A 57,671-nucleotide genomic window follows, 5' to 3' on the forward strand; every position below is an offset into this window, starting at 1 on the left:
AAGCGCTCGGCAGGCGGCTTGTCAAAGCCATAGAGCGCCTTGATCTCGTCGAGACGCTTCTGATCAATGCCCTGGCCGCCACGGTAGCTCATGCCGCCGCCCTCTGCACCACCGCCAGCACCCGCCTTGGCCTCGGCCAGGTACTGCTCCACCGGGCCACCGGGTACGAACTGGATCACGACAAAGGTCAGCAGCAGCACGCCCAGCAGGGTCGGGATCATCAGCAGCAGGCGTTTGAGGATGTAGGCGAACATGCGTGCGGGGCTCCTGCGTCAGGCGTCTGCGTGGCTCACGGAATCGATATCCGTCGAAAATACTATCAAAAACATAGCTTCTTGCGCTTGCACAGTGGGCAGAAAAGGCCTTTTTATCATAGTTTTTCGGGATCGCTTCAAGGCTTGGCTGTTTCTGCCGTCAACGGCGGCAGCCGCGCCCACCAGTTGTTGATGACCCAGGTCTCCCCCGGCGCATAGGCCGGAATCTGCGGCGGCACAACCAGGCGCCAGGCGTCGTACACCATGCGGTGGCTGCCTGCGTAGTACTGCGGAATCAGGTAGTGGCCTGCAACAATGATGCGCTCGAGCGCATGGCAGGCCGGCAGCAGCTGCTCCTCGGTCTTGGCGCTGCTCATCTGGGCAATCATGGCGTCGACGGCGGGGTTCTTCAAGCCGATGAAGTTGCCCGAGCCTTCCTGATCGGCAGCGGCACTGCCAAACAGCTCTGCATATTCCTGGCCCGGGTTGTTGGTGCCGGGAATGTTGAGCGTGATGATGTCGAAATCAAACTTGTCCATGCGCTGCTGGTACAGCGCGAAATCCACCACGCGCAGCTTGAGCGTGATGCCCAACTTTTCCAGGTTGCGTGTCCAGGCGCTGACCACCTTGGCGCCCCCTTCGCTGCTGTCCAGGTATTCCAGCACCAGCGGCTCACCCTTGGCATTGCGCAGCAGGCCGTCGCTGCCCACTTTCCAGCCCGCATCTGCCAACAGCTTCTGCGCCTTGCGCAGATTGCCGCGCAGGGTATGCTCGCCCCCCGCTTCGCCTGAGGCACCGTCCGTGCGGGGCGGCTCCTGGATGGGGTCCAAGGTTCCCGCAGGCAAATCCTTTTCAAAAGGCTGGAGCAAGGCCAGTTCGGCTGCGCTGGGCGCGCCATGGGTCTCGCAGGCCGTGTTGCCAAACAGGCCATGCACCCGCTGGTAGGCGCCATAGAACATCTGGCGACTCATCCACTCGAAATCGTAGGCCAGTCCCAGGGCCTGCCGCACGCGCGCATCCTGCAAGAGCGGGCGGCGGGTGTTCAGAAAATAGCTTTGAAAGCCCGACGGCAGCTTGTTGGCAAAATCCCCCTTGCGCAGCTCTCCGCTGTCAAAACGCTTGCCATAGAGGCGCCGCGCCCAGTCGCCTGCGCTGAAAAAACGCATCAGGTCGAATTCGCCCGCCTTCAAGGCTTCCAGCCGAGCCGTGCTGTCCCGGTAGATCTTGATGGTGACCTTGTCGAAGTTGTTGCTGCCCACGCGTACCGGCAGATCCTTGCCCCAATAGCCCGGGTCGCGCACGTAGGTGATGTCCTTGCCGAAGTTGACCGGCCCGATCTTGTACGGGCCGCTGCCGATCGGAATATCGGTCACGATCTGGTCAAACGGCCTGGCCTTGCCATCATCGCCCTTGCCCCAGTCGCGGCTGAAGACCGGTAGACCGCCCACGGTCAGCGGCAGATCGCGGTTGGGCTTTTTGAAGCGAAAGCGCACAGTGCGGTCGTCAACCACATCGCAGCCGTCCACATCCACCAGCAGAGTTTTATACCCGGGTGATACATACTTGCTGATCAGCGTTTCATAGCTGTATTTCACATCCTGCGCGGTGACGGGCTTGCCATTGTGAAAGCGCGCCTCCTTGCGCAGCCGGAAGGTGGCAGACAGGCCGTCTGGCGCCACCACCACATCCTCGGCCAGCAGGCCGTAGCCGGTGGCCGTTTCGTCCAGGCTGCCGGTCAGCAGGCTCTCGAACAGCATGTCGCTCAGGTAGGCCGGGGGCGAGCCCTTGATCGTGAACGGGTTGTACTTGTCGAAGGTCGAGTAACGCAGGCCGCTCACCAGCCGCAGCTCACCGCCCTTGGGGGCGTCCGGGTTGACATAGCCAAAATGCTTGAAATCCGCGCCATAGCGCGGCTCGCCCCACAGGGCATAGGCATGGTTGGCCCAGGCAGGAGCGGCAGCGGCCGCACACAATATCAGCGGAAGGCAAAAGCGCATGCGACAATTCTGCCTCAGCCGGGGGCCTTGCCGCGCATTTTGTGGTGAATGGGCGTCCGACCATTTTTTGGCCGGTCTGCATTGGATCGGTACTTATCAGGAGAAGAACAATGGGTTTTCTGACCGGCAAGAAGCTGCTGATCACGGGTGTGCTGTCCAACCGCTCCATCGCCTACGGCATTGCCAAGGCCTGCCACGAACAAGGCGCCGAGCTGGCTTTCAGCTATGTGGGTGAGCGTTTCAAGGACCGCATCACCGAATTTGCCGCCGAATTCAACTCCAGCCTGATTTTTGACTGCGATGTGGCCGATGACGCACAGATCGAAGCCATGTTCAAGGGCCTGGGCGAGGCCTGGGGCAAGTTCGACGGCTTTGTGCATTCGATCGGCTTTGCACCGCGCGAGGCGATTGCCGGCAACTTCCTCGACGGCCTCTCGCGCGAAGGCTTCCGCATTGCGCATGACATCAGCGCCTACAGCTTCCCCGCCATGGCCAAGGCTGCACTGCCTTACCTGAACGACAAGTCATCGCTGCTGACCCTGTCGTACCTGGGGGCCCTGCGCTCCATCCCCAACTACAACACCATGGGCCTGGCCAAGGCATCGCTGGAAGCATCGGTGCGCTACCTGGCCGAGGCCGTGGGCCGCACCGAAGACGGCCGCGCCATCCGTGCCAACGGCATCTCGGCCGGCCCGATCAAGACGCTGGCTGCCTCCGGCATCAAGGATTTCGGCAAGCTGCTGGGCCGCGTGGCCGATGCCGCCCCACTGCGCCGCAACGTGACCATTGAAGACGTGGGCAACGTCGCCGCCTTCCTGCTGAGCGACCTGGCCTCGGGCGTGACCGCCGAGATCACCTACGTGGACGGCGGCTTCAGCCAGACAGCAGGCCTGTCGGCCGACCAGGTGTAAGAAGCAGCACCCGCTTTTTCCGGATAAAAAGGACCCCGCAAACGGTTGCGTTTGCGGGGCTTTTCTATCGGTTCGAAACCATTACCGGCGATGAAACAGATCACAATTCATCTATCGCCACGGCCTTTTGCCAGCATGTGCATAACCAGACGAATCAGCACGTCCTTTTGCGAGGGATGAGATTCAGCCACCAAAAGCGCCAAGGCCGCCAAACCAACGTCATTGATCACAGGCTGGCCCTCAGAATCCAGCAACCGCCCATTTCGATGCAGGAACTCGACAAATAAAAATGCGCCACTGCGCTTATTACCGTCCGCAAATGGATGGTTCTTGATCACAAAATACAGCAAATGGGCGGCTTTGGACTCAATGCTCGGATAAGCGGGTTCGCCGAACACGCTTTGGTCCAGATTGCCCAGTAGCGCGCCCAGTCCATCTCCCCGCTCTTTTGCAAACAGTTCGGTCGCCTCACCTCGTCGCATCAAATCGGCCTTAAGACCGGCCAGTGCCATCCGGGCTTGATCAACGGTTGGCAACCGACCGCCCGGTTGGGCAAATGGCTCTGTAAGCAAGCCTTCGTCGTAGCGTTGCAGCCATAAAAAGGCATGGGTGTAACGCGTCACGATATCCACCAGCCCGCGACCGGTTTCTACCGTCAATTCCGGTATCTGTGCCGCCTTGCGCACCAACTCCAATGCCGTGTGCAGTTCTGCAGCGTTTGCTTCCAATCTGTGACGATGGAGGGTGTAGCCTCGCGTGAGGTGTTCGCGAAGCACTCCTGTGGCCCATTGGCGAAACTGCACGCCTTGCTGCGATTTGACCCGGTATCCGACAGAGATGATGACATCCAGGTTGTAAAAGCGTACGGGCTTATCGGAATGGGCAACGTGCAAAATTTGCACATTGCTTTCTTCTGCCAACTCGCCTTCCTTGAACACATTGCGGATATGCTTGGTAATTACCGAGCGCTCGCGGCCAAAAAGCTGGGTCATCTGTTCCTGGCTGAGCCAAACGGTATCGCCCTGCACTCGCACATCGACCAGGCCTTGCGGCCCGGAGTAAATGGCAATGGGATGAATTGCATCATGCATGTCTGGTATTACATCAGAACAAAGGGATTGCACTAACCCTTTTTGAGTTGGGCCTCAATATTGGAGGCCAACTTATACACAGCAACCGCTGACAGCTATTATTTTTATAAACCTCAGTGGTAGCGCTTGAGCCGCAGCGCATTGCCCAGCACGAACACGCTCGACATGGCCATGGCGCCTGCGGCAAACACCGGCGACAGCAGCGTGCCGTAGAACGGGTACAGCAGACCTGCAGCGACCGGAATGAGCGCCACGTTGTAGGCAAAGGCCCAGAACAGGTTCTGGTGGATATTGCGCATCGTGGCGCGCGACAGGCCGATGGCGGTGACCACGCCGCGCATGTCGCCGCCCATCAGCACCACATCGGCCGATTCGATGGCGATATCGGTGCCCGTGCCAATGGCCACGCCCACATCGGCCTCGGCCAGCGCAGGGGCGTCGTTGATGCCGTCGCCCACATAGGCGAGCGCACCATGCTCGGCCCGCAGGCGCTTGACGGCGTCAACCTTGCCATCAGGCAGCACTTCGGCCACCACCTCGTCAATGCCGAGCTGCCGGGCAATCGCTTCGCCAGTGCGACGGTTGTCGCCCGTGATCATGGCCACCTTCAGCCCCATGGCATGCAGGCCATCAATGGCCGCCCGCGTGGTGGGTTTGATCGGGTCGGCCACCGCAATCATGGCAGCCAGTTGGCCGTTGATGGCCGCATACAGCGGCGTCTTGCCTTCGGCACCCAGGCGTGCGGCATCTTCGGCGAATACCGAGACATCGGCTCCCAGTTGCGCCATCATGCGGTCGGCGCCCACCTCTACCCGGGCGCCGCCCACCTGGGCCCGCACCCCAAAGCCGGTCACCGATTCAAATCCGGCCAGTTGCGGCATCTGCAGGCCTTCCGCCTTGGCGGCTTGCACGATGGCCTGCGCAATCGGGTGCTCGGACTGACTCTCGACGGCTGCCACCGCAGACAGCACCGCAGCGCGCTCAAAGCCGGGCGCCAGCACCAGGTCAGTCAGGGCAGGCTTGCCTTCGGTCAAGGTACCGGTCTTGTCAACGGCCACGACCTTGGCGTCCTTGAGCAGTTGCAGGGCTTCGCCCTTGCGCAGCAGCACGCCCAGTTGCGCAGCGCGGCCCGTGGCCACCATGATGGAAGTGGGCGTGGCCAGCCCCATGGCACACGGGCAGGCAATGATCAGCACTGCCACGGCGTTGACCAGGGCAAAACTGAGCGCAGGCGCGGGCCCTGCCAGCAGCCATACCGCAAATGTGAGCACGGCGGCAACCATCACGGCCGGCACGAACCACATGGTCACCTTGTCCACCACCGCCTGAATCGGCAGCTTGCCGCCCTGCGCCTGCTCCACCATGCGGATGATCTGCGCCAGCACCGTCCCTGCCCCCACCTTAGTGGCTTCCAGGGTCAGCGCGCCCTTCTGGTTGACAGTGCCGCCCACCACCTCGGCGCCCACTTCCTTGCGCACGGGCACCGGCTCACCGCTGATCATGGATTCGTCCACAAAGCTGTCGCCTGCGGTCACCACGCCGTCGACGGGAATGCGCTCACCTGGGCGCACCTGCACGGCATCACCCTGGCGCACCTCGGCAATCGCCACCTCCACCCACTCACCACTGCGCTGCACCAGCGCAGTCTTGGCCTGCAGTTGCACCAGGCGCTTGATGGCCGCAGAGGTATTGCCCTTGGCCTTGGCCTCCATGAAGCGGCCCAGCAGGATCAGCGCAATGATGACCGCTGCCGCCTCGAAATACACATTGACCGTGCCCGCAGGCAGCCACGACGGCGCAAATGTGGCCACCACGGAGTAGAGATACGCCGCAGACGTACCCACCGCCACCAGGGAATTCATATCGGGCGCTGCGCGCAGCAACGCTGGAATGCCCTTGGCGAAAAAGCGCCGCCCAGGCCCCGCCAGCGCCAGCGTCGTCAGCACAAACTGCAGCAGCCAACTGGCCTGCTGCGGCAGCCACTGGCTGACCCAATGGTGAAAGCCGGGGATCAGGTGCCCACCCATCTCCAGCACAAACACCGGCAAGGCCAGGGCCGTGGCAATGAGCAGGTCACGCTTCAAGGCCTGCAATTCATGCTGCTGGCGCTCGCTTTGCTGGTCGGCGGCCGCCGTGGCGTCCTGTACCGGCCGGGCTTCATAACCTGCCTTGGCCACCGCTGCCAGCAAGGCAGGCAGCGCCACTTCGCCCGTGGCCTTGATGGATGCCCGCTCGGTGGCCAGATTGACCGTGGCGCCTTGCACGCCCGGCACGGCCTTCAAGGCACGCTCGACCCGGCCGACGCAGGACGCGCAGGTCATGCCCTCCACGGCCAGCTCAATCTGCTGCACAGGCACGGCATAGCCCGCCTTGGCGATGGCTGTAATGGCATCACCGCCCACAGCCGATGCCTGCGCGTCGGCAGCCAACTGCAGGCTGGCACGCTCGGTCGCCAGATTGACCGAGGCGCTTTGCACACCGGGCACGGCTTGGAGGGCACGCTCCACCCGCCCTACGCAGGATGCGCAAGTCATCCCTTCAATGGACAGCTCCAGTGTGGCGGGGTTCTTCAGGATTGATTGGGTCATGGCGTTCTCATCTTTGTTGGATCACGTTGTCCGCCACTCTAAAGATTGCCATGGTGTGAAGGTCAAGCGCAGGGTTGGTCGGTTGGCAACAACAGCCATTTTGGCCGCTAACGCTTATGCAGCATACGCAATGCATTCATTTTTTATAGCAGGCGTTGCCAAACGACGGGCGGCATGGTCTGGATGGGGGGCGAGCGCTAGCATGCAGCCATTCCTTTCATGCGGTATTCAGAGGCCCCCATGCTCCCCACGCATATTCCCCCCCGATTGCGCTATTGGTTGTTTGGCTTGCTGCTCCTCATCGTCTCCGCTGCTCAGGCCGCCGACAGGCCCGCCCTGTGGCTGGCACAGAAGTACCCGGGAGGTCTGGATCTGCAGCAGTACTGGGTGAGCGAAAAGTACGACGGCGTGCGCGGCTACTGGGACGGAACTGCATTGTGGACACGCCAGGGCGAGCGTATTGCCCCGCCTGCCTGGTTCACCACAGGCTGGCCCGCCACGCCGGTGGAAGGCGAACTGTGGGCCGGGCGCGGCCGCTTTGCCGATGCCCAATCCACCACACGCAAGGTTGTGCCCGCCGATGCCGAATGGCGCCGTATCCGCTTCATGCTGTTTGACGCGCCCGCCACGCCCGGCCCCTTTGGTGCGCGCCTCTCAGCACTCGCACAGTTTGAAAAGGCCGCGAACCAGCCCTGGGTGCAAGCCGTGCCGCAATGGAAGGAAACCAGCGAAGCCAGTTTGCTGAAACGCATGGCGCGCGTCGTCAAGGAAGGCGGCGAAGGCCTGATGCTGCACAAGGCGAGTGCCCCGTACCGCAGCGGCCGGGGCGACGATGTACTCAAGCTCAAGCCGCAGGACGATGCCGAGGCACAGGTGATCGGCCATGTACCCGGCAAAGGCAAATACGCAGGCCAGACCGGCGCCCTGCTGGTACGCACAACGACAGGCCTGGAGTTCAGGCTGGGCAGCGGCCTCAAAGATGCGGACCGCCTGCATCCGCCCGCCACCGGCACTTGGGTCACCTACCGCTACCGGGGCCTGCACGACAGCGGCTTGCCGCGCTTTGCCAGCTACTGGCGCGTGCGCGAAGACGCAACGCCCGTTGCGCCGTGATTGATATGCTTCAAAAAGCGTAGCTAAAAACGATTGACTTGCAGCCGCTCTACTTCATTTTCAAGCTGAAATCCCGCAGGATTCATCTCCCAGGCCTCACCACGCCGACCAGCACCGGCAACCATAAAAAAAGCAGCACCGCAGTGCTGCTTCTTGCTTTCTGGCCGGCAGACCCGGGAGCCTATCAGGCCTTGGGTGTACGCGGCTTGGGTGCCTTGGCGGCCCTGGTGGACTTGGCAGCGGCCTGCGGTGTCTTCTCCACGGGCGAGATCTTGCCGACGCTGGCGTCGCCTACAGGCTTTTCGGCCTTCAGCGCCTTCTTCATGGCCGCTTCCGTCTTGATCTTGCCGGATTTGGCAGGCGCACGGCCTGCCAGCACGGGGCTGGTCTTTTTGCCAGCGGCTACGGGCGCCGAGATCACCTGCGTCTGCACGGCCTGATCGCCCGCATCCAGCGCCACGCAGTCCGCGTAGTAGCGCACTTCGCCCTTGTCGTCCACCAGTTCCACGAGGCCGTGGATATCGGTCTCAAAACCGGGACAGAGTTTGGAGAATTCGCGCGCGAAGATGAGGTAATCGACGATCTTGCGGTTGAAGACTTCACCTGGAATCAACAGCGGAATGCCCGGTGGGTATGGCGTTACCAGACCCACGGTCACGCGGCCTTCCAGATGATCGATCTCGACGCGGTCCGTCTTGCGGCGGGCAATGTGCGCGTAGGCGTCCGAGGGCTTCATCGCAGGCGTCAGCTCCGACAGGTACATCTCGGTTGTCAGGCGTGCGATGTCGTACTTGGCGTAGAGCTCATGCACATGCTGGCACAGGTCACGCAAGCCCATGCGCTCGTAGACCTTGTGCTGCTGGCAGAACTCGGGAAGGATGCGCCACATCGGCTGGTTCTTCTCGTAGTCGTCCTTGAACTGCTGCAGCGCGGTCAGCATGGTGTTCCAGCGGCCCTTGGTAATGCCGATGGTGAACATGATGAAGAACGAGTACAGGCCCGTCTTCTCGACCACCACGCCGTGCTCAGCCAGGTACTTGGTCACGATCGATGCTGGAATGCCGGTCTTGTCGAACTTGCCGTCCAGGTTGAGGCCGGGCGTGACGATGGTCGACTTGATCGGATCGAGCATGTTGAAGCCGTCAGCCAGCTCGCCAAAGCCGTGCCAGCTGTTGGAGCTGGCCTTGCCGCTCTTGTTCTTCTTGCCCTTGATGATCCAGTCGTCGGCGCGGCCCATGCCCTCTTCGGCCAACTCGTGCGGGCCCCAGACCTTGAACCACCAGTCGTTCTTGCCGAACTCGTCTTCCACCTTGCGCATCGCGCGGCGGAAATCCAGGGCCTCGACAATCGACTCCTCCACCAGCGCGGTGCCGCCGGGCGGCTCCATCATGGCGGCAGCCACGTCGCAGCTGGCGATGATGCTGTACTGCGGGCTGGTCGAGGTGTGCATCAGGTACGCCTCGTTGAACAGGTTGAAGTCGAGCTTCTGGGTCTGGCTGTCCTGCACCAGCACGTGCGATGCCTGGCTGATGCCGGCCAGCAGCTTGTGGATCGACTGCGTGGCATACACGACCGAGTGCTTGGGGCGCGCGCGCTTCTTGCCCATGGCGTGATAGCTGCCATAGAAGGGGTGGAAAGCCGCGTGCGGCAGCCATGCCTCATCAAAGTGCAGGTTGTCCACATAGCCATCGAGCTTTTGCTTGATGGTTTCGGTGTTGTAGAGCACGCCGTCATAGGTGGACTGCGTGAGCGTCAGCACGCGCGGCTTGACCTTCTTGGGGTCCACGCCCTTGAGCAGCGGATTGGCGGCAATCTTGGCTTCGATGGTCTTGGGCGAGAACTCGCTCTCGTGGATCGGGCCGATGATGCCGAAGTGGTTGCGCGTGGGCTTCAGGAAGACAGGAATCGCCCCCGTCATGATGATGGAGTGCAGGATGGACTTGTGGCAGTTGCGGTCCACCACCACCACATCCCCGGGCGCCACGGTGTGGTGCCACACCATCTTGTTGGAGGTGGACGTGCCGTTGGTCACGAAGAAGCAGTGGTCGGCGTTGAAGATGCGTGCGGCATTGCGCTCGCTCTCGCCGATTGCACCGTTGTGGTCGAGCAGTTGGCCCAGCTCTTCCACCGCGTTGCAGACGTCGGCGCGCAGCATGTTTTCACCGTAGAACTGGTGGTACATCTGGCCGATGGGGCTCTTGAGGAAGGCCACGCCGCCGCTGTGGCCGGGGCAGTGCCAGCTGTAGGAGCCGTCTTCCGCGTAATCGAGCAGCGCCTTGAAGAACGGCGGCTGGATGCTCTCGAGGTAGTTCTTGGCTTCACGGATGATGTGCTTGGCCACGAACTCGGGCGTGTCCTCGAACATGTGGATGAAGCCGTGCAGCTCGCGCAGGATGTCGTTGGGCAGGTGGCGGCTGGTCTTGGTCTCGCCATAGATGTAGATCGGCACATCGGGGTTCTTGCGGCGCACTTCGGAGATGAAGTCGCGCACATTGCGCACGATCAGATCCTCGTCGCCGCCCTGCGTGAATTCCTCGTCATCCACCGACAGAATGAACGCACTGGCGCGGCTTTGCTGCTGTGCGAACTGCGAGAGATCGCCATAGCTGGTCACGCCCAGTACCTCGAAGCCCTCTTCCTCGATCGCATGGGCGAGGTCGCGGATGCTCAGACCGGAGGTGTTCTCCGAGCGGAAATCCTCGTCGATGATGACGATGGGAAAGCGAAATTTCATGGGCAGTGCCTCACAATGAACAGAGCAAACAACAGACAAGAAAAGAAACAGGCGCGAAGTGTACGGAATTTAGAACTCCGTTTTATGTAATGAATGTCAATTGCCGCAAAATTGATCAACATATCGCACAATGCAGCAACAAGTCTGAGCGAACAAGGAGGAATCGACAATGGCACTCTCAAGTATCTGGTGGCTGATGGCGGGTATTGCCGTGATTGCCGAGCTGCTGACCGGCACACTGTATCTGCTGATGGTGGCCATTGGCCTGGCTGCCGCCGCCATTGCCGCGCACCTGGGTGCTGGCGAGACAACGCAGGTGGTGGTGGCTGCGGCTGTGAGCGCGGCAACCGTCCTCGCGTGCTACCTGCGGCAAAAGCGCCTGGGCGCCCTGCACAACACCCAGGGGGACCGCAGCATTCACCTCGACATTGGCGAGCAATTGACTGTGGACCACTGGCAGCCCGACGGCACCGCCCAGGTGCGCTACCGCGGTGCGCAGTGGACTGCCGTTCTGCAGCACGGCACGCAACCCACGGCCAGCGGCCACTACCGCGTTGTGCGGCTCGATGGCAACCGGCTGATGGTGGAGCCTGCCGCCGCGTAGTGCCATCTAGTGCCATCGGCAGGGATGCCGTCCGGGCATGTCGGCGCCACGGCCAGGCGTCCCGACCAAAAACAGGAAGATCGGCCGTCATCGCGCACCAGTGGTGCGGCCCTGCCTCCAAAACAATAGCATTCACCCACTCAGGTCATTGCGGCGCCGCATCAGGGTACGCATGTTTTAATCGGGCTACGGGCTCCTATTGAGGCCCACAGGCCCTCGGGCCACTGCCGCCCGCAGTCACTGCGGTCACCGCCGGAATCCATCCAGAGGAGAACACATGGAAATTGCGATCATTGCCCTTGTCATCGTGGTGATATTTGTCGCCATGTCCGTCAAGATCGTGCCCCAGCAGCATGCATGGGTCAAGGAACGCCTGGGCCGCTATGCCGGCACACTGGCGCCAGGCCCGCGCTTCATCATCCCGTTCGTCGACAAGGTCGCCTACAAGCACAGCCTGAAGGAAATTCCGCTCGACGTGCCCAGCCAGGTCTGCATCACGCGTGACAACACCCAGTTGCAGGTCGATGGCATCCTGTACTTCCAGGTGACCGACCCGATGCGCGCCAGCTACGGCTCGTCCAACTACATCATGGCCGTCACCCAGTTGGCTCAGACCTCGCTGCGTAGCGTGATCGGCAAGCTTGAACTCGACAAGACCTTTGAAGAGCGCGACATGATCAATGCGCAGGTGGTCTCGGCCATTGACGAGGCCGCGCTGAACTGGGGCGTGAAGGTGCTGCGCTATGAGATCAAGGATCTGACGCCACCGGCAGAAATCCTGCGCTCCATGCAGGCGCAGATCACGGCAGAGCGTGAAAAGCGTGCGCTGATTGCCGCTTCCGAAGGTCGCCGCCAGGAGCAGATCAATATCGCAACCGGCGAGCGCGAGGCCTTCATTGCCCGCTCCGAAGGTGAAAAACAAGCCGCCATCAACAAGGCCCAGGGCGAGGCCGCATCGATCACTGCCGTGGCCGACGCGACCGCGCAGGCACTGGAGCGCATTGCCGCCGCCATCCGCCAGCCCGGCGGTGAGCAGGCCGTGCAGTTGAAGGTGGCCGAGCAGGCTGTCACCGCCTATGGCCAGTTGGCCAGCGATGCGACCACCACCCTGGTCGTGCCCAGCAACATGACGGAAGTCTCCAGCCTGATCACCTCGGCGATGAAGATGATCCAGACCACGCAACGCGGCAACTGACCGTCCAACCCATATGGACGGGCTTCAATGTCCGTCCATAAAGCGCAAACCGCTACTGAATCAGTAGCGGTTTTTTCTTGTCCGTGCGACGAAGGTATGCGTCCGGCGCCAGGCCCCGGTTTACGGCTTACTCCACTGGCCGCCAGCCCAGCCGGGCCGAGATCGACTGGCTGGCCGCTTTCAGCAGCGCGGTATAGCGCTCTGGCGTATCCGCATCGCAGCGCATGGTGGGAAAGGAGATCGACAGCGCCGCAATCACCTTGCCAAAGCGGTCGAACACCGGCACGGCGATGCAGCGCAGACCGGGTTCGGCTTCTTCGTTGTCTTCGGCAAGGCCGAGCTTCCACACGCGCGGCAGGATCTGCATCACCGCCTCGGCCGTGTCCAGCGTCTGCGGCGTGAAAATCTTCAGTGGCTGCAAATCCAGCAGCGCCCGCGCCTTGCTGGGCGTCATGTGGGCCAGCAGTACCTTGCCGATGGCCGTGCTGTGCAAGGGCTTGCGCCGCCCGATCCGCGATTGCATGCGCAACCCGAAATCCGATTCGATCTTGTGGATGTAGATGATGGCGTCTTCATCCAGGGCGCCCAGGTGGATGGTTTCGCGTGTCAACTCACCCAGGCGGCGCATGTCCTCATCAGCCTCACGCACCAGATCCGTATTCTCCAGTGCCTTGCCACCCAGCTCAAACAGCTTGAGCGTGGCGCGGTACAGCTCCGATTCGCCGTCCTGCGCCACGTAACCCAGGGCCTTGAGCGTCTGCAGCAGCCGGTGCACGGACGATTTGGACAGCGCCAGCTGCTGGGCCAGCTCGGTCACACTCACATCACGCCTGTTGCCCAGGCACTCCAGAATGGCGAACGCCTTCTCAACGGCAGCTACGGTGTCGGATTTGTCCTGGATGGTGGTCATGGGCAGCAAAACGGGGCGGTCTATGTCTTTGAGGATGTACAGATCCCATTATCGGGCCAGCCAACCGCCATCGACAGCCAGCGTATGGCCATGCACATAGTCTGCCGCAGATGAGGCCAGGAACACGGCCGCGCCGCCCAGGTCTTGCGGCGCGCCCCAGCGGCCTGCCGGAATGCGCTGCAGTATTTCGCGCGTACGGCCCGCATCCTTGCGCAGCGCCTCGGTGTTGTTGGTTTCGATATAGCCCGGAGCAATCGCGTTCACATTGATGCCCTTGGCCGCCCACTCATTGGCCAGCAGGCGCGTGAGGCCCAGCACCCCACTCTTGGCCGCCGTGTACGAAGGCACCCGGATGCCGCCCTGAAAGGACAGCAGCGACGCAATATTGATGATCTTGCCGCCGCGCCACGCCCCACCCTGTTCCACCCCGCGTGCCAGCATGTGGCGCGCCACCGATTGGGACAGGAAAAACAGCGTCTTGAGGTTGGTGTCCATCACGGCATCCCAGTCTTCCTCAGAGAAATCCAGCGCATCGGCACGGCGGATGATGCCTGCGTTGTTCACCAGCACATCCACATGGCCCATGTCTGCCAGTGCCTGCTCCATCACGCCCGGGATGGCGCTGGTGGATGCCAGATCGGCCCGCACCGCCACAAACCGGCGGCCCAGCGCACGGACCTGCAGCGCGGTCTCGGTCGGCTCACTGCGGTTGACACCCACGATATCGGCCCCCGCGCGCGCCAGCGCCACCGCAATGCCTGCACCGATACCTGTGTTGCACCCCGTCACCATGGCCACACGGCCACGCAGATCAAAAGGGTTGAAGGGGACAGCCGTTGGAGACATGGGGTTCCTTTTGTTTTTGTGAATGACGCCGGGATGGCGTTGCTTGCAGATCGATGGCGGCCATGGGTTTCACCAGTCATGGCCCAGGGCCGGGCAATCCTTGAGACATCTTCGGGCCCACACCATCACAGAGATAAGACAAGTATAGAAATCAAATTTATTTTCCGGAACCATGTTCTATTTTTTTCTAATTTTTTTCATGATTTTCGAAATTCCTAGGGTTTACATCATGATTTTTGATGGAATTTCTATGAAACACTGCATGCGTCAAGACTTTGTTGTCTGACAACAAACAAACCACACATAACAAAAGCGCCTGCCGCGGCGCAAGGAAAGAGACATGCACATCAAGAAAGCCATCGAGCGCGTGCCCGGCGGGCTCATGCTGATTCCCCTGCTGCTGGGCGCCTGCGTCCACACCTTTGCGCCCGATGCGGGCAAGTACTTCGGCTCGTTCACCAATGGGTTGATGACGGGCACGGTGCCGATCCTGGCCGTCTGGTTCTTCTGCATGGGCGCCACCATCAACCTCAAGGCCACCGGTGTGGTACTGAAGAAATCGGGCACCCTGGTGCTCACCAAGATCCTGGTCGCCTGGGTGGTCGCCATGATCGCGACCCGGCTGCTGCCTCCCGGCGGCATTCAGACGGGTTTGTTCACCGGCCTCTCGGTGCTTGCCCTGGTGACAGCCATGGACATGACCAATGGCGGCCTGTACGCCGCGCTGATGCAGCAGTACGGTACCCAGGAAGAAGCCGGTGCCTTTGTGCTCACCTCCATCGAATCGGGCCCGCTCGTCAGCATGCTGATCCTGGGCGCCACCGGCGTGGCCGTTTTCGAGCCACGCCTTTTTGTCGGCGCAGTGCTGCCGTTTCTGATCGGTTTTGCGCTGGGCAACCTCGACGCCGAACTGCGCGAGTTCTTCGGCCGCTGTGTGCATCCCTTGATTCCGTTCTTCGGCTTTGCACTGGGCTGCTCGATTGACCTGGGCGTGATTGCCAAGAGTGGGTTCACCGGTGTGTTCGTCGGCCTGGCAGTCATCGTCATCACCGGCGTGCCGCTGATCCTGGCCGACAAGGTGATCGGCGGCGGCAACGGCACGGCAGGGCTGGCAGCTTCGTCCACTGCAGGCGCTGCGGTGGCCAATCCGCAGATCATCGGCAACATGATCCCCGAGCTCAAACCCATGGCCGATTCGGCCACCGCCATCACCGCCACGGCCTGCCTGCTCACCGCCATCCTGGTGCCGATCCTCACCGCCATGTGGGCACGCAAGTACGGAATGCTACGAAATAAGGAGCAAACTGCGCAAACTGCACCTGCGCAAAACCCCAATTCACTGGTGCAGGATGGCCATTTCTGACCACCGAACACAGCCAGCCCCCAAGGAAAGATCGACAGGAAAGAAGAGAAAGAATGAGTAATTTGCCCCTCCCCTCCCAGCGCCTTGCAGGCAAGGTGGCCCTGGTGACCGCAGCTGGCCAGGGCATTGGCCGCGCCAGTGCCGAGCGGCTGGCCGCCGAAGGCGCGCGCGTGATCGCCACCGACATCCACATGCAGTCGCTCTCGAGCTCCGGCCTGGATGCACGGCAGCTTGACGTGCTGGACAACGCCCAGGTGCAGGCGCTGGCGGCCGAACTGGGGCCCATCGACATCCTGTTCAACTGCGCAGGCTTCGTACATGCGGGCTCCATCCTGGAATGCAGCGAAACCGACTGGGACTTTGCCTTCGACCTGAATGTGAAGGCCATGTACCGCACCATCCGTGCCTTTCTGCCCGGCATGCTGCAAAAGGGCGCTGGCAGCATCATCAACATGTCGTCGGCCGCCTCCAGCATCAAGGGCGTGCCCAACCGCTTTGCCTACAGCGCCTCCAAGGCTGCCGTCATCGGCATGACCAAGTCGATTGCCGCCGATTACTGCACCAAGGGCGTGCGCTGCAATGCCATCTGCCCTGGCACGGTCGATTCGCCATCGCTCGCCCAGCGCATTGCCACGCAGGCGCAGCACGAAGGCCGCTCGGTGGACGAAGTGCGCGCCGCCTTCATCGCGCGCCAGCCCATGGGCCGCGTGGGCAAGCCCGAGGAAATCGCGGCGCTGGTGGCCTACCTGGCTTCCGACGAAGCCGCCTTCACCACGGGCCAGGCGCATGTGATCGACGGCGGCTGGGCCAACTGACTACAGCTGCTCGCAACGAATGACAACGAGTGGGTAGCGGCTGCGTGACACCCCTCGCACCCCGCCCTGCATAGACTAAGAACATTGTTTTTGATAATGGAGACTGCATGAAACTGCTGCGCTACGGCCCTGTGGGCCAGGAAAAACCCGGACTGCTGGATGCCAGCAACACCTTGCGCGACCTGTCTGGCGTGGTGGCCGACATCCACGGCGACACCCTGAGCGATACGGCGCTCGCCAAGCTGCGCGCCATTGACCCGGCCACCCTGCCCGCCGTCGGCGGCCAGCCCCGCATTGGCCCCTGCGTAGGCCGGGTGGGCAAATTCATCTGCATCGGCCTGAACTACGCCGACCACGCCGCCGAATCAGGCGCGGCGATTCCCACCGAGCCCGTGGTGTTTGGCAAATGGACCAGCGCCATCTGCGGCCCCAACGACGACGTCGAGATTCCGCGCGGATCGACCAAAACCGACTGGGAGGTGGAACTGGGTGTGGTGATCGGCAAGCCCGCCAAATACATCACCGAAGCCGAGGCGCTCGACCATGTGGCTGGTTACTGCGTGATCAACGATGTGTCAGAACGTGAATGGCAGATCGAGCGCGGCGGCACCTGGGACAAGGGCAAGGGGTTCGACACCTTCGGCCCCATCGGCCCCTGGCTGGTGACGCGTGACGAAGTGCCCGATCCGCAGAACCTGGCCATGTGGCTGGATGTGGATGGCAAGCGCTTCCAGAACGGCAACACCAAGACCATGATCTTCACCGTGGCGCAGATCATCGCATACCTCAGCCGGTGCATGAGCCTGCAACCAGGCGATGTGATCTCGACCGGCACGCCACCCGGCGTCGGCCTGGGCATCAAGCCCACGCCCGTCTACCTGAAGGCGGGCCAGACCATGCGCCTGGGGATTGAGGGCCTGGGCGAGCAGCAGCAGACTACGGTCGCCGCCTGATCCACTGTGGCACCGAACGGCCCGCACGGCGTTGCCCTGCGGGCTTTTGCTATCTAAGCGCTGGCATCTTCGGGGCGCCCGGGCCATGTGGATCATTGCTCAGGTCTTCTCGGCGATCTCGGGTTCGGTGGTTGCCAGCAGCACCTTATGCATCAACGAAAGCAATCCAAATTGAGATTCAGATAGAACTTCAATTATCAAATACCTGTTAACGCTGACGTACAAACCAACCATTGCTCATCTTTTGATACAGGAATATCCGCTAAGCTTCGCAGCTTCATTCGCCCATCATGAATGCCCATGAGCCGCCTGCTTGCACAACTTCTTGTTCCTTTGGCCCTGGCCAGCCTGTCTGCTCCCGTCTGGGCGCATGACGACGACCACCATGGACGCCGCCACCATCGCCAGGAGTACAAGGAAGAGTACTGGGACGGCCAGTGCAAGGTCGAGCGCAAGTGGAAGAAGAATGGCGAGTACAAGGAAAAGCGCAAGTGCCGCGACCGGCCCGTCGTCTACCAGCAGCCGGTGTATGTGGAGCCGCAACCGGTTGTGGTGGCCCCCCGCCCCGTGATCGCCGTTCCCAGGCCCGAAGCCATTGTGATCAGCCCGCAGATCGTGATTCGTCCCTGACGGCTGTGCGTCAAGCCACTTGAAGCATTTATGAGCCCTGGCGCCCGATAGGAAGGCGCCTCAAGCTATATAAAAAATAGCAAATCAGTTCACTGCAAAGCGCTGTCAGACACTTGTTTGACAGCGCTTTGGATTTTGTGGCACCTGCGCGCTCAGCCTTGGCCCACAATCGGCCCATGTCTCTCAACGCAAAACAATTTCCGGCCACGGGCGCCATCACCCTGGTACAAGGCATCGAGGTCGGTCACTTCACGGACAGCCGCCGCCCCACGGGTTGCACAGCCATTCTGGCCAGAGATGGCGCGGTGGGCGGCGTGGATGTACGCGGCGCCGCCCCCGGCACGCGCGAGACCGACCTGCTGCACCCCACCAATCTGGTCGAGCGCGTGCACGCCATCGTGCTGGCCGGTGGCAGCGCCTGGGGGCTGGATGCTGCCAGCGGCGCCATGCGCTGGCTTGAAGAGCAAGGTGTGGGCCTGGACATCTCGGTGGGCCGCATTCCCCTGGTGCCTGCGGCCGTACTGTTTGATGTGCTGGTGGGCGATATGCGCGTGCGCCCCGACGCCGCCGCCGGCTATGCCGCATGCAAGGCGGCCAGCCGCGCCATGCCTGCGCAAGGCAATGTGGGCGCCGGTGCGGGCGCTGCCGTAGGCAAGATCTTTGGCATCGACCGCGCCATGAAAGGCGGCATTGGCACGGCTTCTGTCACTGTCGACGGCGTGACCGTGGGTGCCATCATTGCCTGCAACGCACTGGGCGATGTGATCCACCCCGACACCGCCCAGGTGGTGGCGGGCGCGCGTACCGCAGATGGCAGGCAACTCATGGATACGCGCCGCGCCCTGCTGCGTGGCGAGCCGCCCAGGCCGTTGTTGGCGGGCACCAACACCACCATTGGCGTGGTGGCAACAGACGCCACCATCACCAGGGCCCAGGCGAGCCGCCTGGCCACCGTCGCACACGACGGCCTGGCGCGCGCCATCAACCCGGTGCACACCATGTCGGACGGCGACACGCTTTTCTGCCTGGGCACGGGTGCCACCGGCCACAACCCCGGCATGATGGTGCTGGCCACCATGGCTGCCGAAGCCGTGGCCCAGGCCACCTTGCAGGCTGTGCTACAGGCGCGCAGCTTACATCTGGATGCCGGAGAAAACCACAAAGCGCTGCACTTGCCCAGCGCCGCTGATTTACAGTAAGCGGTCTTCCAATACCGCTGCATGCGCAGCACCCGAACACCATGGGTGACCGATCCACCACGATGCGCCACAAGGCCTACCAACTGCGCCAGACGTTGATCACGCTGGTGCTCAATATCCGCGATGCAGTGGTGTCCGGCGGGCCCTTGGTGATCATTGCGGTGGCGCTGATCGTGGCGGCCTACTGGTGGCTCAAGCCCAATCCACCGTCGGAAGTAACGCTCGCCACCGGCCCGGCGCAAAGCGCCTATGCCAGTTTTGGCGACCAATACCGCTCGGCCCTTGCCAGCAACAAGATCAAGGTGAATCTGGAGGCCAGCGAAGGCTCGTTCAACAACCTTCAACTGCTGCGCGAAGGCAAGGCAGACCTCGCCTTTGTGCAGGGCGGAACAGCCAGCCTGACCGATGAAGACCTGGAAAACCTCACCTCGCTGGGCGCGCTTTTTCTGGAGCCCGTCTGGCTGTTTTACCGCACCGATGCGGCGCAGCGCCTCAACAAGCGCCCACAGTTGACCAGCATGACCCAACTGTCCGGCTGGAAGGTGAATGTCGGCACGGCTGGCAGCGGCGTGCCCACCCTGTTCAACCAGTTGCTCGAGGCCAACCACCTCAGCCCCAAGCAGCTGACGCTGTCGCAATTGACGGAAACACCTGCCACGGTCGATTTTCTGGCAGGCAAGCTCGATGCCATGGTCTTCGTCTCCGCGCCCGAATCCCTGATGGTGCAGATGCTGCTGCAAACGCCCGGGGTGCAACTGATGGATTTTCCGCAGAACGAGGCCTATGGCCGCAAATTCAGATTCTTGACGCCCGTCACGCTGCCGCGCGGCATCGTGGATCTGGCCGCGAATGTGCCGCCGCGCAATGTGCACCTCCTGGCATCCACCACCTCGCTTCTGGCGCGCGACGATACCCACCCCGCCATCAAGCAGCTGTTTGCCCAGGCGTCGCAGAACATCCACAGCAATGCAGGCTGGTTCAACCGGGCGCGTGATTTTCCCAATACCAAGAGCAGTGAGTTGCCGGTGGCACAAGAAGGGGTGCGGGCCATCAATGAACCCTCGCCCTGGCTGCAGCGCTATCTGCCTTTCTGGCTGGCCAATCTGGTGGAGCGCATGTGGCTGGTGATGGGTGTTCTACTGGCCTTCATGCTGCCGCTGTCACGCATCGTGCCGCCGCTCTACCAGTTCCGTGTGCGTTCGCGGGTGTTCAAGTGGTATGGACGGCTGCGCGCCGTCGAGCATGAGATGGAGCAGCCCGACCCTGACCGCGCCGGTATCCGGGCCGAGCTGGAGGAGCTCGGCCGCAAGGTCGAGAAAATTACCGTTCCGCTCTCCTACGCCGACGAGCTGTACGCGCTGCGCAGCCATATCCATTGGGTGCTGCAGAAGCTGGACATGCAAAGCCGGGAGCCTGCACAAACCACACAGGGCCCAGCCAATGGGCCAGACCACTCTCCCGCCATCTGACCCTGCTGCGCCAGGCCCAGGCGCAGAGCAGCCTCCCGGTCCGACATTGCTCGCCCATTCGTAACGGTTGACGGATAACGGGCGACAACACCCGCGTCCCGATAGCCTCGGGACAACCCTTGCATTCCTTGACTTACAGCAAGGTCTCGCCACGCCCAACGCACCAGAATGCGGGTAAACCTTGACGTCAGGCAATGTGTCGCCGCACACATGAATAGCGGCGCGGTGATGCACGAAATCGGTCTTATCCGTCTGGAAAGACTTTCTCAAGCCGAATTCACTGCTAATTTTGATAGCAAAAAACCGCGTGCATTGCGCACGGCTTGGCGCAACAATGCGCCAAGGGATTGACTGTCATCAAGATTCGAGCCTAAGCCCTTGGCATAGGTCAAGTGTTATTTGTATTTACAATACTTTCACTAATTCTTGAAAATTAGAAATTCTATAAATATTCACGATGGCCTCCGACCCGCCCACCTCTTTCACCGCCCCAGCGACAGGTGCGGTGCAGCGCCCCTCCAGAGGCGGAGCGTGGCTGCAAGTGGTAGCGGCATTGCTGTGGCTGCCGCAGGCAGCGGTCATTGCCTGGAGCATTGGTGCCCTGCAACAGGGTTCGGCCTGGAATGAGGTTTGGAAGGCGATGGCCTGCTTCCTGGCCATCGGCCTGGTGCGTGCGCTGGTCGATGCTGCCGGCCTTCGCCTCGCCTTCACAGCAGCACGGCGCTATACGCAGCAGTTGCGCCAGCAGGCGCTGCAAACGCTGGCATGGCGTGCGCCCACCGACAGCCAACGCCCTTCCCCCGGCCTGGCCGCGAGCGTGCTGAACGAGCAGGCCGACCAGATCACGCCTTATTTTGCGCGCTACACCACGGCCCGCAGCAAGGTCGTGGTGGTACCCTTGGTGATCCTTGCATGCGTGGCCTGGTTTTCATGGGTGTCGGCGCTGGTGCTTCTGGTGGCCGCACCACTGATTCCCATCTTCATGGCCCTGGTGGGCTGGCGTGCCGAGGCCGCCAGCCAGAAGCACTTGCAGGAAATGGGCAACCTCAACCAGTTTCTGCTGGACCGCCTGCAGGGCCTCACCAGCATCCGCGGTCTGGGCGCCATTCCTTCGGTAGCCAGCCAGCTTGCCGCCACGGCCGAGCGCCTGCGCAGCAACACCATGGCTGTCCTGAAGATTGCATTCCTGTCATCGGCAGTGCTGGAGCTGTTTGCTGCGCTGGGCGTGGCCCTGGTGGCCGTGTACGTGGGGTTCCACCTGCTGGGCCAGTTGCCTTTTGGCAGTTGGGGCGGTCAGCTCAGCCTGGCCCAGGCCATGTTTGTGCTGCTGCTCGCACCAGCCTTCTTCGAGCCGTTGCGCGAGCTGTCAGCCGTCTGGCATGACAAGGCTGCCGGCCTTGCCGCAGAGCAGGCACTGCAGGCGCTGCAAGAGCCCGGGCCCCGGTTGGTGGGAGCCAGTCACCACGACGCAGCTGCCCCAGAGGTGGATTCGAACCCAAACACCCCACACGGCCTGCACATTGCACTGCATGGGGTGGGCTTTTGCTACACCGAAGGGGGTGCGCAGGTGGTGAATGGCTTCAACGCCGACATCCAGCCTGGTGAAAAGGTGGCGCTCTGGGGCGAAAGTGGCAGTGGCAAATCAACCGTGATGGCATTGATTGCCGGGCTGGCAGAACCATCGCAAGGCTGCATCCATATCGGAGGCCTGCCCCTGGACAGCGCCAACGCTGCCGCGCTGCGCAGTCGCATGGCCTGGGTTGCCCAGAAACCGCATTTGTTTGCCACCAGCCTGCTTGGTAATATCAGCCTGGGCCGCAATCTGGATGACACCCTCTTGCGGCAAGCCGTGCACAGTGCCGCGCTGGGCGATGTGCTGGCCCAGCGCGGCAACGCCATCATCGGAGATGGCGGCCTGGGCCTCTCCGGTGGCGAAGCGTTGCGGCTGACCCTGGCCCGCGCCGCAGCCAATCCGGGCTGCCAACTGGTGCTGGCCGACGAGCCAACCGCCCATTTGGATGCCGAAACCGCGCAGTTTGTACGCCAGGGTCTTTTGCAACTGGCTGCAGGCGGCGCCACCCTGGTGGTGGCCACACACGACCCGCTGCTGGCCGCCTGCATGGACCGGGTACTGCCCATTCAAAAGGACAGCGGCAGCACCCTCCCCTTCTGCGATGACCGAAAACGCGAGGAAGGAGCCACGGTATGACAAGCTGGAACGCCCTGCGCCCCATCGTCCAACTGTTTGTGCGCTCGGGCTACCGCCGCCAGTTGCTGACCGGCATGCTGCTGGCCGTTGCGACCGTGCTCGTGGGCATGGCACTGCTGGGTCTGTCCGGCTGGTTCCTGACGGCCTGCTATGTGGCAGGCCTGTCCGCCGCAACCGCCCTGGTATTTGATGTGTTTGCACCGGGTGCCGGCGTGCGCCTGCTCTCGGTACTGCGCACCGCTGCCCGCTATGGCGAGCGCGTGACCACGCATGACGCCACCCTGCGCGTGCTGGCCCAGCTGCGGGTACAGCTCTTTTCGCGCTTTTCTGCCGCGGATGTCGCACTGCGCCTGCGCCAACGCCCCGCGCGCCTGCTCTACCGCCTGACCTCCGACATCGACGCGCTGGACGCCGTGTATCTGCGTCTCTTCACCCCCGCAGCAGCCCTGCTTGCCAGCACCGTTGCCACTGCACTTGCCTTGGGATTGTTTCTGGATTGGCGCAGCGGCCTGCTGGTGGGTACCGTGGTGCTGGCGGGCGGTGTCGCCTGCATCGCCTGGTGCATGCGCCAGGCCTTTGCGACGGCCATCAGGCGTAGTTTTGCGGGGGAACATTTGCGTGCCGCCGTGATTGATGCAGTCGGTGGCCAGACCGAGCTGGTAATGGCCGGCCGCCTGCACCACCAGTTGCAGCAGGTACTGGCCGCAGAGCGCCAGCAGATGGCCGCCGACATGCGCCTCAACCAGATCGAGGCCCAGGTGGGTATTGCCATTGCGATGACCGGGCACGTCGCCACGGCCGCCGCACTGCTGTCTGCGGGCTGGCTGGTGCTGCAAGGCCAGATCGGTGCACCGATTGCAGCCCTGGCCACCCTGGTGCTGCTGGCGGCCCTGGAGCCGCTCTTGAACATACGGCGCGGCGCCATGGAAGCGGGTCGCACCCTGCTGGCTGCCCGCCGCCTGGCTCCCCAATTGCAGACCACTCCCTCCCTCGCTGATCCTCTGCCACCCGCCACGGGCCTGGCGGTCGATCTGCAAGACGCCAGCGTTCAATACAGTGCCAGCGCCCTGGCGACGCTGCAACACATCGATCTGCAGGTGAATGATGGCGAATGGCTTGTACTCGCCGGCCCGAGCGGCAGGGGAAAATCCAGCCTGCTGGCCTTGATGGCAGGGGAGCTGCAGACCTCCACCGGCAAGGTACTGCGCCTGCCTGCCGCGAGCCTGCCGCAGCGCACCGAACTATTCCATGACAGCATTGCCGGCAATCTGCGCCTTGCCTGCCCCGACGCCAGCGACGGAGCCTTGTGGGAGGCGCTGGAGGCTGCGGGCCTCGCGGCGGTGGTCGCAGCACTCCCTCAGCAATTGGCCACGCCTTTGGGCAGCCAGGGCGCCGGCCTGTCGGGCGGCGAATCGCGCCGCCTTGCCTTGGCAAGACTGCTGCTGCACCCGGCGCCGCTTACGCTGCTGGATGAACCCACCGAAGGTCTGGACCGCCACACCGCAGACCAGGTGATGCAGGCCATCGCCGGTTGGCACGCTGCACGCCGCACGAGTACCCCAGGCAAATCCGCCGCCATCGTCATGGCCAGCCATCTGCAGCGCGAAGCGCGCCACGCAGACCGCATTGTGTGGGTGGATCCCGCTTGCACCACCTGGCAGGACGCGCGCAAGGGAACACCCGAATTTGATGCGCTGATTGCACGGCTGCGACCGGGTTGAACACTGCCCGTCGGCCACTCACCCTCATTTCATCTGGATCGATAAATACCAAGAACGGAAAGGACCATTTCATGGATATCGACATTGTCGGGCTATCAAGGTTGCAGTTTGCAATCACTGCCCTCTACCACTTTCTCTTTGTCCCATTGACCTTGGGCCTGTCGATGTTGATCGCCATTATGGAGACGGTGTACGTGATGACGCGACGCGTCATCTGGCGACAGATGACCAAGTTCTGGGGCACGCTGTTTGGCATCAACTTCGTGATGGGCGTTGCCACAGGCGTGGTGATGGAATTCCAGTTCGGCATGAACTGGAGCTACTACAGCCACTACGTGGGCGACATCTTTGGTGCGCCGCTCGCTATTGAAGGCCTGATGGCCTTCTTCCTGGAAGCCACCTTCGTCGGGCTGTTCTTCTTTGGCTGGGACAAGCTCTCCCCCGTCAAGCACTTGATCGTGACCTGGCTTACAGCCCTGGGCACCAATTTCTCCGCGCTGTGGATTCTGATCGCCAATGGCTGGATGCAGAACCCCGTGGGCGCAGTGTTCAATCCGCAGACCATGCGCATGGAAGTGAACGACTTTGGCGCCGTGCTGACCAATCCGGTAGCGCAAGCCAAGTTTGTGCACACCGTGTCGGCGGGCTACGTATGTGCTTCCATCTTCGTGCTGGGCATTGCTGCCTGGTACCTGCTCAAAGGCCGCCATGTGCAGCTTGCCAAGCGTTCGATGACCGTTGCAGCCGCCTTTGGTCTTGCCGGTGCGCTGTCGGTGGTGGTGCTGGGCGATGAGTCGGGCTACCTCTCTGGCGAACACCAGAAAATGAAGCTGGCAGCCATCGAGGCCATGTGGGAGACCGAGCCTGCACCCGCCTCCTTCACCGCCATCGGTTTTCCCGATCAGGAGGCTCGCGAGACGCACTATGCCGTGCATATCCCATGGGTGATGGGCCTGATTGGTACCCGCTCGCTCGATACCGAACTGCAGGGCATCAACGACCTGGTCAAACACGCCGAGGTGCTGATCCGCGACGGCATCAAGGCCTACGACGCGCTGGAGAAGATCCGCGAAGCGGGCTCCACCACCACCATCTCGCCAGAGTTGAAGGAGCAGTTCGAAGCCAATGGCAGCGCGCTGGGCTATGCCCTGCTGCTCAAGCGCTACGTGGATGACCCACGTCAAGCGACCGATGCACAGATTGCCAAGGCTGCATCCGACACCATTCCGCAGGTCGCACCGCTGTTCTGGACCTTCCGCATCATGGTTGCACTGGGCATGCTCTTCATCGTGCTGACTGCCGTGTTCTTCTACCTGGCGTCGCGCCACCAACTCGACAAATACCGCTGGCTGCTGTGGGTGGCGGTGTGGTCCATCCCGCTGCCGTGGGTGGCCATTGAATGCGGCTGGTTTGTTGCCGAATTCGGCCGCCAGCCCTGGATCATCGAAGGTGTGCTGCCTACGGCCGTGGCCGCATCCAACCTGGGTGTCACCACCCTGCTGATCACGATTCTGGGCTTCGTGGCGATCTACTCGGTGCTGTTTGTCATCGAGATGAAGCTGATGTTCAAGGCCATCAAAAAAGGCCCCGAGCTGGAGCCCGAGCAACAGGAGCCCCAGCCGCTGAGCTATGCCTCGGTTGCCACTGCACAACCTACCTATTCAGGAAAGTAACACCATGATCTTGCATACACTTTTGGATTACGACACGCTACGTGTCATCTGGTGGGTGCTGCTGGGCGTGCTGCTGATCGGCTTTGCCGTGATGGATGGCTTTGACCTGGGCACCGGCATGCTGCTGCCTTTCCTGGGCAAGAACGATGTGGAGCGCCGCGTCATCATCAACGCGGTGGGCCCCACCTGGGAAGGCAACCAGGTCTGGTTGATTCTGGGGGGCGGCGCCATCTTTGCCGCATGGCCCCAACTGTATGCCGTATCGTTCTCAGGCTTCTACCTGGCGATGTTCGTGATTCTGATCGGTTTGATTCTGCGCCCTGTTGCCTTCAAATACCGCAGCAAGAACGAATCCAAGGCCTGGCGCAATGGCTGGGACTGGGCATTGTTCGCGGGTGGCTTCATCCCCACCCTGATCTGTGGCGTAGCGCTGGGCAACGTGTTGCAAGGCGTTCCCTTCCGCCTGACACCGGAGCTGTTCATCCACTACGACGGCAGTTTCTTCGGCCTGCTCAACCCGTTTGCCATCCTGACGGGTCTGGTCTCCGTCGCCATGCTGACCATGCACGGCGCCGCCTGGCTGGGCATCAAGACCGAAGGTGCTGTTGCGCAGCGTGCCCGCACCGTGGGCTCCATTGCCGCCCTCCTGACCGCCGTGCTGTTTGCGCTAGCCGGCGTCGTGCTGTGGAAATTTGTGGATGGCTATGCCATTACCTCTGCCGTGAACACCACCGGCCCGTCCAACCCGCTGTTCAAGACCGCCGCCCACATGCCCGGCGCGTGGATGGCCAACTACAGCAAGTACCCCTGGACCATGGCCGCACCTGTTCTGGGTGTCCTGGGCTGCCTGATTGCTGCAGTGCTGATGCGCGCACGCAAGGAAGGCCTGGCCATGATCTTCAGTGGCCTGGGCATCGCCGGAATCATCCTGACTGTGGGTGCATCCATGTTCCCCATGATCCTGCCTTCCACGGTTGACCCTCGTTTCAGTCTGACCGTCTGGGATTCTTCGTCCAGCCACATGACCTTGTTCATCATGCTGGTGTGCACCCTCATCTTCCTGCCGATCATCCTGGCCTACACCACCTGGGTGTACCGCGTACTGTGGGGCAAGGTCGATGAAAAGCAGATTCGTGAAGGCAGCGGCCACGCCTACTGAGCCTGGGCTGCGTATCAAAAGAAAGGATTATTTATGTGGTATTTCGCCTGGATCCTCGGACTTCCGCTGGCCGCCGCGTTTGCCGTGCTCAACGCGATGTGGTTTGAAATGACCGAAGACCAAAAGCTGCGTGACCAGTTGATGGACGACCCGAACGCCAACTGAAGAAATGCAGCCGCCGCCCCTGCCGTAAAAGGGGCGGGCCTGATACAAAAGGCCCTGGCATCACGCCAGGGCCTTTTTATTGCTATCAATTTTTGACATCAAGCGCAATGCAGATAAGCGCCCGCACCTGATCTCTCTTGTTTCGGACGATGAGAATCACCGAGCACCACGTAGCTCAGCCAATGAATGCTTCTGACGCCCGGCGGCGTCAAAATTACCAGGCGATAGCCATGCCTGGAATGCTGCAGCGACTGTGGGCCAATCGCTGTCGATGATGGCGAACCACGCCGTATCGCGGCTGCGCCCCTTGTACACCACCGCCTGGCGGAAGATGCCTTCAAAACTGAAGCCCAGGCGCTGTGCCGTCTTGCGCGAAGGCGCGTTGAAGTGATCACATTTCCATTCGTAGCGCCGATAGCCCAGTTGATCGAATACATAGGCCATCAGCAGATATTGCGCCTCGGTCGAAATCGGGGTTTGCTGCAGCAGCGGCGAGAAGGTGACGCTGCCAACCTCGATCACGCCATTTTTCGGGTCGATCCGCATCAGCGCCATGGTGCCCACCGCCTTGCCGCTGGCCAGATCAATCACGGCATAGTGGCGCGGATCGGTGCTCGCCTCCGCGCTTTCCAGGTAGCCGTGGTACGCCTGCGCATCGGCAAAGGGCCCTACGGTCATATAGGTCCACAGGCGCTCATCGGGGGCGCTGCTGAAGGCCGCATGCAGATCGGCGGCGTGCCGGGCGGAGCTGATCGGCTCCAGCCGGCAAAACCGGCCTTCGAGGGTGACGGGCGCGGGCAACTCGCGCGGTGCCCAGTCGGGCAGATCACAGCCAATGGTTTGGCCAAATTCGTTGGTACGGTCGGTCATGCCGGGCAGCTCCAGGGGCAAAAACAAAACACCAGTGTGACAGCATGGTGGTTTTCAGAGTTGCCCGCTACCCTCCGGACAAATGCCCCTTTTCATGGCATCGCCCCTCAGGCGCCGGTCAATTCTGCGTGTCTTCCGAAAACAGCTTCCACTCGCTGCCCACCTTGCGCCAGTACTGGCGCAGCGACAGGGGCTCGGCCTGGTTCTTTCCCTTGAGCCGTAAATTGGCAATGCGAATCTCGCCTTGTGCATCTTTCCAGGCGAAGACTGATATGTCCTGCAGGGCAGCACCGCCTTTGAAGACCGTCGCCATGCGCTCCTGCATGGCCTGTCCGCCCGCCGAGCTTCGCCAGTCTGGCTGGTAGAGCGGCGACAGCGCCGTCTGCGCGTCCGCCTGGCTCCAGCCCTGCTGCCAGCGATCCAGCACGGAGAGAAAAGCGTCGCGCTCGCGCCCGATGGCGGCGTCGGCAGCCGCGACCCAGTGCAGGCGCTCACGCACCAGCACAGGTGAGAGGCGTTCCACGGTACGCATCAGGTGCGTCAGATCGGTATTGGCAAGCACCATGCAGCCGTCGCTCGCGAGCGGCAGACGGGCAAACTGGTCTGGCGGCGTACCATGAAGCCAGATGCCGCTGCCCGAGCGCCCGACCACCTTGTCCCAGTCATTGGGGTAGTTCACCGTCAGGGCGCCCTTGCCATAGAACTCCGGCAACTTGGGGCCGGGAATCTGCCTGCCGATGAAATACACCCCCTCGGGCGTGCGCTGATCTCCCTCTTCGAGTTTGCCCATGCCCAGCTTGCCGACAGAGACGTAATAGTCGCCGGTCAAGCGCAGCTTGCCGCCTTCATTGGCAAACAGATACAGCCGCGACTTGCTCGCATCAATGGCAATCGCCTGGCGCACCGAGGGCGCCAGCGCCAGAAACTCAGCAGGAATGCTGCCGGTCGCCGGCAAGGCATTGGCGCCCTGCACGCGGCGCTTGATCTCGTCCTGCAAACCGCGCAACTGCTCCATGCTGTCTGCGCCGGGAACTGCACTGGGTTGCGGCGTATGTTTGACCCGCATGGCCCCCGCCTCCGGCAACGGCGCAGGAGACAGCGCCCCCGCATGGCCGGTCTTGTAGCGCAGCAAATCGGCATACACCAGCTGCGCAGCCTGAAAATGCGGTACATCCGAAGTCAGCCGGGATGCCTCCTGCAAAGCGACATCCAGTTTTTGCTGCTGTACCAGATCAATCACCTTCAACAAGCGCGCCTCGGCACTGGCGTGAATGGCGGCAGGCACCGCTGCTGCCACCGGCACAGCGGCCAGCGCAGCGACGGCTTTGCTGCCTTTGGCGGGCTCGGAGGTCTTGGTTTTTTTCGCCCGTCGGCTTTCCTTGGCGGATGCAGCAGATTTGGCCGAAGAGCCGGTAGCCACGCGCTGGCTCTGCGTGGCGCTGCCGGTTTTGCTTTCCGCTGCCTTTCTGGCATGCGCAACACCGAGCGCGCCGCTTGCGGCGACCGCCAGTGCTCCCATGGCCAATGGCCGCCAAAATTGCTTGCTAAAAGGCATTGCCCAGACATCCTCATCCCGCCGCCCACCATAGGTGGCGCGCTGCGCATGATACCGCGCCGCTCTATTCCTCAGACGCTATTGGTGCGAGATGACACGCAACATCACCCACCGGTTGCTTCGCGGACGATGTGCCACTGCCCCTTCTCGTGACGCAGGCTCAAGGTCTTGCGGGTAGTGGTCTTGAGCGAGCCCGCTGCATAGTACTGGCGGAACTTGGCTGTTGCCTGATCGCCATCCAGGCTGACCTGCAGGTTCTGCACCTTCACATCGATCGACTGCTTGCCGACAATGCGTGCCCGGCGCTCCTCTTTCCAGGCCGCCAGGCTGCCTCCGCCGGCCGGCTGGAACTTGTCGCTGTATGCATCGAGATAGGCCGTCATGTCCTTTTTCTCCCAGGCTGCCGCCCAAGCATGCACGGCGCGCTCCACCTCTGCCACTGCGCTTTGGCGTGCAGCAGGCTTGGCTTCCGCGACAGCAGCGGGCTTGGCTGCTGGCTCGTCCTTGGGCTTGGCGCTTGCTGCAGGTTGTCCCGGCGCTGGAGCTGGGGCCACGGGCGCAGGCGCCGCCGGTGCGGCAACGGGAGCTGGAGCTGGAGCTGGAGCTGGAGCCGCAGGTTTGGCAACGGGCGCTGACTCTGCCTTGGCGACCACAACGGGCTCGGGCTTGGCCACAGGTTGCGGCTTGGGTGGCTGCAGAGGCTCCGGCTTTGCTTCGGGCTTGAGCTCGGGCTTTCGTTCAGGCGCAATTTCGGCCTTGGGCGGTGCTTTTACCGCCGACGGTGCCGCAGCACTTCCGGCATCTGCCACCACGGTCTTTCCCCGGCTGGCGGTGCCAGGCACGATCTGGGTGATCAGGGCCAGCTTGGGACGAATGTCCTGGCGCGAACCGTCCAGCTGCAGAGCCTTGGAATAGGCCTCGCTCGCCATGCGTGCGTACAGGTCTCCCAGGTTTTCGTGGGCGGTGGAATAGCTGGGGTTGGTGCGAATCGCCTGCTCCAGTGCCTCGGCAGCCTTACGCTCCTGCCCATCGGCGGCATACAGAACCGCCAGATTGTTATAAGGCTCGGGCATGTTGGGATATTCGCGCGTCAGGGCCGAGAAAATCTTGATCGCCTGTGCATTTTGCTTTTGCTCGGTGGCGATCACCCCACGCAAAAAACGCATCTCCACGTCTGTCGGGTTCTGCTGCAGATGGCTATCGGCCTGCTTGGCAGCCAGATCCGCCTTCCCTTGCTCCAGCAACTGCGTTACCTCTTCAGCAGCGCGGGCCGCCAATGCAGGCAGCCCATGCAGCGCCACGCCACACCCCAGCAATAGCGCTGCCCAGTTGCGATTCCAGTACAAGCGGCGATTGGGTTGCACAGGTGGCAAGACGTGAGGCGCAGTCTTCATAAGCAATGGTTCTCTCTGCAATGGCTGGAAAAGGCAGGCAAGGCTGCCGGACATCGAAATGAGCGACATTGTGAGCCACCTGCGCATGCGTGCGACCAAAGGTCGCTGATTATACATTTAGATACATTCATTTTTATCGATAGCGGGAGCGTATAAGCAGCAGCAACTCAACCGCCATCAGCATAAGCCATCAGCGTTTGCGAGCAATGCGTATTTTCGGTTTTGGATCAGCACGAATACGCTTTTCGACGCACCCCAGGGTAAACGCCAGGCATGGCAAAAAGCTACGGCTCCGTGGTGCCGACGTTACGTAACGTTCCCCGTAACACGGCAAGAAACAGCACTGACGAACTCCCATGCCTATCGACCGGGGAGAAAAACACATCAATTGAATCAATAAGTTAGAAACATCTCATTTTTTACCCCGCTGTTTCCACATGTTGGCACGTCTATTGCGCTAACCCTGGGCATCTGCCGTCCGGCCTTTTTTCCGGACTGGCCGCAAAACCAATTTTTAAAGGGAAACAGTACATGACCGCCGCCAACACATCGACCCACTGCGCGACCAACGATGCCACCAAATCCGGCGACGGTGCAAAAATGGCTTCGGCCTCGCTCACCCAAGCGTCAGCAGGTGTACAGATCGTGCGCGGCGGCCAGTCAACGGCTGCTCAGGCGGGAGGCAAGCTGCAGATCGGCGACACCATCGTGGTTCCGGCTGGCGGCAGCGCCCAGGCCGTCATCACCAACCATGACGGGCAATCGCAGATCGCCACATTGGCGGCCAATACCGAAGCCACTCTGGATAGCTGCGAAAGCGGCAGCGCTGCTGGGGTGGCGGCATTCACCGCGGCCTCAGGCAGCGTGGAAACCGTGCCTGCAGCCGCAGATGCTGCCGTTCCCGCTACCAAAGCAGAAGCAACCGACAGCAACGACGATGCAGGTGGCGCCGTTCTGGGCGACTTCTTGCTTGCCAGCCTGGTCGGCATTGGTGGTGGCGTGCTTGCAGGCGCACTGCTGAACAGCGGTGACGATGACGATGATTCCAAGCCCACCAACCCAGGGACCGAAGAGCCTGGCATGACTGATCCGACGGACTCGACGGATCCCACGGATACAACCAATCCTACGGATACAACCAATCCTACGGATACAACCAATCCTACGGATACAACCAATCCTACGGATACAACCAATCCTACGGATACGACCAACCCTACGGATACGACCAACCCTACGGATACGACCAACCCTACGGATACGACCAACCCTACGGATACGACCAATCCAACGGATACGACCAATCCTACGGATACGACCAACCCTACGGATACGACCAACCCTACGGATACGACCAATCCAACGGATACAACCAACCCTACGGATCCGACCCATCCTACGGATCCGACCCATCCCACGGACCCGACACATCCCACGGACCCAACCCATCCTACGGATCCGACCCATCCTACGGATCCGACCCATCCTACGGATCCGACCCATCCCACGGACCCGACCCATCCTACTGATCCAACCCATCCCACGGATCCGACCGACCATGGTCTGATCACCTCAGTACAGGATTTGGTGGACAACCTGCTGGGCGGCACGGTAGCTGGCCCCGTTGGCAATCTGATCGACACCCTGGTCAACCCCAATACCGGTACGCTGGCAGCGGTAACCGGACTGCTGGAGAGCCTGACCTCCGTCAGTGGTGGCCCCCTGGGTGTACTGACCGAGTTGGTGGATGGCTTGACGCTGATCGATGGCCAGGCGCTGGAGCCACTGATCGATACGCTCAACGGCTTGCTGCAAGGCCTGAATGAACTGGGCGCCGGTGGCTCCATCGGCAACGTAGTGAACAATGTGCTCGGCGGATTGCTAGATGAAGGCGGTCTACTGGGTGGCCTGCTGGCTGGCGTAGGCTCTTTGCTGGGCGGGCTGCTGGGCGACGGCTCCGGCAATCACCCGGGCAATCCTGACTCTGGACTGGTGACTGCGATCCAGGATGTCGTGAACGACCTGTTGGGTGGCACCGTGGCAGAGCCGGTCGGTCAGTTGCTCGACGCGCTGACCAACCCCACCGACGGCCTGCTGTCTGCAGTCACCGGCGCGCTCGAGAGCCTGACCACTGTGGAAGGCGGTCCTCTGGGCGTGCTCACCGAACTCGTCAACGGCCTGACACAGATTGATGGCGAGGCCCTCCAACCTGTGATCGGTACTCTCAATCAACTGATTACAGGTCTTGGCAATGGCCTGGGTGAAGGTGGATTGGGCGGACTGGTCGGAGGCCTGCTGGGCGGCCTGATCCCTGGCGGCGGTACTGGTGGCGGCAATGGCGATGGCATCGTGACCTCGGTGCAAGACGTGGTGGACGGCCTGCTGGGCGGCACGGTGGCAGAGCCGGTCAGCCAGTTGCTCGATGCACTGACCAACCCCACCGATGGCACGCTGGCCGTTGTGACTGGCGTGTTGGAAGGCCTGACCAACGTGGACGGCGGCCCCCTGGGCGTACTGACCGAACTGGTCAATGGCTTGACGCAAGTGGATGGCCAGGCGCTGGAGCCCGTGATTGGCACCCTCAACCAACTGATCGCTGGCCTGGGCAATGGCCTGGGTGAAGGTGGCATTGGTGGTGGTGGCCTGGGCGATCTGAGTGGACTGCTGGAAGGCTTGCTGGGCGGACTGATCCCTGGCGGCGGTACTGGTGGCGGCAATGGCGATGGCATCGTGACCTCGGTGCAAGACGTGGTGGACGGCCTGCTGGGCGGCACGGTGGCAGAGCCGGTCAGCCAGTTGCTCGACGCACTGACCAACCCGACGGATGGCGCCCTGGCCGTTGTGACCGGAGTGCTGGAAGGTCTGACCAACGTGGACGGCGGCCCCCTGGGCGTACTGACCGAACTGGTCAATGGCTTGACGCAAGTGGACGGCCAGGCGTTGCAGCCTGTCATTGGCACCCTCAACCAGTTGATCGCTGGCCTGGGTAGCGGCGTCGGCAGCGATGGCATCAGCGGTCTCGTCCATGGCCTGTTGGGCGGCGTTCTCGGCGAAGGCGGGCTGCTCGGTGGCGTCATTGGTGGCGACGATGGCCTATTGGGTGGTGTGCTCGGGGGTGACGGTGGCCTCCTCGGTGGCGTCCTTGGCGAAGGCGGTCTGGTTGGCGGCTTGCTCGGCGGTGAGGGCGGCCTGTTGGGCGGCGTCCTCGGCGGCGACGGTGGCTTGCTCGGTGGCGTGATCGGTCAAGACGGCCTGGTCGGCGGGTTGCTGGGCGGCGAAGGTGGCCTGTTGGGCGGCATCATTGGAGAAGGTGGCCTCGTAGGCGGTCTGCTTGGTGGCTTGACGGGCAATGGCAGCGGCGCTGGATCGCACGGCCTGGTTTCGTCGGTTCAGAACACTGCCGGAGACCTGCTGGACGGCACCGGTCTGGCTCCGGTTGCCAATGTGCTGGATGCCTTGGTGGATCCAGCGCACGGCGTGCTGGCGCCCATCACCAACCCCGTCGAGCAATTGACGGACGCCACCAACGGCCCACTGGGAACCGTGACCCAGCTCGCCGATGCCCTGACCCAGCAACCCGAGGTTGCACTGGAGCCAGTGATCGGCCTGGTACACGACACGTTGGCAGGTATTTCCACCGGAGGCGCAGCGGGCGATGCTGCTGGCAACCTTTCTAGTCTGCTCGATACCGTTCTGAACCCGGTTGCCGGCATTCTTCCCGGCATCACGGATGCTGCAGGTGGCACGGACGATCTCAATGTCGCCGCGCTGGCAGAGGGCTTGCTGGGTGGCGTTGGCACCACGCTCAACAACGTGCTCGGCGAGGATGGATTGGCTGGCACCCTGACAGGTGGTCTGACAGGTAGCTTGACTGGTGGCCTCACGGATGGTCTGACCGGCGCCGATGGCGCAGTCAACCAGCTGCTGCAAGGGCTGCTGGGCAACAACGGTCTGACCAATGGCCTGCTGGGAGGTGTATTGGGCGGCGGCGGACTGCTGGGCTTGGGAGGCTCGGTCTCCGTTACCTCCACGGCAGCGCAGGCCTCGGCCGATCTGCATCCGGTTTCGCTGGCCATCAGCAGCCACGTCAGCGGAGCAGACGCCGTAGGCTCCAGCGGCGTGCTCAGCCAGGATCTGCAACACCATAGCCTGGCACTGTAAGAGGCGTAGGCCCCCACCGCCACAGACCTGTGGCGGTGGGGAACAGAACTTGAGGACTAGAGGGCTTGTCACCCCTGCGAGAACATCATGATGAACGTATCGCTCTTCAGCCGCCCCGCACCGACTGCAGCCGCCGCCATGGCTGCAGACGACCACTGCGCGCTGCGAGCGGAGCCCGTTGATCTGGCGCAACAACTGGATCTGGCTTTCCGGTTTGTTGCACAGCATGTGGTGTCGCTCCCCGACCCCTATGCCTGCTGCGTGCTGTTCTTTACCGTTGCCGCAGAAGGGTTGCCAGTCAGCAGTTTCAGCATCCGCCGCGTGACCCTGCACGCCGCCTGGCGTGAAGGCGCCACACGCGTGCGCCAATGGGCATGGGCCCACAACGCGAGCGGCGTGGAGCTGCGTATCGACTGGGCCTGCGGCATCCAGCCAGTAACGGCGCAGCAGAGCCAGTTGCGCACGGCAGACCCCACGCGCACCTGGGCGCTGGCCGACGACGAGCTGGAATACACAGAGCTGCTGACGGCCCTGGGCAAGAACACGTCGCGCAATCTGGCCGAAGTGCAAAGCCTCTGCGACCCTGTTCCCGTGACCACACATGCGCGCTGGCAGTTGCTGCTGGAAGGCGTATACATTGACCAGCAAGGCGAGCTGACGGCACTTCCCCGCCCTCGCCTGTCTCCCAGCCATCTGCGCCATGGCCCAGCAGGCCCCATGCTGTACCGCGCCACGCAGCAGTTGCTGGCCCAGCACCAAAGCGATGACGGCAGCTGGCCGGAAGCAGGGACCCTGCTGGACCATCTGGGCATCACGTACGCCTTGCTGCTGGCACACAAGAACACCCAGATGGAGTCTCTCAGGGACGACGCAGGCACCCGGGCCTGCCACCGTGCCATCGCCTATCTGATCGAGCAGATGCGTCGCTGGAGCCTGCATGACTATGCCAGCGAAATGCTGCATGCCATGAGCCTCATCGTGCTGGTGCGTTACACGGAGCAGTTCCCTGGCGCCATCGCGTCTTCGACCGTGAGCAACCTGATCACTTTGCTGTCCCAACAGTTGGGCGGCGTATCACCTGCCCTCCCAGGTGATACGCCGCCATGGGGCGGGCTGAGCCTGGAAGCCCTGCGCCAGCGCCAGCAGCAGTCAGCACCCGATGAACTGCTGCCCTTCCAGGGCTCCAGCCGCAGCTACGACGGCAAATGGCTGCACGCAAGCTGGCCCCAATTGCGCCTGATCGCCGACGACGGTGGTCGCCCCTCGCCCGCTGCCCAGCCCTGGACAGCCATCGCGGTCATGGAATGCGCGCTGCGCCAAGGCCAACCGCAATTCATGAGCGACGGCATGCAGACGCAGTTCAAAGCCAATATGCAGACCCTGTTTCGCGCCTGCTACCAACGCATCGTGTGGCCGGAAGTCGCGCTGTTTCAAGCCAGCAACCACCGCAAGCAGGCGGCCTTTTTCTCGCCTCGCTCAAGCAATGCACTGGTCAGCGACTGCCGGGTTGCCAGCCAGTTGCTCATCACCATCAACGCAGCCATGCACTTTGCAGGCGCCTGAACGCGGCGCTCCCAAAGACAAGCTCTCCACGACTGGCAGCGGAGTACCACCCGGCACTCACGTTTATTTATTATTTATTTGTATCAATTAATAAAAAATAATAACAAAATCCATCACAAATTTTCCAAATTCCCTCAAAGTTACGTAACTTACGCACAACTTGCTATCACTACAAAACGCAGTTGTCATTTACTAACATTCATAAAAGTGCAGATTGTCACTTTTTAATACCTATATGACACTATTTATGGAAATTATTGGTTACATAACCTTCCGATGGTTACTCAATGTCTGCACAATACTTTGGAAACGGTTCCTGATCATTGGTTTCTCGTTGTTATCAACCCGACAGTTTTCCAGCCATGATTGAATTCCTGCTTCCTCACAAACTGGTCTCTGCAGCATCTGCTGCAGCGCCAGCGGGCGTGGCAGGGCCGTTTTCCAGGGCCATTGCCAACAGCTTTGAACGCTCTTCCAGCCACCTGCGTCAGGCGGCCTGGCTGTCGCTGCCCATCAGCCTGCTGGGCTTGCTGCCTTCAATCTTTTTGTTACAGGTGTACAACCGCGTCATCTCGCGCGGTGGCAACGCCACCTTGATCGCCATGGTGGCAGGTGTGCTGTGCTTCTTGATTCTGGAATTGTGGTTGCGGCGCAAACGCGCTCGTGCCTTGCGCGAAGCAGGCGCCACGATTGACCGCGACCTTTCTCAATCCTTGATGCAAGCCATGCTGCGCCACCCCATGCTGGCACTGGAGCAGCGCTCATCCAGCCAGTGGCTGCAGCTGTTCCGCGATATTGGCGCCTTGCGAACATGTGTGGCTGGCGGCGTCGCCTCCTCCATGCTCGACCTGCCGATGGCGCTGGTGGCCTTGATTGTGGTGGGCATCATTGCCTGGCCCGTGCTGCCGGTCATTGTGGTGGCCATGCTGATCCTGGGCGTGCTTGCCTGGTGGTGGGCCGATGAAGTGCGCAGCGGCAAGGTTGAAGAAGTGGAACAAGCCCGCCAGCTGGACCGCAGCACCGCCGAAATCTGCAACGCACGCGCCTCGCTCAAGGTACTCGGATATGACGCAGCCGCGCTGCAGGCCTGGCAGGTCGGATACGACCGCTGGTTGGCCGAAAGCTTTCGCAAGAACGGCGAAATGGAAAACGCCAAGGAATTCACCCATGTGCTGCTTACCCTGTTCTCGGTGGCGGTCATCGCCATGGGAGCCATTGCCATCAATGCGCAATGGATGACGATTGGCAGCTTGATGGCAGTCAATCTGCTGTCGAGCAAGGCACTGGGCCCCATCGCCCAATTGGCCAGCAACTGGCGCTCCCTCGCCCGTGCCAACGAATCGGCTGTACGCGTACAGGCCGTGCTGCAGGAGCCCCTGGAGAACCCATCCCAGAACATCGAATTGCCTCGCCCACGCGGTCAATTCAGGCTCGACCAGGTCAGCTTTCAGTATCCATCGGGCCACCAGGCGCTGGACAAGGTCTCGCTCAGCATGGGCCCTGGCGGCATCCATGCCATCGTGGGGCGCAATGGTGCCGGCAAATCCACACTGGCCAAACTGATGGCCGGGTTGTACCAGCCCACCGCTGGAGCCATCTCCATTGACGAGTACGACATGGCGCAGTTCTCACGCGCCGACCTGGGCCGCTGGGTGGGATGCCTTGCCCAGCAGAACTATTGGTTCAGCGGCCCGATCGTCGATGGCTTGCGCATGGTCAGCCCCGACGCAGACGACGCCAAGATCATCCGGGCCTGCCAGCTCTCGGGCGCGCACGGCTTCATCAGCCGACTGCCGCACGGCTATCAGACCGAACTGGGCGAAGGTGGCGCGGGCCTCTCTGCCGGTGAGTTGCGCAAGCTGGCCGTGGCACAGCTTTTCCTGCGCAATCCTTCGGTACTGATCCTGGACGAGCCCAGCAACGATCTGGATTTCGAAAGCGAGACTGCATTGCTGCAGGCATTGCGCCAGATCGCAGCCAAGCACACGGTTGTGGTCGTGACGCACTCGCTGCGCGTGGCCTCGCAAGCCCAACAGATTTACCACATTCAAGGGAATGGCCAAGTCGAACACGGTACTCCGGAGCGCATGTTGCCCAAGCTGTTTGGGGTAGTAGCCCGTACCAGCGGACCCGAGCAGCACCAGCCACAGGCGGCACCAGCAGCCAATCAACCAACCGTGAGCAACAACGATGAGCGGGGCGTGATCGCACAGGAGGCCACACCATGACCCGTTCTGGCCGCCACCACGATTTGCCCGAGGTGCTGCAAAATGCCGCACCTGCTGCAACGCACGACCGCCATGCGCATGCAGCAGCCTCCGATGCCGCCAATGACCACGCCCCACCAAAGCTGGCGCCGTCAATTGGCTCCCCCCTCGTCTCGCCATCTGTACCCACCCGCCCGCCACTGTTGCAGCGCCTGGCAGGTAGCCGCAAGGTGATTGCCTCTGCCGTGGGTGTGCTGGTACTGATGGGACTGTTCTACCCGGTCGAGAACGTCGTGGTCGCCAGCGGCCAGGTCATCCCGTCTGATCGCGTTCAAGCCGTTCAGCATCTGGAAGGCGGCATCGTCACCGCCGTTCATGTCAAGGAAGGCCAGACTGTTGTCCAGGGTCAGCCGCTGCTCGATATCGACCTGGGTGGTGCCAGTCTCAATCTGGAGCAACTCACCGCCCGTCGATCCACTGCACAGGCCATCAAGACCCGGCTGTCGGCAGAAAGCCAGGGCCGCCGCCTCATAGCCGCAGACTTCTCCGCCGATCTGGAATCGCGCATCGTGCAAGCGGAACTGGGTGCATTTGCCGCACGCGGACTGGAATACCAGGGCAGCATGGCTGCTGCTCAGGCCATGCTGCAGCAGGCGCAAGGCGATGTAGCGCAGATCCAGGCACGCATCACGGGCCTGCAGACCGGCCTGAAGCTGTATGAACAGGAAGCCAGCATTGCCAACCAGCTTGCAGCCGAGCAACTGATTGGCCAATTGGAAGTGATCGACAAGCAGCGCGCGCTCGAACAGGCCCGCACCGACCTGGCCGCAGCCAGGCAGAATCTGGTCAGCACACGCGCTAAGGTAGAACAAGGCCAGGCCAAGCTGGTGGAAACACAGGGCGCCTTCCGTCGCAGGGCATCCGAAGAGCTGGCGCAGACCGAGCGTGAACTGCACAGCCTGTCCGAAGACCTGTCGCGGGCCCAGAACCAGCGCACCCGCACGGTAGTGCTCGCCCCTACCGATGGCGTCGTCAAGGGCCTGCGCAGCTCGGGCACCGGCTGGGTTGTCAAACCCGGTGAGCCTATTCTTGAAATCGTGCCGGACAAGGACGAAGTCATTGTGGAGGCGCGCCTCAACCCCGCAGACCGTGGCTATGTGCACGTCGGCCAGTCCACCAAGGCCAAGGTCACTGCCTACGACTACCTGCGCTATGGCTTTGTGCCTGGCAAGGTCACACTGGTGTCGGCCGATGCCGACCAGGACCCCAAGCAGCCGGACACCGCCGCGTATTTCCGCATCCAGGCCAGCCTGCAGCAGCCCTGGGTGGGGCGTGCCGACAACCGCATCACCACAGGCATGCAAGCCGAGCTGGATCTGCTGCTGGGTCGCGAGCCATTCATCTGGTATCTGCTGCGCCCCGTTCTGCACATCCAGAGCGAAGCCTTCCGGGAGCCATGACCATGGCAGGTACATTGCTCCATCTCCAAAAATCCTGGCGCCGCCAGTGGTGGACAGCTGCCTGTGCTTTCGGCCTGGCTGCGCCCTCTGCGGTATCTGCCCAGACCGACGGTGTTGCAACAGCGGTGACTGCCGCTACGGCAGAAAGCACGGAGCTTGCAGCGGAGGCTTCTGCGCCACCGGTCGACGCCATACAGGGTAGCCGTGAGCTTGAACTGCTGCTTGCGCCGCAACTCAGCCCCCGGTCATTGGCAGGTGAAGCTGCGCAAAAGCAACTCTTGACCGCGCTCTACGCCATGCTGAGCGAGTACCCGGATGTGCGCAAGGCGCGCTCTGCGGTCGATGCAGCAGGCAACGACGTGAGCACCGCCAAGAATGCCCGGTGGCCGTCTCTCAAAATTGGTACTTCGTCGGGCAATGCCTCGCTCGCGCAAAGTCAGAAACGCGAATCCTACACCGCAGTCAACGCCGAAGTGCGCTTGAGCCTGCTCGATGGCGGCGCCATCGATGCGGGCATCCGGTCTGCAGAGTCCACCGAGGCTGCGCAAGGCAGCGCACTCTACAGCACCCGGCAGAATGTGCTTCTGGAAGGACTCACGGCGCTCTTGGAGCTGCACCGCTTTGACACCAAGGCTCGCATCGCAGCCGAGTCGGCAGACATCATCGGCCAGCTCGCCCGCGTGGAAGAGCGCCGCGCCGAATTGGGTGCGGTCGGCCGCAATGACCTGCGCCAGGCCGCATCACGTCGAGCCAGTGCCCTGGCCCAGCAGCATGCCTTGCAATCTCAGCGCATGGATGCACAGGCCCGCTTTGTGCGCTACTTCAACTACACGCCCAGCGTCACGGCATTGCCCCAGTTGCAGATCCCCAGCAATTGGATGCCTGTGGACGAAGCCGCTGCCCTGCAGGCATCAGAGCTGCAAAGCTCCGAACTGAAGGAAATCGCGCATGTAATCGAGCGCGCGCAGGCAGAGGTGGATCGCAGCAAGGCGCAGCGCTGGCCCACCTTGTCTGCTGTAGTGGCCCACACGCGCGACCCCAAGAGCGTGCTCTACAACGACGGCACCCGCTATGGGCTGGAGCTGAACTGGAACTTCGGCAACGGCTTCGAGCTGCGCGACCGCATTCTCAAGGCCTTGAACGAATTACAGGCCCAGCAGGCACAGCAGGAAGCCGTGCGCCGCCAGGTGCATGAAGCGGCCGCCGCCGCCTGGGGCCGCTGGCAGGCCGGGCGTGACCGCGAAATGCAACTCTCCGATGCCGTGCGCGAAGCGCGCGGCGCCTTTGAAGGCTATCGGCGCCTCTTGCAGGTCGGCCGCGGCAGCCTGTCGCAGGTGCTCGACGCCCAGCTCGACATGCAGCGCCTGATGCTGGACGAAGCCGATGCCATTTACGACCAGCGCATCAACGCATTGCGCCTGGTACGCACCACGGGCCAGCTCTTGCCGACGGAGTTGCCTCCGCACTGGCTCGACCAGCTGTTTGCACAGGGTGCCCGCCCTCTACCTCCATCCAGTTCGGGCACACCAGCTGTGCCCCCAGTACCCGGCAGCGTTGAACCCGGTACGGCACCCACCAATCCATCTCCCCCTGTTTCCACGATTTCCGTAGCAACCGCACAGCGCTTGCCGTTGCAGCTCGCACCCCGGCTCGACCCCGTGATGCTGGCTGCGCCCCCCTATCAGGACATGCGCTATGCCGTGCGCTGGTAGCCACGCCTTTTCCAATACAGCGGCCGGTGTTCGCCCATCGCCAGCCACTGTTTTCCTCCATGGGCCTTGTGAAAACTGGAGACCACTATGACGAACTTCATCAAGAACTTCTGGATGGACGAAGAAGGCGCTACTGCGATTGAGTATGGGCTGATTGCAGGATTGATTGCCGTAGCGATTATTGCGGCTGCTACCGCAGTTGGTGGCAACCTGAACAATCTCTTCTGCTCCGTCGTTACCGCGCTCAGTGGTATTCCTGGCGTCACTGCCGCTGCGGCAACTTGCACTCCCGTATGACCACCACCGGGCTCCTTTCCAGCATCCTGCTGCTATGGCTGATCGCCATAGCAGCCATGGATCTGCGCAGCCGCAAGGTACGCAACTGGATGGTACTGCTGGGCCTGGTGACAGGCGCAGTGGCACTGTTCAGCGGCGTTCAACCGTTCTGGGTAGAACCCTGGGGTGGCCTGATTGGCTCGGTCGCGGCATTTGCCGTACTGCTGCCGTTCTATGCGCTGCGCTGGATGGGGGCCGGAGATGTCAAATTCGCCGCTGTGATAGGCCTGTGGTTTGGTCTTTCGCCATACCTGCTGGTCATCTGGCTTGGCGGCAGCCTGCTCGCCGGACTGCACGGCATGGCGGTGCTGGCATGGCGTCGCCTACAGACCAGCGGCTACGGCAGCTGGCTGCAGGCCCATCTGCCTGCACCACTGGCCGCCAGCATGGTGCCTGCAACCACAGTCCCCATCACAGCTGCAGACGGAAAGCACGCCATTCAGCGCAGCATTCCCTATGCGGGCTATATGGCGATTGCCGCCATCTGGGTGGTGCTGCGCACCGGCCCCAGCCTGGCGAACTGAGGACTTCGCAATGCCCACTGCTCTCCCACACCCTCCTCCCAACCCAGGCACCCCGGGTGCTTGGCCCTGGAATCTGCGAGGCGCGCAGCCAGCGCCGCAGTTCCCAAAGCCAAGCATCTGCTGCACCACAGCAATGCAGAGCCCACCACAAGCAAATCATCAGGAGCACACACGATGAACCTCACCAAGATACTTGCTGGCTTGCTGCTGGTGCTTGCCATTGGCCTGGGGGTGGCTGCCTGGATGCTGGGCCGCCAGCCAGCCCGCCCGGTACAGACACCCAACGCATCAACCGTGCAGGCACCGGCGGCGCCATCTGCAACCTACGACGTAGTCGTGGCGGCCAAGGCAGTGCCTGCGGGCCAACGCCTGACCGCAGATGATGTGAAACTGGCCCAACTGCCTGCCGCTGTCGCCAACAGCTTTGCCAGCACGGCACCCGTGGTAGGCCGCACCACGGTCGTGGCACTGCCTGCCGATGCCCCCCTGTTCGAACAGCACCTGCTCAGCGGCCTGGCCCTGCAGATCGAAGCCGGCCAGCGCGCCGTATCGATTGCCGTCAAAGAACCCATGGCTGCAGGCAACCATGTACGCCCCGGTGATTTTGTCGACGTGTTCTTTACCCTTGACGGCAAGAACGACCAGGCAGACGTGGACACCCAGACCCGCCTGCTGATGGCCCGCAGCCGGGTGCTGGCATATGGCGCCGCCAGCGTGGAAAACCCATCGCCGACCGCCGCACAACGCCAGGCCCAGCAAGACAGTGATAGCAGTACCCGCCGCGGCAACACAAACGCAGCACCGCCTGCCCCCGCAAATACCGCCGTGCTGGCAGTACCGCTGGAAGATGTCGAGCGCCTGACCCTGGCCGAGAAATACGGCCACCTCACCCTCGCCCTGCGCCACCCGGATGACACCACGGTGCCCAACCCAGCCTTGTTCGCCACATTGCCTACGGTACTGCAGCCGGTGGCCGGTAAATTGAAAAAGGACGAGACCCTGCAAGCTGCAGACCGATCCTTTGCGGGCCTGCGCTTCAAGGATCTGGCAGTTGGAGCGTCAGCCAGAAACGAGCGCCGCGCCTCGCAGCCCGCCACCACCAGAACGGCGTCCACCTCAGCAGTTCCTCGCACCCAGGCGGTCGAGGTGTACCAGGGCGCTGCGGTACAGACAGTGAACTATTGATTGAAAAGGAATATGCCGTGAACGCCCATCACGCCCATGCATGAAACGCAAACAGCTATTCATTGAAGAGTGATCGAGAACAACAAAGCCTGCATTGCTCCAGGCAGGAGGCCAGCAATATGACCCCTACTACGCACCCGCACGCCGCTAAGCTCCACCTGATCACCAGTTTGATCGGAGTGGGCCTGGGCACATTCGCACAACCCGCAGCGGCACAAACGCCCGCTGTTGAAGCCATGCGAGCCGATCCAGGCAGACCTGACACGCAGGGCGATCGTGGCACGCCGCTGGAATTGACTGTGGGCAAGCAACACCTGCTGCCCCATGGTGCAGCGGTGGCGCGTATTGCCGTCGGTGATCCCAATGTGCTGGACGTCAAGGTGCTGCGCGATCTGAACAGCGCCTCGCCCGGTGCAAAAGGCACTCCCGAACTCTTGCTCACGCCCAAGGCACCGGGCCAGACCACACTCGTCATCTGGCCTGCCAAGGGCGAGCCGCAGCACTGGCTGGTGCGCGTGAACAACCCGCGACTGTTATTGGAAAGGCGCCTATCCAGCCTTCCCGAGCATGCCCAGGCAGTCGCCGTTGCCAGCGCTGGCGCCCCCAAGGGAGCGTTCCTTGAGGACCGCTCGCAGATTGAGGTGACCAGCAACACCGTACAGGTCGATGTACAGGTGGTGGAATTCAAGAAGAACGCGCTGCGCCGCGCCGGTGTGAATCTGCAAAGCGGCGGGCCCAACAACCACGGTTTCCAGTTCGGCGTGTTCACGCCGGGCAGTGGCAGCGGCGGTAGCAGCAATGGCGGCAGCAATGGCAACGGAGGCAGCACAGGTGGATCGGGATCCGATTCCGGCACAGGCACAGGCTCGGGGTCAGGCGGAACATCAGCCATTGCCAGTGCGATGAATCTGGTGCTGGGTTTTGGCAAGGCGTTCAGCGGCGCCGGAATTACTGCGCAACTGGGTTTTCTCGAAGGCAATGGCCTGGCCCGCGTATTGGCCAAACCAACGCTGGTGGCACATACAGGCCAGAGCGCAAGTTTTCTGGCTGGTGGTGAAATCCCGATCCCGGTACCCAGCAGCGCCAGCAACAACATATCCATTCAGTACAAGGAATTTGGCGTCAAGCTGCAACTGACGCCCACCATCCTGTCCGATGAACGCATTGCACTCAAGGTTGCGCCCGAAGCCAGCGATCTGGACTACTCCAATGGAGTCACGATCAGTGGCATCACGGTGCCTGCACTGCGCACACGCCGTGCAGACACGATGGTCGAACTGGCAGACGGCGAGAGCTTTGTCATTGGCGGACTCGTCAGCCGCAACACCATGTCCAGCGTCAGCAAGGTGCCGCTGCTGGGCGATCTGCCGATTCTGGGCGCATTCTTCAAGAACCTGAACTACACGCAGGATGAAACGGAACTGGTGATCATCGTCACACCGCGGCTCGTTCAACCCCTGCCGGCCAATACCAATCTGGAGGCAATGCTGCCAGGCGTCAGCTCCGAACAACGCAATGCCCGCAACGTGTGGGCCCCCTACATGCTGGGCACGCCGCCGGGCAGCGCCGCATTGCCGGGCTTTTCGTACTGATGCCATGAACAGCGAATCCCTTGCCCCCACTCCGGTTGCGGCACCCGCCGCAACACCGTCACTGGCCGACTTGTTGTCAGTGCGGCCACCTGCGCAGCAGGACACAGGTGCGGATGTCGTGTCCATGCCATTTCTGCGCAGCAACCCGGAGCATTTCTCCTCAATAGGCACAACATCCCCTGGCGGATCGGTGGACACACGCCACGACGGCAGCCTGACAGCACCTGCGCCGCCCGCGGGAACATCACAACGCGTGCCATTGGTACTGGTGCATGGCAATGGCAGCGATGGTGCGTTGGTACAGACGTGGATGCACCGCGTGCTCAACGGCAGCGAGCTGTATGGAATGCGTTTCCAGGACAACCTCTTTGACGCCGTGCACCGCCAGCAACCCCAGGCGATACTGATCCAGTTCATTCCCGGTGCCATGGAACCGGCCGTGGCTATGGCATCGCAGCTGCAGACAGTCTTTCCACATATTCCGCGCATTGCCGTGGGACGCGCCAATGATTCGCAATGCATGCTGGCGGCGCTGCGGTGCGGCGTGCAGGATTTTCTTGATATGGATGGCCCGCTGGATACCGCCCAGCAGACCATTGCGCACCTGCTCAGCCAGCCGCCGGTGATGGAGCCCAACCGCCATCAGGCGCCGGTGACGGCCCTGCTGTCGGCGCGCGCTGGCCTGGGCTGCAGCCTGGCAGCCAGCCATCTGGCCTGGTACCTCCAGCAGCACCTGGCAGCCCACATGCCGCACACGGGCCTTGCCAGCGACGACCCAGAGAGCCTGGCCTGTCTACTGATCGAAATGGGGTCTCCAGGCGGCGACTGTGCCATCTATCTGAACACCCCGGGTGAGTTCAGCTTTGGCGATGCAGTCAGCCAGCATCGGCGCATGGACAGGCGTATGGCACAAAGCGCGCTGGCTCGCCACGACAGCGGCCTGCGCCTGTTGACGCAGCCTCGCCCGATACATGCGGTAGCGGCAGCCGACGTGGATGCCCTGTTGTCACGCCTGGGCCAGTATTTTGAACATATCGTGCTCGACCTCGGCGCTGTGGCATCGCCCCAGCTTGCGATGGAAATACTGCCCAAGGCCAGTGACATCTGGCTGTTGTGCGACCAGAGCGTAGCCAGCATGGTGTGGACGACCGAACTGCTCAAGCAACTCGAAAATCACCAGATCGACCGCGATCGCCTGCAACTGATCGTGAGCAGGCATGACCCGCGCCTGGAGATGAGCGCGCAGCAGATGTCAAAGCAACTGCAATTGCCGTTGCTGGGAGTCATTCCAGAGCGACGCCGTGAGCTGGCCCAGGTCGTCAATCTGGGCGCCCTGCTGCCGCTGCAGCCCAGACGTGAGCCTTATGTACAAGCCCTTGATGGTTTGCTGCGCCGGTTGCTGGCTGCAAACCATCCAGCAACGGCTCCGCACGCATCCGCCCCATCCAGCCCCTGGGCTGCGTGGTTGCAACGTTTGAAGAAACACTGAGCAGCCCATGACACCCACTGCATTCCCCTCTACAGCAGCACCCGCCGCCGTCAGCGAGTTTGAGGGCAGCGCCCTGTTTGCCGATCTGAAGAACAGTGCCTATGAACATCTGCTCAGCCGGATCGAGGAACTGGGCGCTGAATTTGGCCGTTGGTCGCCAGCTGCGATTGCGCAGTTTGTCTCTCTGGAACTCGACAGCTACATACGCCTGCACGCCGTGCCTGTGAACGAGGTCGAAGCGCAACTGGTGGCCCACGCACTGACCCGCGAGCTGACTGGCCTTGGCCCCTTGCAGCCACTGCTGGAGGACCCGCGCGTGGAAGACATCCTGATCAATGGATCGGAGGTGATCTACGTATCGCGCGGCGGCATTCTGCAACGGGAGCCTTCGCACTTCAAGGACGATGAGCATGTACTGCGCATCGTGCGGCGCATTCTGGCGCCTTTGGGCCGCCGTCTGGACGAATCCAGCCCCATGGTGGACGCACGCCTGCCTGAGGGCGGTCGCATCAATGTCATCATTGCGCCCCTGGCCATCGACGGGCCGTCCGTGTCCATCCGCAAGTTCCGCAAGGACCCTCTGACCCCCAAGGAGCTGGTGCGTCTGGGCACCTTCAACGAAGACATCTGTCGCATCCTGGAGATGGCAGTACAGGCGCGCTGCAATATTCTGGTGAGTGGCGGCACCAGCTCCGGCAAGACATCGCTGCTCAACGCGCTGGCACATTTCATCCCGAGCAGTGAGCGGATCGTGACCATCGAGGACACGGCCGAGCTCTCTTTGAACCACACCCATGTGGTCCGGCTGGAAAGTCGCCCAGGCAGCTTTGACGGCAGCGGCCATGTCAGCATTCGCGATCTGCTCATCAACAGCCTGCGCATGCGCCCGGACCGCATCATCGTGGGTGAAGTGCGCAGTGGTGAAGTGCTGGAATTGCTGCAGGCCATGAATACAGGGCATGACGGATCCATGGGAACGATCCATGCCAGCTCACCCCGCGAATGCCTGTACCGTGCAGAAATGCTGGCCGGGTTTGCCGGATTTCAGGGCAGCGAGGTGAGCCTGCGCCGTCAGATCGCCAACGCCGTGGATTTCATCGTACAGATTGGACGCCTGTCCAACGGCAGGCGACGCCTGCTGTCATTGACCGAAGTAACGGGCATGACCGACAACGTCATCGCCATGCAGGAGCTGTACCGCTATGAGCCGCAGATGGGTGCCGATGGCCAGGAAATCGACAACTGGACATCCATGGGCATCTCTCCCCATTCACCCAAGCTGTTGACCTGGTGGCGCTCGCAGCAGCAGACAGGGAGCACGCGATGACATCCTTGGCGCCTGCCATCCTGGTCCTGGCTGCGCTGGCCTGCATTCTGCTGGCATTGGCCCTGTGGCTGTTTGCACGCGCACGCAGTGGTGAAAATCGCAAGGCCCTGCACGACAATCTGCAGCGCAACCTGGATATTCAGCGAGAGATGCAGGTTGCTCCGCTGGCAATGCCCCTGCCCGGCCATACTCCCGGCATGACTGCGAGCGCCAGACCGAAGGAATCTTCTGTCTGGCAGAAACTGGAAGACTTTCTGGGCTATGAGGCCTGGGGGATTGCGCCACGCACCCTCATGCTGATGGCCTGCATCGGAGTCGCTCTCTCCGTGCTGATGGCGTTGCGTGGCGGTTTGGCCATGGGCGCCTTGGTTCTACTGGTACTGGTGCTGCTTGCCTGCTTTGGCATTGCCATGCGCCTGAGCCGTCGGCGCGCCAAGATGCTGTCACAGCTGCCCGCCTTTCTGGACAATGTGGTGCGCCTCATCTCCATCGGCAACTCCCCACATGCAGCATTCCAGTTTGCCTGCAACAACGTACCCGATCCATTGGGTGGTGCGCTGCAGCATGTCAGTGCCTCACTCAATATTTCGCCTGATCTCGGACAGGCCATGACCCAGCTGGAACGCACCTGGGGCCTGCCGGAGTTTGGTCTGCTCGCTGCTGTCTTTCGCATGAGCACCCGCTATGGTGGCCGCGCCGACCTGGTGCTGGAGCGCGTGTCGGCCTACATCCGCGACCGCCAATCCGCCGAGCGGGAGCTACGTGCCATGTCTACCGAGGTGCGGCTATCAGCCTGGATTCTGGCCCTGCTGCCCATCGTGGTCGGCACCATGATCATCGTGCTCAACGAAGGTTACTTCATGCGCATATGGAACGATCCTACCGGGAGCAAGCTGATATTTGTCGCCGGTGGTCTGCAAGTGTTTGGTTCTTTCCTGCTCTACAGGCTGGCCCGTCTGAAGTGATGACCATCATGCCCCAAGCCCATCATCTCTGCTGCTCTGCTGTCATTGCATCTGCGATGTGTGCCGACTCGGTCAAGGAGCGCCCATGAACTCGCAGCAGCTTTGGATCATGAGTCTGGCCCTCGCCTCGCTTGCCATCGGTCTGATGGCGGCGGGCCTGTTGTGGCGGATGCGGCGTTCGTCGCAAGCCCAGGCCCAGGTTGAACGGATTTTGCAGACGCGCCAGACCAGCACAGCAGGAACGCCGCCGTTTCCCATGCCTGGATTGAGCGCAACACCGGCCTCTGTCAACAGCCGACAAGACAACGAGACCGCCTCCGTCGCTGACAGCATTCGCCCTCCCGCCTGGCTGGAGACAGGCATTGCCAAAGCCCTGTTGGCGGAAGAGGACCGAAAGCTGCTTGACCAGGCAGGCTTTGATCTGGCGCGTGGCGGCTTTTTCTACGTGGCAAGCCGGGCGATTCTCTCCATCTGTTTGCCTGCGCTGGTTTTGCTGGTCTTGCAGCCTGCCGGCCTCAGGGCCCTGATATATGGATTTGTTGCATTTGCGCTCGGGTTGATGCTGCCCAAATGGATCATGCGCTCCAAAGCAGCCAAACGCCGGGAGCAAGTGGTGGAAGAGCTGCCCTTGTTCGTGGATCTTCTGAGGCTGCTGCAAGGCGTGGGCCTCAGCATCGACCAGAGCCTGCAGATTCTCGCGTCCGAATTCGGCAGCGTGCTGCGCGTCATCAGCGTCGAGCTGACGCTGGCAAACCGCCTGCACAGCTCTGGCAGGACGCGCGAGCAATCGTTACAGCGACTGTCTTACCTTGGAGCCGATGACGATATGAGTGCCGTGGTCAATTTGCTGGTGCAAGTAGATCGCCATGGCGGCGCAGTGCAGGAACCGCTCAAGGAGTTCAGCATTCGGCTGCGTGAAAAACGCCAGGCCAGCTTCAAGGAAAAGATTGGAACCATCACCGTCAAGATGACGGGAGTTATGGTACTCACCCTGCTGCCGGCCTTGCTCGTGATCACCGCAGGCCCTGGTTTTACGGCAGTCATCCGTTCACTTTCAGCCGTTGGAGGTCGATAAATGCCATACAACTGCCAACCATCCCCATACCGCTCACGGCATCGTTCCATTGCGATGGCCTGTGGCCTTCTGCTGCTGGCCGGCTGTGCCTCCAAACCGCCCCAAGGCTACGGCGTGACCGAAGCGGGTACCGCCGCACAAGCACAACAACAGATGGACAAAGCCGAGCAATCGACCCAAGTCGATTCGCAGCAGACCTATCTGAACCTGATCACGCAGATGCAACAGGCCAACCAGTGGTATGCATCTCTGGCGCATACCGATGCCTTTGAGCGCCAGTACAGCGCCACGCCACAGTTGCGTTTGCTCAAGGCAGATGCCTTGCGCAATACCGGCCAGCTACCGCAGGCCCAAGGCACGTACCAAAGTTTGCTCACCCACAACGATGCCGCCGTGGTTGCCCGAGCACGCCGCGGCCTGGGCCTGCTGTTTGCAAGCCAGGGCCAGCTTTCGGAGGCCATCACCCAACTCGAGCAAGCCCGTGCTCTGAACCCCATTGATGCAGATGTGCTGAGCGATCTGGCCTACGCACAAATGCTGGCTGGGCGGCTGGAGCAGGCACAGCTCCCCATCCTGCAAGCTGCGCAGCTGGCTCCCGCCAATGCCCGTGTTCAGTTGAACCTTGCCTTGTACTGGCTGGCCACCGGTGCGCATGACCAGGCGGCGCAATTGCTGCAGCGGCTGCAGCAGCCGCAGGCCAAGAATGTCCCTCCCCTCATCAATGCAACGTCCATACAGACCCTGCAGCAGCAGTTGGCGAACGTGCAACAGGCAATGGCCAGGCCTTCGCCTGCTGCGTCGCAACAACAAGGTCTGGCCGCGCCCCTCGCTTCCCAGGCAACGGCAAGCGCGACCATAGAAAAACAACCATAAGGAATACAAGCCATGCCCGCTCAATATCGCCCCTCCCAACGCCGCCTTCTCTCCAACGTCTGCCTGTCGGCTGCCACCGCAATGTGGCTGTCGCTCACAACAATCGGCGTACAGGCCCAGACCGGCACACTGCCCCCGTCCTCTCCCTCCCTGGAGGCGATCGAACTGACGGAGCAGGCAGCAAGCGCACGCAATACTTCCAGAACGCGCGAATCCTCCGTCGCCCTCTCTTCTGGCTACCAATACCGCAGCGATGTGGGCTATGCCACAGATAGTTTGCTGGACATGCAACGCAATGCCCTTGGAGAGCGGGCTCGCAATATTGATGCGGAACAGGCACGCCGCAGCTACGAGCGCTACCTCAAGAGCTTTGAGACCGAGATTCCGGAGCAGTTCGATACCGGGCTGGGTGTCAAGAAGCGCTGAGGCCTCCAAGGCGTGCAGCCCCATTGCGCAGAAGAAGACGCTATGCAGCAACCCACACAGACTTCCGGCTGGCCTGACCGCCGTACCACCGTACACCGCCAAAGCGGTGTATATGCGCTGGAGTGGGCGATCATCTTTCCAGTGTTCTTCATGCTGCTGTACGCCATCATCAGCTATGGGCTGGCATTTCTGGTGCGCGAGTCCATGCAGTTTGCCGCTGAGGATGGCGCCCGAGCTGCCCTGCGCTACCAGCCCAACCTGTCCACGCGCCTGACCACTGCCCAAGGCGTGGTTGTCGAAAGGCTCGGCTGGCTACCAAGTGCCCTGATCCCCCCCGCAAACAGCATCAACGTCCGTGTCTGCAGAGTTGGCAATCTGGACTACTGCCCCCAGGACCTGACCTGCGGTGTTGCAGTGACCGAGCGTTGCATGGTTCGCCTCGACTTCTCGATTCCCTACGGAACTTCGCCATTGGCCCCAGGCTTGCGCATGTTCGGCATGGACGTTCTCAATCCGTCAACCCTGTCGGCCAGTGCCAGCATCCTCGTCGATCATGGAGGGATGTGACATGGCCCGCTTCACACCTCGACCATTGCGTTCACCGTTGCACCAGGCAGGCGTGGCTGCGATCGAGTTTGCCCTCATTGCCATGCTGATGCTGCTGATGCTGCTGGGCTCTCTGGTGTACTGGCGTGTACTTCAGGCGCAGCAATCGGTGTCCAGGGCTACCGGTGACGGCGCTCGCATGGTACAGAACCTGATCTATGGCTCCTTGACTGCCTACGACATTACCCATGAAGCGCAAACGCATGCGATCCAGGCCGCAGCAGCCGATGTGATCAAGCGCAGTCTGCAAAACAGTGGCATTCCGGGCAATCCTCAACAAGCGACCTCCGTTACCTTGAGTGTCAACACCACGGAAGCACGCCTCGACGTCTCTTACCAGCTACCGCCCGTGTTTGGCAGCACAGGCGAACAGCCCCAACCAATCAGGCTGGGCGGATGGGCCGTGGTGGAGCCTGCGCGCCTCCAAGCCTCCTCCCTGGTCTCTTTCCAGCTGGATAGCAGGAGTACGCCATGACCGGCCATCAGAGAAAATCCCTGCCCCTTCCTCCCAAGGGCCAGAACGGCAGCATTCTGGTTCAGTTCGCGCTGATCCTGGGCGTCCTCATTGCCATTCTTGGCATCGTGGACGTAGGCTACATGTACTACGCAAAGCGGGATCTGCAGCGCATCGCCGACCTGGCAGCCCTTGAAGCCGTACGCGGCCTGGACTATGGAGTGGGCGGAGCAGCAAATTGCCAGCAAAAGGGCCGCAGCAGCATTCAGGACAATTGGCCTGCAGCGCTCGCCCCTGATGAAACCAATACAAGCATCACCTGCGGCAACTGGGACCCTCAAAAGCATGCGGCGCCTCTCCATTTTGGAGCCAACGGGCCCCTCAATGCCGCGCATGCATTCGTGCAAGGAACTTCCCCAATCTTGCTGCCTGGCCCCTGGAACCGCACCATCAGTGCAGAAGCGGTGGCCAAGTTCAATGAACCATTAGTCAACTTTTCGGTGGGCACAACGCTTCTCAATGTGGGTTGCAACCAGCAGCTGGCGCCGTTGGTACAGCTACTGAAAATCGTTGGTGTCGGAAACCCGTGCGTCTCTGCGGGAGGTTATGAAGGCCTGGTGGGGGCAAAAATTTCTGCCAGCGGCCTGCTCAAGGCCCTAGGCCTGCCGCTGGACACCAATCTGTCCGTGGTCGATCTCAACGACCTGCTCGCCGCGAAAAAAATTGCGCTGGGCGAACTGCTCAATACTGCACTGACCCTGGGAGGCCATACCGAGTTGCTGGCCCTGAATGCCGAAATACTGCGCCTGCTGGGCTTGCAGATGGGCATTGATGCCCTGAACCTCGAGATCCCACTGGGAAGTGGCCCAAATGGGCCGGGCATTTTTGCGGGAATTCATGCGCCTGACGGCACCACAGCATCCGCTCTGGATGTGCAATTGGACGTTCTGGATGTCGTCACGGCCGCTATCGGCGTGGGCACCTCGGGCCGAGGGGTTTCCATCCCAGGCCTTGGCATACAGATACCCGGCATCCTGCCGAATCTGCTGCAGGTCAAAGCCGGTGTCATCGAGCCCCCGTCTATCGGTCTAGGCGGGGTGGGTGCAACCGCCTACAACGCCCAGGTTCGGCTGTATGCAGATGTAGACACCAGCGGTGGAGTGTTGGGCGGTCTTTTGCAGCTTCTGGGTACAAGAATCAAGCTGCCCATATTCATCGACGTGACGCGCGCCAAAGCCACCGTGCAGGACATCAGTTGCAAAGTTCCGGGCAAAGACAGTACTGCAAGAATTCGGGTGGATGCGTCCATCGCCAATGCATGTATCGGCAAAGTCGCCGGAAACCCATTTTCCACACGCACACCGATCTGCGAAACCATCCAGAACGAAGACCTGGTCAGCGTTCTAGGGCTCATCAAGATCAACAATCACGTCAATGTTGATGCCCTCCAGAACACCTACACATCGCCAGATATGAAGGCTGGCGATTCATGGCGCACGAATGGCAACACCCTGAACCTGGGAACAACATTGTCCAACCTGGTCAGTGAGCTGCTGCGGCTGGTAGGCAACTTGCTGGGCTCCCCCAATGATTCACAGTGGACTCCTGCAGAAAATCTGCAAGCGGCCCAGACCATGGCGGACTACTATCTCGGTACAGGCCCTAACGCCTTGTCCGCCTTGCCCAAGGTGAACCTGGGAATCCATATTCCGGCCATTCCTGGTGCCTATGACACTGGTGCACTGGTCAATCGCCTCAGTGCAGACATCGACCGTTCGGGACAGGGATGCCTTCTTGGCATTCCTTTCCTCTGCTGGCAAACCAATGAATGGAAAACCTGGGGTGACAGCGTTGGACGCGTCGATGGCGGATTGCTGATCCCCAAATACATCGGCGGAGGCTCTTGCCTCACCAGCGCTGGCAACTCCTCCAGTGCTTTCAATCAATGCCTGAGAGACAAGCTGAGCGAGGAGCTCCTGAAGAAGCCCAGCAACAAACCCAAAAACTTCCTCCAGGTACTGCTTGCTCCTCTGCTGGATGTTCTCAAGGCAATTCTCGATCCTTTGGGGAACTTACTGGCAGGTCCTGTCCTGCGCGATCTGTTGGGAATCGAGTTGGGCCTCAATGATGTCAACGTGAAATCCGTGGGTTGCGGCAATGCGCAACTTGTCTACTGAGTAAAGAATCCTCTGGATACAAGCATGATAGAAATAGGAGAACCGAAATAGTGAATTCAAGCGATTTGGTCATCTACGTCTGGGAAGGCCAAGCCGATATTGCCGAACGCGTGGAACGCTGCATGCTCAATATGGATGTGCAGGTGGTTCGCGCCGACGGCTTGTCCACGTTCTCCAGCGTGCACGACGGCGGCAATGCAATAGCAGTCGTGAGCGTGTCGGTGCTCGAGGGTGCGCGCTTCACGCGCCAAGGCGTAGAAGGCAGCTATGGCGGCATGCCTGTGCTATGGGTCAGCTCCAGCCTGCGCGATACAAGCGCCGGCAGCTACGCCACCGAGTACTCGCATGTGCTTCCATTTGACTTCACCGGTGCAGAGCTGCGCGCCATGCTGATGCGCATTCTGCGCCGCCTGCAAAGCACGCAGCGGCAAGTCCAGCGTTCGGATGACATCATCGCCGTTGCGGACTGCATGCAACGCCTGCTGCACGATGCCGACACCTTTGCCGACTGTGAGCACAGCGTGCTGATCTTTGGCGAAACCGGTACAGGCAAGGAACGCATTGCCGAGCGGTTGCATGAGCGCAATGCACACTACGGCCAGGGACCATTCATTGTCGTCAACTGCGGGGCGATTCCTGACGGCCTGTTCGAGTCACTTTTCTTTGGCCACGCAAAAGGCTCGTTCACCGGCGCTGTAACCGCACACAAAGGCTTCTTTGAACAGGCCAATGGCGGCACCTTGTTTCTCGATGAAATTGCCGATCTACCGCTTTACCAGCAAGTCAAATTGCTGCGAGTGCTGGAAGAGCGCACGGTCACCCGTCTGGGCTCTGCATCACCAGTCCGACTCGACTTCCGTCTGGTAGCGGCCACCAACAAGTCTTTGCGCAATCTGGTGCATGAAGGAAAGTTCAGGGCCGATCTGTTCTTTCGCCTGGCTGTGATCGAACTGCAAATCCCCAGTCTCGAAGAGCGTGGAGAGGCCGACAAGCTGGCTATTTTTCACTCCATATTGCGCAATGTGGTGGGCAAGGAACGAATGGAACAGCTGGGTGAGCCACCATTTTTCATCATGGACATGATTGCCCAGATGTACTTTCCCGGTAACGTACGCGAACTGCGCAATCTGACAGAGCGCATTGGCGTCGCCGCAAGGCAGACCCAGAACTGGCTGGCCAATGGTGCAACCGAGCGAATCCTGCGGCAGGCCCAGAGCCTGGCCGCAACCACCTTTCCGGCCGAGATCGAAGAGGCCGAGCCATTGATCGCGGATCGCAGCAACTGGGACCAGGAAGAGCGCAACCGTGTTATCGCAGCCTTGAACGCCAATGACTGGAAACGGCTCCAGACCGCCCAGCAGCTGGGTATCAGCCGCAAGGTGCTTTGGGAAAAAATGCGCAAATACCAGATCAGCGACGGCGAACCCGAAGTGCCGGTATCCGCGCCGGCACCACTTGGCCACTTCTAACTATCCGGCTCATGGCGCGCGCTCGTCGGTGCGCCTGCAGCCAACAAGAAAGCATACCCCTCTCGCATGCCTAGCCAACCTTTGATCGTCTTTGTGGGCGCTGTCTACCCAAGCCAATATAGCCTGCTGTGCAGTTACCTGCGCAGCCAGAAAATGGCTGACGCATGGTTCATGACAACGCCAGGCCACAAAACCAAGCATGAAGCACAATGTGATCATCTATTGTCCTTCCAACCCGATGGCAAGATTGTTGGGCCACAAAGCTACTACTACTCCAGCAAAGTGGAGCGTTCAGCCCGCATTTGCCGCGGTGTTCTTGCAGCGCTGAAGGATTTTGAAAAAAAGCAGGGACGCAAAATCGATCTGGTCGTTGCCCACTCATTGTGGGGCGCTCCCAATTGGCTCTACGGTGAAATCGACGCTGCGGTCATCAGCTATATCGAATTTCCAAGCTATCTGGCGCATGGTTGGGATGCCGCCTATCCCCCCGATGCAGCCCAACGCCAGAGTGATCGCAATACGGAAATGCTACATTTTCACCAAGTGCTGTGCAGTGATCTAACCATTGTTCCAAGTGCACATGCGCGCTCCATGTTTCCCGCTCTGTTGCAGGACCGCATTGCAGTGCAATTTGAAGGCTTTGATATTGAAG

Annotated in this window: 45 protein-coding genes (2 of these 45 only partly in view); 35 read left to right on the forward strand and 10 right to left on the reverse strand. The window is 61.6% G+C overall.

Translation table 11 applies throughout. The annotated features are described in order from the left end of the window. On the reverse strand, positions 1-254 hold the 5' portion of the coding sequence (locus ABIE32_RS16555) for a microcin C ABC transporter permease YejB (protein WP_224149362.1). Its footprint begins 775 nt before the window's first position; the window shows 254 of its 1,029 coding nt (coding positions 1-254); its start codon is at positions 252-254; the stop codon falls past the left edge of the window. Positions 255-391: 137 nt separating this feature from the next. Further along, entirely contained in the window at positions 392-2,251 is a 1,860-nt protein-coding gene (locus tag ABIE32_RS16560; protein ID WP_429017751.1) for an extracellular solute-binding protein, read from the reverse strand. A gap of 110 nt (positions 2,252-2,361) precedes the next feature. Here ABIE32_RS16560 and fabI point away from each other — a divergent pair, with 110 nt between their 5' ends. Continuing rightward, a complete protein-coding gene (fabI, locus tag ABIE32_RS16565; protein WP_224149364.1) occupies positions 2,362-3,162 on the forward strand; it encodes an enoyl-ACP reductase FabI in 801 nt (266 codons plus the stop codon). Between the two features lie 107 nt (positions 3,163-3,269). Here fabI and rhuM read toward each other — a convergent pair whose 3' ends face one another. Both rhuM and ABIE32_RS16575 read right to left on the reverse strand, forming a co-directional pair. Beyond that, positions 3,270-4,253 carry a RhuM family protein gene (rhuM, locus tag ABIE32_RS16570; RefSeq protein WP_429017753.1) on the reverse strand — a complete coding sequence of 328 codons (984 nt, stop codon included), beginning with the start codon at positions 4,251-4,253 and terminating at the stop codon, positions 3,270-3,272. A gap of 113 nt (positions 4,254-4,366) precedes the next feature. Further along, on the reverse strand, positions 4,367-6,841 hold the full coding sequence (locus ABIE32_RS16575) for a heavy metal translocating P-type ATPase (RefSeq protein ID WP_429017754.1): 2,475 nt from the start codon (positions 6,839-6,841) through the stop codon (positions 4,367-4,369). Positions 6,842-7,081: 240 nt separating this feature from the next. Here ABIE32_RS16575 and ABIE32_RS16580 point away from each other — a divergent pair, with 240 nt between their 5' ends. Next, positions 7,082-7,954, forward strand: coding sequence for a DNA ligase (locus tag ABIE32_RS16580; protein WP_429017757.1), 873 nt, complete (start codon positions 7,082-7,084; stop codon positions 7,952-7,954). 184 nt (positions 7,955-8,138) lie between these two features. Here ABIE32_RS16580 and ABIE32_RS16585 read toward each other — a convergent pair whose 3' ends face one another. Continuing rightward, positions 8,139-10,688, reverse strand: coding sequence for an Orn/Lys/Arg decarboxylase N-terminal domain-containing protein (locus ABIE32_RS16585; RefSeq protein ID WP_429017758.1), 2,550 nt, complete (start codon positions 10,686-10,688; stop codon positions 8,139-8,141). Positions 10,689-10,857: 169 nt separating this feature from the next. On the opposite strand from ABIE32_RS16585, the gene ABIE32_RS16590 reads away from it, so the two are divergent. Further along, positions 10,858-11,292: an NfeD family protein gene (locus tag ABIE32_RS16590; RefSeq protein ID WP_224149369.1), complete on the forward strand. Its 435-nt coding sequence runs from the start codon at positions 10,858-10,860 to the stop codon at positions 11,290-11,292. Positions 11,293-11,569: 277 nt separating this feature from the next. Next, positions 11,570-12,487, forward strand: coding sequence for an SPFH domain-containing protein (locus ABIE32_RS16595; RefSeq protein ID WP_224149370.1), 918 nt, complete (start codon positions 11,570-11,572; stop codon positions 12,485-12,487). A 127-nt stretch (positions 12,488-12,614) separates the two neighbouring features. Here the strand turns inward: ABIE32_RS16595 and kdgR are convergent, their stop codons facing one another. Together kdgR and kduD are read right to left on the reverse strand one after the other, a co-directional pair. Beyond that, positions 12,615-13,397, reverse strand: a complete 783-nt coding sequence (gene kdgR, locus ABIE32_RS16600) for a DNA-binding transcriptional regulator KdgR (protein WP_429017760.1) — start codon at positions 13,395-13,397, stop codon at positions 12,615-12,617. A gap of 48 nt (positions 13,398-13,445) precedes the next feature. Continuing rightward, positions 13,446-14,243: a 2-dehydro-3-deoxy-D-gluconate 5-dehydrogenase KduD gene (kduD, locus tag ABIE32_RS16605; protein WP_429017762.1), complete on the reverse strand. Its 798-nt coding sequence runs from the start codon at positions 14,241-14,243 to the stop codon at positions 13,446-13,448. Positions 14,244-14,583: 340 nt separating this feature from the next. Between kduD and kdgT the strand changes: the two genes are divergently transcribed. The 11 genes from kdgT (at position 14,584) to cydX (ending at position 27,599) form a co-directional block, all read left to right on the forward strand. Next, on the forward strand, positions 14,584-15,606 hold the full coding sequence (kdgT, locus tag ABIE32_RS16610) for a 2-keto-3-deoxygluconate transporter (RefSeq protein ID WP_224149373.1): 1,023 nt from the start codon (positions 14,584-14,586) through the stop codon (positions 15,604-15,606). Between the two features lie 53 nt (positions 15,607-15,659). Continuing rightward, positions 15,660-16,421 (forward strand): SDR family oxidoreductase, encoded by a 762-nt coding sequence (locus ABIE32_RS16615; protein WP_429017763.1) that lies wholly within the window; start codon positions 15,660-15,662, stop codon positions 16,419-16,421. A 107-nt stretch (positions 16,422-16,528) separates the two neighbouring features. Further along, the gene (locus ABIE32_RS16620; protein WP_429017765.1) at positions 16,529-17,374 is read left to right on the forward strand and encodes an ureidoglycolate lyase; all 846 of its coding nucleotides are present in this window, start codon (positions 16,529-16,531) and stop codon (positions 17,372-17,374) included. Positions 17,375-17,674: 300 nt separating this feature from the next. Further along, positions 17,675-18,004, forward strand: a complete 330-nt coding sequence (locus tag ABIE32_RS16625; RefSeq protein WP_429017767.1) for a hypothetical protein — start codon at positions 17,675-17,677, stop codon at positions 18,002-18,004. Between the two features lie 176 nt (positions 18,005-18,180). Next, entirely contained in the window at positions 18,181-19,203 is a 1,023-nt protein-coding gene (locus ABIE32_RS16630) for a P1 family peptidase (RefSeq protein ID WP_429017769.1), read from the forward strand. A gap of 41 nt (positions 19,204-19,244) precedes the next feature. After that, complete coding sequence (locus ABIE32_RS16635) at positions 19,245-20,672, forward strand: TAXI family TRAP transporter solute-binding subunit (protein ID WP_429017770.1); 1,428 nt, start codon at positions 19,245-19,247, stop codon at positions 20,670-20,672. A 457-nt stretch (positions 20,673-21,129) separates the two neighbouring features. Next, a complete protein-coding gene (gene cydD, locus ABIE32_RS16640) occupies positions 21,130-22,881 on the forward strand; it encodes a thiol reductant ABC exporter subunit CydD (RefSeq protein ID WP_429017773.1) in 1,752 nt (583 codons plus the stop codon). After that, entirely contained in the window at positions 22,878-24,602 is a 1,725-nt protein-coding gene (locus tag ABIE32_RS16645) for an amino acid ABC transporter ATP-binding/permease protein (protein ID WP_429017775.1), read from the forward strand. The genes cydD and ABIE32_RS16645 overlap by 4 nt, the downstream gene beginning before the upstream one ends. A 71-nt stretch (positions 24,603-24,673) precedes the next feature. Then, a complete protein-coding gene (locus ABIE32_RS16650) occupies positions 24,674-26,275 on the forward strand; it encodes a cytochrome ubiquinol oxidase subunit I (RefSeq protein WP_429017777.1) in 1,602 nt (533 codons plus the stop codon). Positions 26,276-26,279: 4 nt separating this feature from the next. Next, complete coding sequence (gene cydB / locus ABIE32_RS16655; RefSeq protein ID WP_429017778.1) at positions 26,280-27,434, forward strand: cytochrome d ubiquinol oxidase subunit II; 1,155 nt, start codon at positions 26,280-26,282, stop codon at positions 27,432-27,434. Positions 27,435-27,467: 33 nt separating this feature from the next. Continuing rightward, positions 27,468-27,599: a cytochrome bd-I oxidase subunit CydX gene (gene cydX, locus ABIE32_RS16660; protein WP_224149382.1), complete on the forward strand. Its 132-nt coding sequence runs from the start codon at positions 27,468-27,470 to the stop codon at positions 27,597-27,599. Positions 27,600-27,755: 156 nt separating this feature from the next. Here cydX and ABIE32_RS16665 read toward each other — a convergent pair whose 3' ends face one another. The 3 genes from ABIE32_RS16665 to ABIE32_RS16675 all read right to left on the reverse strand — a co-directional run bounded on the left by ABIE32_RS16665 (position 27,756) and on the right by ABIE32_RS16675 (position 31,418). Continuing rightward, the gene (locus tag ABIE32_RS16665; RefSeq protein ID WP_429017781.1) at positions 27,756-28,469 is read right to left on the reverse strand and encodes a GNAT family N-acetyltransferase; all 714 of its coding nucleotides are present in this window, start codon (positions 28,467-28,469) and stop codon (positions 27,756-27,758) included. Between the two features lie 118 nt (positions 28,470-28,587). Continuing rightward, positions 28,588-29,988, reverse strand: a complete 1,401-nt coding sequence (locus tag ABIE32_RS16670; protein ID WP_429017783.1) for a L,D-transpeptidase family protein — start codon at positions 29,986-29,988, stop codon at positions 28,588-28,590. A gap of 140 nt (positions 29,989-30,128) precedes the next feature. Continuing rightward, positions 30,129-31,418, reverse strand: a complete 1,290-nt coding sequence (locus ABIE32_RS16675) for a L,D-transpeptidase Cds6 family protein (protein WP_429017784.1) — start codon at positions 31,416-31,418, stop codon at positions 30,129-30,131. Positions 31,419-31,949: 531 nt separating this feature from the next. Between ABIE32_RS16675 and ABIE32_RS16680 the strand changes: the two genes are divergently transcribed. The 20 genes from ABIE32_RS16680 to ABIE32_RS16775 form a co-directional block, all read left to right on the forward strand. Continuing rightward, positions 31,950-35,579, forward strand: coding sequence for a hypothetical protein (locus tag ABIE32_RS16680; protein WP_429017786.1), 3,630 nt, complete (start codon positions 31,950-31,952; stop codon positions 35,577-35,579). A 90-nt stretch (positions 35,580-35,669) separates the two neighbouring features. Next, complete coding sequence (locus ABIE32_RS16685; RefSeq protein WP_429017787.1) at positions 35,670-37,142, forward strand: hypothetical protein; 1,473 nt, start codon at positions 35,670-35,672, stop codon at positions 37,140-37,142. A 362-nt stretch (positions 37,143-37,504) separates the two neighbouring features. Then, on the forward strand, positions 37,505-39,370 hold the full coding sequence (locus ABIE32_RS16690; RefSeq protein WP_429017789.1) for a peptidase domain-containing ABC transporter: 1,866 nt from the start codon (positions 37,505-37,507) through the stop codon (positions 39,368-39,370). Further along, entirely contained in the window at positions 39,367-40,809 is a 1,443-nt protein-coding gene (locus ABIE32_RS16695) for an HlyD family type I secretion periplasmic adaptor subunit (RefSeq protein WP_429017791.1), read from the forward strand. The genes ABIE32_RS16690 and ABIE32_RS16695 overlap by 4 nt, the downstream gene beginning before the upstream one ends. Positions 40,810-40,811: 2 nt before the next feature. Next, entirely contained in the window at positions 40,812-42,521 is a 1,710-nt protein-coding gene (locus tag ABIE32_RS16700; protein WP_429017793.1) for a TolC family protein, read from the forward strand. 87 nt (positions 42,522-42,608) lie between these two features. Continuing rightward, positions 42,609-42,818, forward strand: a complete 210-nt coding sequence (locus tag ABIE32_RS16705; RefSeq protein ID WP_224149390.1) for a Flp family type IVb pilin — start codon at positions 42,609-42,611, stop codon at positions 42,816-42,818. Continuing rightward, positions 42,815-43,381 carry an A24 family peptidase gene (locus ABIE32_RS16710; protein WP_429017794.1) on the forward strand — a complete coding sequence of 189 codons (567 nt, stop codon included), beginning with the start codon at positions 42,815-42,817 and terminating at the stop codon, positions 43,379-43,381. Before ABIE32_RS16705 ends, ABIE32_RS16710 begins: the two co-directional genes overlap by 4 nt. Before the next feature lie 174 nt (positions 43,382-43,555). Beyond that, complete coding sequence (cpaB, locus tag ABIE32_RS16715) at positions 43,556-44,566, forward strand: Flp pilus assembly protein CpaB (RefSeq protein WP_429017795.1); 1,011 nt, start codon at positions 43,556-43,558, stop codon at positions 44,564-44,566. A gap of 119 nt (positions 44,567-44,685) precedes the next feature. After that, the gene (locus tag ABIE32_RS16720) at positions 44,686-46,158 is read left to right on the forward strand and encodes a type II and III secretion system protein family protein (RefSeq protein WP_429017796.1); all 1,473 of its coding nucleotides are present in this window, start codon (positions 44,686-44,688) and stop codon (positions 46,156-46,158) included. Between the two features lie 4 nt (positions 46,159-46,162). Beyond that, positions 46,163-47,647, forward strand: coding sequence for an AAA family ATPase (locus tag ABIE32_RS16725; RefSeq protein WP_429017798.1), 1,485 nt, complete (start codon positions 46,163-46,165; stop codon positions 47,645-47,647). Positions 47,648-47,654: 7 nt separating this feature from the next. Then, complete coding sequence (locus ABIE32_RS16730; RefSeq protein WP_429017799.1) at positions 47,655-48,974, forward strand: CpaF family protein; 1,320 nt, start codon at positions 47,655-47,657, stop codon at positions 48,972-48,974. After that, positions 48,971-49,939: a type II secretion system F family protein gene (locus ABIE32_RS16735; protein ID WP_429017801.1), complete on the forward strand. Its 969-nt coding sequence runs from the start codon at positions 48,971-48,973 to the stop codon at positions 49,937-49,939. Before ABIE32_RS16730 ends, ABIE32_RS16735 begins: the two co-directional genes overlap by 4 nt. 85 nt (positions 49,940-50,024) lie before the next feature. Continuing rightward, positions 50,025-51,014: a type II secretion system F family protein gene (locus ABIE32_RS16740; protein ID WP_429017802.1), complete on the forward strand. Its 990-nt coding sequence runs from the start codon at positions 50,025-50,027 to the stop codon at positions 51,012-51,014. Beyond that, entirely contained in the window at positions 51,015-51,887 is an 873-nt protein-coding gene (locus ABIE32_RS16745) for a tetratricopeptide repeat protein (protein ID WP_429017804.1), read from the forward strand. It abuts the gene before it with no gap. 12 nt (positions 51,888-51,899) lie between these two features. Beyond that, positions 51,900-52,313: a DUF3613 domain-containing protein gene (locus tag ABIE32_RS16750; RefSeq protein WP_429017806.1), complete on the forward strand. Its 414-nt coding sequence runs from the start codon at positions 51,900-51,902 to the stop codon at positions 52,311-52,313. A gap of 42 nt (positions 52,314-52,355) precedes the next feature. Then, positions 52,356-52,880: a TadE/TadG family type IV pilus assembly protein gene (locus ABIE32_RS16755; RefSeq protein WP_429017808.1), complete on the forward strand. Its 525-nt coding sequence runs from the start codon at positions 52,356-52,358 to the stop codon at positions 52,878-52,880. 1 nt (position 52,881) lies between these two features. Beyond that, entirely contained in the window at positions 52,882-53,394 is a 513-nt protein-coding gene (locus ABIE32_RS16760; protein WP_429017809.1) for a TadE/TadG family type IV pilus assembly protein, read from the forward strand. Then, entirely contained in the window at positions 53,391-55,550 is a 2,160-nt protein-coding gene (locus ABIE32_RS16765) for a pilus assembly protein TadG-related protein (protein ID WP_429017811.1), read from the forward strand. Before ABIE32_RS16760 ends, ABIE32_RS16765 begins: the two co-directional genes overlap by 4 nt. 50 nt (positions 55,551-55,600) lie before the next feature. Then, positions 55,601-57,019, forward strand: a complete 1,419-nt coding sequence (locus tag ABIE32_RS16770; protein WP_224149402.1) for a sigma 54-interacting transcriptional regulator — start codon at positions 55,601-55,603, stop codon at positions 57,017-57,019. A gap of 66 nt (positions 57,020-57,085) precedes the next feature. Then, positions 57,086-57,671, forward strand: the 5' portion of a protein-coding gene (locus tag ABIE32_RS16775; protein ID WP_429017812.1) for a glycosyltransferase. Its footprint extends 662 nt past the window's final position; 586 of the gene's 1,248 nt are visible here — the first part of the coding sequence; it begins with the start codon at positions 57,086-57,088; the stop codon falls past the right edge of the window.

Origin of the sequence: Comamonas sp. 4034 (genome assembly GCF_050434545.1) — a bacterium.
Taxonomy (GTDB): Bacteria; Pseudomonadota; Gammaproteobacteria; order Burkholderiales; family Burkholderiaceae_C; genus Comamonas; species Comamonas odontotermitis.

What these genes read in the sequence shown, in the direction of transcription:
- kdgR (WP_429017760.1), bottom strand. Translation starts at nt 13,397, where the DNA reads ATGACCACCATCCAGGACAAATCCGACACCGTAGCTGCCGTTGAGAAG.
- ABIE32_RS16710 (WP_429017794.1), top strand. Translation starts at nt 42,815, where the DNA reads ATGACCACCACCGGGCTCCTTTCCAGCATCCTGCTGCTATGGCTGATC.
- ABIE32_RS16735 (WP_429017801.1), top strand. Translation starts at nt 48,971, where the DNA reads ATGACATCCTTGGCGCCTGCCATCCTGGTCCTGGCTGCGCTGGCCTGC.
- ABIE32_RS16575 (WP_429017754.1), bottom strand. Translation starts at nt 6,841, where the DNA reads ATGACCCAATCAATCCTGAAGAACCCCGCCACACTGGAGCTGTCCATT.
- ABIE32_RS16720 (WP_429017796.1), top strand. Translation starts at nt 44,686, where the DNA reads ATGACCCCTACTACGCACCCGCACGCCGCTAAGCTCCACCTGATCACC.
- cydX (WP_224149382.1), top strand. Translation starts at nt 27,468, where the DNA reads ATGTGGTATTTCGCCTGGATCCTCGGACTTCCGCTGGCCGCCGCGTTT.
- ABIE32_RS16680 (WP_429017786.1), top strand. Translation starts at nt 31,950, where the DNA reads ATGACCGCCGCCAACACATCGACCCACTGCGCGACCAACGATGCCACC.
- ABIE32_RS16625 (WP_429017767.1), top strand. Translation starts at nt 17,675, where the DNA reads ATGAGCCGCCTGCTTGCACAACTTCTTGTTCCTTTGGCCCTGGCCAGC.
- ABIE32_RS16590 (WP_224149369.1), top strand. Translation starts at nt 10,858, where the DNA reads ATGGCACTCTCAAGTATCTGGTGGCTGATGGCGGGTATTGCCGTGATT.
- cydB (WP_429017778.1), top strand. Translation starts at nt 26,280, where the DNA reads ATGATCTTGCATACACTTTTGGATTACGACACGCTACGTGTCATCTGG.
- ABIE32_RS16695 (WP_429017791.1), top strand. Translation starts at nt 39,367, where the DNA reads ATGACCCGTTCTGGCCGCCACCACGATTTGCCCGAGGTGCTGCAAAAT.
- kdgT (WP_224149373.1), top strand. Translation starts at nt 14,584, where the DNA reads ATGCACATCAAGAAAGCCATCGAGCGCGTGCCCGGCGGGCTCATGCTG.
- ABIE32_RS16670 (WP_429017783.1), bottom strand. Translation starts at nt 29,988, where the DNA reads ATGGGAGCACTGGCGGTCGCCGCAAGCGGCGCGCTCGGTGTTGCGCAT.
- ABIE32_RS16650 (WP_429017777.1), top strand. Translation starts at nt 24,674, where the DNA reads ATGGATATCGACATTGTCGGGCTATCAAGGTTGCAGTTTGCAATCACT.
- ABIE32_RS16635 (WP_429017770.1), top strand. Translation starts at nt 19,245, where the DNA reads ATGGGTGACCGATCCACCACGATGCGCCACAAGGCCTACCAACTGCGC.
- ABIE32_RS16725 (WP_429017798.1), top strand. Translation starts at nt 46,163, where the DNA reads ATGAACAGCGAATCCCTTGCCCCCACTCCGGTTGCGGCACCCGCCGCA.
- ABIE32_RS16615 (WP_429017763.1), top strand. Translation starts at nt 15,660, where the DNA reads ATGAGTAATTTGCCCCTCCCCTCCCAGCGCCTTGCAGGCAAGGTGGCC.
- ABIE32_RS16580 (WP_429017757.1), top strand. Translation starts at nt 7,082, where the DNA reads ATGCTCCCCACGCATATTCCCCCCCGATTGCGCTATTGGTTGTTTGGC.
- ABIE32_RS16585 (WP_429017758.1), bottom strand. Translation starts at nt 10,688, where the DNA reads ATGAAATTTCGCTTTCCCATCGTCATCATCGACGAGGATTTCCGCTCG.
- ABIE32_RS16760 (WP_429017809.1), top strand. Translation starts at nt 52,882, where the DNA reads ATGGCCCGCTTCACACCTCGACCATTGCGTTCACCGTTGCACCAGGCA.
- ABIE32_RS16630 (WP_429017769.1), top strand. Translation starts at nt 18,181, where the DNA reads ATGTCTCTCAACGCAAAACAATTTCCGGCCACGGGCGCCATCACCCTG.
- ABIE32_RS16745 (WP_429017804.1), top strand. Translation starts at nt 51,015, where the DNA reads ATGCCATACAACTGCCAACCATCCCCATACCGCTCACGGCATCGTTCC.
- ABIE32_RS16665 (WP_429017781.1), bottom strand. Translation starts at nt 28,469, where the DNA reads ATGACCGACCGTACCAACGAATTTGGCCAAACCATTGGCTGTGATCTG.
- ABIE32_RS16730 (WP_429017799.1), top strand. Translation starts at nt 47,655, where the DNA reads ATGACACCCACTGCATTCCCCTCTACAGCAGCACCCGCCGCCGTCAGC.
- ABIE32_RS16765 (WP_429017811.1), top strand. Translation starts at nt 53,391, where the DNA reads ATGACCGGCCATCAGAGAAAATCCCTGCCCCTTCCTCCCAAGGGCCAG.
- rhuM (WP_429017753.1), bottom strand. Translation starts at nt 4,253, where the DNA reads ATGCATGATGCAATTCATCCCATTGCCATTTACTCCGGGCCGCAAGGC.
- cpaB (WP_429017795.1), top strand. Translation starts at nt 43,556, where the DNA reads ATGAACCTCACCAAGATACTTGCTGGCTTGCTGCTGGTGCTTGCCATT.
- ABIE32_RS16645 (WP_429017775.1), top strand. Translation starts at nt 22,878, where the DNA reads ATGACAAGCTGGAACGCCCTGCGCCCCATCGTCCAACTGTTTGTGCGC.
- ABIE32_RS16595 (WP_224149370.1), top strand. Translation starts at nt 11,570, where the DNA reads ATGGAAATTGCGATCATTGCCCTTGTCATCGTGGTGATATTTGTCGCC.
- ABIE32_RS16620 (WP_429017765.1), top strand. Translation starts at nt 16,529, where the DNA reads ATGAAACTGCTGCGCTACGGCCCTGTGGGCCAGGAAAAACCCGGACTG.
- ABIE32_RS16675 (WP_429017784.1), bottom strand. Translation starts at nt 31,418, where the DNA reads ATGAAGACTGCGCCTCACGTCTTGCCACCTGTGCAACCCAATCGCCGC.
- fabI (WP_224149364.1), top strand. Translation starts at nt 2,362, where the DNA reads ATGGGTTTTCTGACCGGCAAGAAGCTGCTGATCACGGGTGTGCTGTCC.
- ABIE32_RS16740 (WP_429017802.1), top strand. Translation starts at nt 50,025, where the DNA reads ATGAACTCGCAGCAGCTTTGGATCATGAGTCTGGCCCTCGCCTCGCTT.
- ABIE32_RS16705 (WP_224149390.1), top strand. Translation starts at nt 42,609, where the DNA reads ATGACGAACTTCATCAAGAACTTCTGGATGGACGAAGAAGGCGCTACT.
- ABIE32_RS16560 (WP_429017751.1), bottom strand. Translation starts at nt 2,251, where the DNA reads ATGCGCTTTTGCCTTCCGCTGATATTGTGTGCGGCCGCTGCCGCTCCT.
- ABIE32_RS16750 (WP_429017806.1), top strand. Translation starts at nt 51,900, where the DNA reads ATGCCCGCTCAATATCGCCCCTCCCAACGCCGCCTTCTCTCCAACGTC.
- cydD (WP_429017773.1), top strand. Translation starts at nt 21,130, where the DNA reads ATGGCCTCCGACCCGCCCACCTCTTTCACCGCCCCAGCGACAGGTGCG.
- kduD (WP_429017762.1), bottom strand. Translation starts at nt 14,243, where the DNA reads ATGTCTCCAACGGCTGTCCCCTTCAACCCTTTTGATCTGCGTGGCCGT.
- ABIE32_RS16690 (WP_429017789.1), top strand. Translation starts at nt 37,505, where the DNA reads ATGATTGAATTCCTGCTTCCTCACAAACTGGTCTCTGCAGCATCTGCT.
- ABIE32_RS16755 (WP_429017808.1), top strand. Translation starts at nt 52,356, where the DNA reads ATGCAGCAACCCACACAGACTTCCGGCTGGCCTGACCGCCGTACCACC.
- ABIE32_RS16685 (WP_429017787.1), top strand. Translation starts at nt 35,670, where the DNA reads ATGAACGTATCGCTCTTCAGCCGCCCCGCACCGACTGCAGCCGCCGCC.
- ABIE32_RS16700 (WP_429017793.1), top strand. Translation starts at nt 40,812, where the DNA reads ATGGCAGGTACATTGCTCCATCTCCAAAAATCCTGGCGCCGCCAGTGG.